Below are 57,671 nucleotides of genomic sequence, written 5' to 3'. Positions count from 1 at the left end.
GATGTGCAGCGTGAAAAACAGAAGGGTGAACGCGACTGCCATGACGGCGAGCGGACGCAAAAACTCTGTATCTATTGCTGGCCCATCGAGGCGTACAACGCTGGCCGATTGGTGCAGCGTGTTCCACCAATCGACCGAGAACTTGATGATCGGGATGTTGACGAATCCCACGACGATTAACACAGCCGTCACGCGCGCCGCCTTTGACGGATCATCCATCGCGCGATTGAGCGCCATCAGGCCGAGATACATCAGAAGGAGGATGAACATGGATGTCAGCCGCGCGTCCCAGACCCACCAGGTGCCCCACATCGGTTTGCCCCAGAGCGAACCGGTGACAAGCGCAACGACCGTGAAAGTGGCACCGAGGGGAGCTGCGGACCTCGAGGAGACGTCAGCCAGCGGATGGCGCCAGACCAGCGTACCGATCGCCGAGACGCTCATGACCGTGTAGCACATCATGGCAAGCCAAGCCGACGGCACGTGGATGTACATGATGCGGACGGTCTCGCCTTGCTGATAATCGCCTTCAGTCGAAAAACACAAGTAGAGACCTGAGATGAAACAGAGGACGGTGATGCCGGACACCCAGGGGATGACGCGCTCCGCAAGCGCGAGGAATCGCGTCGGGTTGGCGAGATCGCTGAATCTGCTGATGGCAAGGCTCGCTTCGCTCATGCCTGCTCCTTACTTCGATGTGCCGATTGCTACAATTGAAAGGCCGTTCAATCCGAGGTGTTCCTGAGCGCCAACGCGGTCGCCGCCGGGCCGATCACCGCGAAGAAAAGCGTCAGAGCGATCAACATCAGGAAAGGCGGTAGAAATGGAGTCGGCTTGTGCACCGCCGCATAGGTGGCGCTTACACCGAAGATCAGGATCGGGATCGTCAGCGGCAGCACGAGAATTGAAACCAAAAGGCCACCGCGTGGAAGCGCCACGGCGACAGCCGCGCCGACCGCGCCGATGAAAGTGATCGCCGGCGAGCCGACGAGGAGCGTCAGCATAGTAACGCCGATCGCCGTCTCAGTCATGTTCATGAAGACGCCGAGCAATGGGGCGGCAAGCGCGAGCGGCAGGCCGCTCGCGGTCCAGTGTGCGAGGCATTTGACGAAGACGGTGATCACCAGTGGTGTCTCGTGCATCAACATGAGATCGAGCGATCCGTCATCTCTTTCCGCTTGAAACAACCGATCGAGCCCAAGCAGCGCGGCAAGCAGCGCGCTAATCCACACGATGGCCGGCCCGATCCGGGAAAGCAGGTTGAGATCCGGCCCGACGCCAAAGGGGACCACAGCGACGATCGTGAGAAAGAACAATATGCCGATCAGCGCTCCGCCCCCCGCTCGAACCGAAAGTTTCAGGTCCCGCAGAAATAGGGCGGTCATGCTCCCCAAACCTCCGTTTCCACGCCAGCAAAGCACTTCATGTGTAGTTCCTTCACGTTGCGGAGCCCGAGCGATTGATGGGTCGCGGCGAGCACGATGCCGCCATTCTTTTGATGTTCGCCAATAAGCGCGGTGAAAAGTCTGTCCGCATTGGTATCGAGCGCTGCCGTTGGCTCATCGAGTATCCAGATCGGCCGATGTGCGACGAGAAGCTTGGCGAAGGCGAACCGACGTTGCTGGCCCGCGGAAAGATAACCAAAGGGAAGATGGGTGATGCTGCCAAGGCCAACTGCCTCCGCAGCATCTTCGATCGAGGCCGTCGGAGCTTGCGAGCCATCGTCCAGAAACGAGCGCCAAAAACGGAGATTCTCAGCGACCGTAAGTTCATTCTTCATTGCATTTCGGTGGCCGAGATAGTGGCAGACCTCGCTCGGTCGCCGGTCAGTCCTGCCTTGTGAATCGCTGAATTTAACTGAGCCCTTCTCGGGTAGCAGAAAGCCTGCGACCACGCGCAGCAAAGTGGATTTCCCCGAGCCATTGTGGCCGGTTAGGATCAGGGCTTCGCCTCGCGTCAAACGAAACGAAGCATTAACGAAAATTAGATCGCCGGCGCGTCGGGCAGCCAGATTTTCAGCGGCGAGGTACATCTACCGAGTCTTTCTCTTTTGCGGTTCGCGGTACATCAGAAACGCCCTCGCTTTTTGACGCCGCGCGGGAGGTCTTCGCGACATATTTATAGGACGCCTGCTAAGCCAGCGCTCGGCGTGAAATTCATCTCTGGGTCGAACATGGAGCCTTTCCACTACTCCACGTGCGGACGTCGGAAATAGCCGCACCCGCATCCTGATGGCCGCAGCATGAGCGCTCCCGCGGTCATGCTCACTGTCAGTAATAGGATCTCTCGTGTTTCAATCTCTTGATAGCTTCGATTGTCGTTCCACGTTCTTCGTGAACGACGAGGCGGATCTCAGACAAGTCAACCTCGACAGTCTTGACCAGTGACCGGTCGCGTAGCGGCGCTTCCAAAGATGTCGTTCTCAATGTCGCAGCGGTTTCCGGCGGGTGGACGATCAACTCGAGTATGGCAAACGCGGCGCAGATGCAGCACGGCTGGGTAGAGATCGAGCCGGCGCACTCTCAGGGGCATCGACTTCAACCCGTGCACGATGGCGTCTGAACGGCTGCTAGAACACTGGGCTTGTAATAAAGAAAAAGAAAATCACCTCTCGTCATGGAGTCCATAGCCGGTCGTTATCGGAATGATTGGGAGTTCGCACCTGGGTGAGGTACTGGCTCGCCCCACCATGGATGACTCCGGTCCCCAACGGCAGCCGGAACGATTGAGGTGAGGCTCATAGTCCCGTCGTCGCATCTCTAAGAGAACATTTCTTGACAAATCTACAGGTCGCGCCCAGCTAGTTCGGCAAGGAGCGCGTTGAAGAGGCGTTCATGATGGTCGCATTCTGACGATCGTGGATGTGGTCGGTGTGGACGCGGCTAGTCTGCCGAACGCTCGCCGACCGTGCTGCAACGGGCGATCAGCCTATGACCAAGATTAAGACCGAACCGGTTTGGGCTAGAAGCCAACTCAAAATCATCCTCGAACGGTCGATCGGATCTGAGGGCAGCGGCGGCGGCAACAGGAGTTTTCCATACCACGATTTTCCGAATGTGGATGGCGTTCGGCCTGCGGCCGCAGCGGAGCCAGAAATTCAAGCTGTCGAGCGATCCGTCTTTGGTCGACAAGGTGCGCGATTGCGGCGGCTTGTACATGTTCCCGCGGAATCGGGCCCCCGCACTCAGCAGCGATGAGAAAAGCCCACCCTGTCCACTTAGCGCGGCTTCCGCGTCGTGGATCAATCAGGTCGATTGCTGGCTCGCTGAACTTCATCGGAAAGCAGATCCGTCGAGGTGTCCACAGTTCCATCGGGCCGCTCGACGACGGGATCCGTGCCTTTATCGACCCGCATGAAGCCGTTCGATGGACGAAATCCGCCGACCGGATTTCCGTCGAGCGCTTCCGCTCAAAGCTCCAAAAACTTGGGTGGCCAACTTTCGATTCACGAGGCTCGGTGGCATTATGGACAATTCCGTCAATGAAGATCGCCAGGTTCGAGCGCGGACCTGGTTTGAGGCCCTGCGCAACGCCATCTGCGGCGCCTTCGAAGCGCTCGAAGACGAGGCGCCCGCCGCGCTCTATCCCGGCAAGGCGGGCCGCTTCGTGCGAACGCCGTGGCATCGCACCGATCATACCGGCAAGCTCGGCGGCGGCGACGTAATGTCGATGATGTACGGAAGATTGTTCGAGAAGGTCGGCGTACATTGCTCGACCGTGCATGGCGAGCTCTCTTCCGAGTTCTGCGGTCAGATTCAAGGTGCGGCGAAAGATCCGCGCTTCTGGACCTCGGGTATTTCGCTGACCGCACACATGCGCAGCCCGCACGTGCCGGCAGTGCACATGAACACCCGCTTCATCGTGACCAGGCCGTCATGGTTCGGTGGGGGCGCCGACCTGACGCCGGTGCTGGATCGCCGGCGCAGCCAAGAAGATCCAGATAGTATCGCCTTCCATGCCGCGATGAAGGCCGCCTGTGACCGGCATGCGACAGTCGCGTCTTACGAAAATTACAAGAATGGTGCGACGAGTATTTTTCCTGCCGCACCGAAAAGAAGGGCGCGGCATCGGCGGCATCTTCTACGACCATCACGATTCCGGCGATTGGGACGCCGATTTCGCATTCACCCAAGCCGTTGGTCACGCCTTCCTGAAGATCTATCCAGATTGATCCGCCGTAACTTTGCTACGCCCTGGACCGAGGCCGAGCGCGAGGAGCAACTGATCCGGCGCGGACGCTATGTGAAGTTCAACTTGCTGTATGACCGTGGCACTCTGTTTGGCTTGCAAACTGGCGGCAATATCGATTCCATCCTGTCGTCGATGCCGCCGGAGGTGAAATGGCCGTAATCGCGATGACCAGGCTCTTGCTCAAGATGCTAATCGGGAGAGTTGAGTCGGCCTACGGCGCCCCTGAATATGCGGAACAGAAGCAGCATGCAACGTGTGGGCGAACTTGACGGTAAACGGCATGAGGCCTCTACCTCGTGATCGCGGGGTTCGCTTGGGATACAGCGTGGCACGAGCTGGTGGGTGGAGGTAAAGCCATGCCAAATCCCTTATCGTGGCGCCGAGCTGATCACCGCGGAGCACCGGGGGCGCCGAGAAGAAGGTCCGGATCGCGGCGGAGAGCTAGGAGGAGAGTTCGAGCATCTCCCAGGTGGGGCGCAGCGCAATGGCCTTTCCCGCGGAATGCTCATGGTGTGGCGACGCCAGGTAGCGGGGGTGGTAGTCGGCAAGAGGCGAGAGCTACGTGCCGATGCAAATCTGTGCGGAGGGTGATAGCGGCAGCGCTGGCTAGTACGGCTGCATTTTTCCGGTACAGTTGAAGCCCTTGGAGATTGCAAGGCCGCCGACCAAGATCTGTGAACTGGTCGAGATCGAGGCAAACGCCGCGCGGCCGCGGCTAGAGGCGTTGCGGTCGACTTCGCAAGTCGATGCGCACGAGGGTCGGCGCTGGTGAGCAAAGTACGGCGGCGGACCCGTATGCGGCGAGGTCTTACCGAAGTGGTTGCACCCAGGACATTTCACCTGGGCCGCCGATCCGGAGAGCGTTGGGTATCTCAGTGCAAGGCAGCTTGCGATGCTCGACGGGCTCAAGTGGACGCGTGTGTCACCCAACCCTCTGAAGCAGTCGCGTGTTTATCGGCTAAGCGAAAGTGAGTTCGCCGACCCTGGGGGCGCGTGGATGTATCGTCCGATCATGGCGAAGCGTCGTTCGCTCTCCCGATCAATGCGGCTGCGCCGGCCGAGATGGTGCTCGTGGTTGAAGCTGAGAATGTGAAGTTGCACTTAAGAACGCAGACGCTCGAGGAGATAATTATCGGAAGCTTTCGGGCAGGTCATGACGACAGGTCTTCTCGAAACAGAGCCCATTAGCCGAACAAATGGATCACGTTGGGCCGTGCGCCTGGCGATAACATGACGAACCTGGACTAAAGGCCAGTCTTTCCGCTTCCTATCCCATTGACTAGGGGCCTTCCCATCGGCTCCTAGTTAGAATCGATGCATCTTACGGTGCAACGGAAGCAGCTCGTGGGGCGACGCACGGGACAAACCCCATTGTCAAGCTAGAAAACCAGAGACCTCGATGCAATACCTGCGGGTCGCAAGGACTCCGGCTTCTCAGTGAGCCGGGAGTGGCATTTACGCATGCGCATGCCAAGTCCTTTCGGCGTTACGGGCTAAAGCTCCACGCCTCCAAGCACCTATAGTTCGCCGAAGTGTCATTCCCGGCTGGCATTAACTTGATGCCCCTTTGTAGCTTTCGAATCTAAGCGCCGACGTTAACCTGACATGTGCGTAGTTGATGAGATCGCCTGCGCACAAATGCCGTCATTACCTCATTAGGCGACGTACAGCTGGTCAGAGGAGAGAGATCATGAGACGCATCGTACTAGCACTTTCCGCCGTCCTCGGCGCTGGGGCTTTGGCAACTGCAGTCTTCGCGCAGCAACCGCAGCTTCCACCACCCGATGATTGGCATGCCACTGGTCGCTACCTTCCTGAATACACGAAGGATGGCGACCTTATTCTGCCAAAAAACTTTCACGAATGGGTTTATGTTGGTTCGCCACTGACGCCCAATTTCCTGAACCTTCCTCAAGCCAACTTCCCGGAATTTCATAACGTCTATATCGAGCCGGGTTCTTACGATATTTACAAGAAAACCGGCGTCTTTCCTGAAGGAACGATTTTTGTGAAGGAGCTGCAGCTAATGCTGCCAGCGACTGAAAAGGATGGTTCGAGAGCCGAGCCATCGGGGCACGGATTCTTCCCAGGTGCCTTCAACGGGGCAGATGTGACCGTTAAGGACACCAACAGATATAAGGCCACCCATGGCTGGGGCTACTATAACTTCAACCACCATGAGCCCAAGGCGGCTACTGCCAAAGTCCGACCGATCGAGGAATGTGCGTACTGCCACATTGCGAGTGCGAAACGAGATGACGTGTGGACGCAGTTCTATGGATTGCTCGACCAGGTGCCGGTACCGCCAGGTCAAACGATGAAAAAATAGGGAAAGCCGCGATGAAATTCCTCAGAAGTTCGGCTTTGGCGTCTGCGTCGTTCATCGTCGTGGCGGTTGAGTGTCTTGTCTCGCTGCCCGCAGATAGCCAGCCCGCCGTTGCGCAGGAACGACTTGTTGATGCAGCAGGCAACATGCATATCCCGAAGGATTATAGAACCACTTACGAATTCCTTGGGAGCTGGTCTGTTGCAGGTGAAAAGGGCGCTAAAGAGATGCACGTCGTTTACGCGAGGCCCGGAACTGCCGCTGCCTATCGCGCCAGCGGTAAGTTTCCCGATGGGTCAATTCTCGTGAAAGAAGTCTACGACGCAACTACTTCGGATATGACGACCGGGACAGTCAGCCATCAAGGCACTCTCAAAGGCTGGTTCATGATGGTGAAGGACAGCAAGAACAGCTACCCCGACAATAAGTTATGGGGCGACGGTTGGGGTTGGTCGTGGTTCGACGCGAATAACCCGGTGAAAACGACCTCAACCAGTTTTCGCTCCGATTGTCTAGGCTGCCACATCCCTGCCCAGGCGACTGACTGGATCTATGTGCAAGGCTATCCCGCGCTGAAGAAGTGAAGGGATGGTCAAGGTCGCTGGAATGTTACTGGACGCGGTTGAAACTGGATCAAGAAAGAACAATCTGAAGTCCAGCAACTAGAAGCATGAAGCCTGGCGAAAGCTCGGCGAATGTATTCGTGGATCGATGATAATCCTTGTGGTGCCGTTTCGCCAAGACTCGGCACCACAAAGAGCCCCGGCGGACGATCCAGCTGCTGGCAGAAGTACACAATCTCATGTCGACCACCCAGGTCAACCTCGCCGGGGTAAGAAGGTGCTGCCGGATCAAGCCGCCGCTCTGCTTCACCCACGCGCGGGATCTCTTCGAGCTGGCCGACTTCCAAAAGAGCGACCCGGAAAGGTCACAAGGGCGGACCAGGTCTTCCCCATCGCGCTGGAGCGATCACGCGCTTGGATGCGTTGTTCGAGATCGACCGCCATCAATGGCGGCAGAGCCGCGTGCCGGCAAGGAGGAGAGCAGGCCCCTTGCGAGTACAAGTACGCCTAGCTTCTCCTCCAGCGTGAAACGTCTCGCGGTCCTGCGAGGTCCTGAAGCCCGTAAATTACGTACTCAGACGCTGCGACGAGCCCGCCCGATTCCTCGACGACGCTCCCATTGCGTACCACGAGGATCGTCGATGAAGGCAATCATTGGACCGGGGGGCGAGGTCTGCCAACGAAGGTATGGGCGTTGAATTTTGCATGGGATCCCATGCCTGCCGAAGCTCGCAATTTCCGCTCGAGAGCCTCTAGCCTCTCAGCCATGTCAACCGGAAGCCAGCCGGTTGCCCGCAAGATTTCGGCCTCCTTGGCCGAGTCACGCGGCTTCTGCCCCCTGCAGCCGATCTCGGCCGCAATCGGGGTCGCCGCCGCCCGGCGCCACGTGTGATCCCTGGCGTGCTTCAGCACCATTCGGTTGCACGGGCCTGCGCCTCGCATGATCAGTTGTTCTCGTCTCACTTGTCATGCTGTCCTCTAAGGGGCTGGAGCCGCTCGCAAGCGCGTGCGGTTCACTATCACCCTCCGGTCGAAGCTAGTCCCCGCGCATCCATGCATGGTCTAGCGGGCCTCCTAGATCTGCATAACTATTCCTTATCACTAGCATTCCAAATCTTCATTTCAGCATACGCTCGCACTCTGGGATGGTGACATCTCAGTCCGGATGCGAAGCGCCTCGCTCTCGACGAAAGCCCGACGGGCTCGCTCAAGCACCTGGGCACCTTCTTATGAATCGAGTTCAGCAATTACGCGTTCCTCAAACCTGGGAGGCCGAATTTGCGATGCCGATAAGTGTACTGGGCGAAAGTGCCGAGACAGTGAAAACCGAGCCCTTAACTCTTCTCGAGATGAGAAGCCATGAAGATCGTGCAAAAGCGCTAGTTGAGACTGCTCTTCAGTGGGTACGAGCGTCAGCTGGGGCTGTGGTATCTAACGAGGACAGTCAGTTCGTACCGTTCGCCACGTCGGATTGGGCTGCGAACGCGGTGGGAGCCGACCGGCTTTCCTCCTCGTACTTTACGTTAGGCATTCGGGATGTTGAGCATGCTGGCGGGATGCAAGATCCCATTTCAATGAGCGAAGTTCTTTCCATGTTCGCTGGCGCCAACATCGAGCTTTCCGTCGTATGGATACCCCTGACGTTTGGAGCAACCACAGTCGAGCTGATCTACCTGGAAGGCCATCGAGGCGGGAGCTTCGGAGCAGTCTCAGTCGAAAGCTTCAGCGCCGCCGGAATTCAGGTCGCTGCGGTTCTGGACAACCTTCGATCGACCGATGATCCCGCGCTAAAGCGAGACTTGGGGATCGCGCGCGGATTGGAACTGTTGGGTGAGCAGGTGCGGGCACACCTCAGCTTCACCAGGATGGACGGCATCATTTTAGAGGTCTTAGGTATGTTTCGTGACGAGTTGGAGACCTCATGCATTTCCGTGCGTGCCGATATCGATGAAGGGTTGCCGGAGTTGAGGGGATGTCGCTTGCAGCTACAGCAGGTTGTTTTCAATCTCGTGCGAAACGGCATTGATGCGATTAAGGACGTGCACGGCGGCGGGCGAAGGCTGGAAATATCGTGCCGTGCTGACGACCTCGAAATGTTAGTAACCTTTCGCGATCGCGGAAGTGGCTTAGAAGCAAGCAAAAACGACTTGGATCGCTCCATCGATCCATTCTTCACTCCGAAAAGTTCCGGAATGAGTTTTAGTTCGTTCATAAGCCGATGCATCATTGAGGCGCATCGTGGACGCATCTGGGCGGAAAGGAATGAAGAGTCCGGCCTGACTATCCGGTTAGCGCTGCCGCTATGAGGAAGCGCGAGGAACGCCCGGGGAGGCGCTGATCGCCGCATCGAGCTGTTTCACTTTCGGCATCGGGAATGTACGGCCGTTCTGTGTACGATGGACCATGTATCTGTCTTCGTGACACAAGAGGAGCCTGGAGATTCAAGTTTCAGCTTTACGGTCGTTTGCGGCCAACGGAATTGTCACGCCTCCCAGTCACGTGAAATTTCGAGATTATCTCGCAGAACCCTTCCCCAAGACGCGAAATGCGGAAGCATTTGACAAATGCTGTTCGTAAGAACGGCTTTCTGACCGACGCCATTCACAACCGACACGCTGCGACATGACCCGCGAAATTCGTGTCGGAGCATGCATCGTCCGGTCACTAGCGCTTTGGCCTGTCCGCCCAGGGGCATCCTAGGCGGGCGTGCACTGAGCCCGCTAGTCCGAGCCAACTCAGATATTAGAAACACGAGCCGTGCCCTCTCGGCCACCTACCGAAGCCAGGAGTAGAAAACGGCCACGAGGGACGCGGTTTCGGCGGTCGCTCGCGAGCCATCGATCAAACCGACATGGACAGTCTCTGTTTGCGCGTGACAATGTGCCCTAGGAGGCAACCGCGAAACTCGGCAAACAGCCCGAACGGTTCGATACGCCACAGTCGATCTCACCTCGTGCCCAGACGATTAGCCACGGTGATCCGACTTGTCGTCGCGTGCCGTCACGCCGTATCGTGTGGTCCATCGCGGTTTTGGAACAGGATTCGTTCGGCTGCGCCCGCAAGATCATCATATTGGCCATTTCGGAGCGACCACATGAACGCGCCGAGTGCAATGGCGCCGAGCGCGAGCGCAACGGGAATAAGGAAAAAGTAATCCGTCATTGGGCTTTCTGCACCGCGAGCGCCTATGTCGAGATACCGAGGGCCGGTGCGTCCGCACGCGGTTCATCGCGAGCAAGCCGGTTGTGCAGCCGCATGGCATTGGCGATCACCAGCAGCGAGGAGGCTGACATTGCCACCGCAGCCACCAATGGTGTCACATGCCCAAGGATCGCGACCGGTACTGCAACCGCATTGTAGCTGATGGTGAGGATTAGATTTTGGCGTACGAGCCGTCGTGCGTCGCGCGCGACTGCAATGGCTTGCGGCACCGCGATCAGGCTGTCGTGCAGAAAGACGAGATCGGCGGCATTGCGTCCGACATCGGCGGCGGTGGCGGGTGCCATAGAAGCATGAGCGGCAACGAGTGCTGGCGTATCGTTGAGGCCGTCACCGACCATCAGCACGCGCCGTCCCGCTTCGGTCAGCTCAGCGATGTGTTCCGTTTTCCCAGCCGGGGAGACGCCGGCGCGATAGGGAAGTCCGAGAGCCGACGCTAAATGTCGCACCGGCTCGTCGCGATCACCGGACATGATCTCGACGCGGCATTCTTGATTGTGAATGGAAAGCACGGACTCGCGGACATCCGGGCGAAGATCGCTTTGGAATTTAAAGGTCGCGCACAATCGCCCGTTCGCGGAGAGTACAACGCTGGCAGCGCTTGATTCTTCATCTGCCACCGTCAGAGCCCAGTCGGCCCGGCCGAGCCTATAGATTGTCGTGCCGATGGTCGCCTGCATTCCAGTGCCCTGCTGCTCGGAAACGTCGTTCAGCGCCACCGGCGTGATGGCATTATCGCTTCCCGCGGCGGCCAGCGCTCGCGAGTAGGGATGGCGTGAATGGGCTGCGATGGAGGCGGCGATAGCAGGTGCTGCTGGATCGACCGCCTTGCAGTCGATGAGCCGCAATCGATCCATCGTTAGCGTTCCGGTCTTGTCGAAAATCACTACGTCGACTTCCGCGATGCGTTCCAGCGCGCCGCCGTCTTTGACCATCACTCCGCTCTCGAACAGACGCCGTGCGGCTACGACCTGTACCATGGGTACGGCAAGGCCGAGCGCGCAGGGGCACGTGATGATCAGCACCGCGATTGCGATCGTCGCCGCGCGGTGCAAGTCGCCGTCTACAATCATCCAACTAATGAAGGTCAGGAGTGCCGTGAGATGCACGACCGGCGCGTAGAGCCGTGAGGCGCGGTCCGCGACGCGCCGGTAGACTGATCGACCGCCTTCGGCCGCTTCCATCATTCGCACCATTTCGGCGAGGAATGAATCTTTCGCCGCTGCCGTCGCGACGACAGTGAGGGGAGCGGTCAGGTTCAGCGTTCCCGCGGACAGCATCGTGCCCGGCGAGACCGGTTGCGGCAGGCTCTCGCCGGACACTAGCGCGCAATCGATCTCCGAGTGTCCCGTTTCGACCCGGCTATCGACCGGCACGCGCTCGCCCGCCGTCAGCAGGATGTGCATGTTCGGCCGGATCTCGTTCACCGGCAGATAGGCACGTTTACCGTCGTCTTGTACTACGAGCGCGCCGCGCGAGCATAGACGGACCAACCCTCGAACGGCGGTTCGTGCGCGCTCACGCATCATGTGATCCAGCGTGCGGCCGATTAGCAGGAAGAACAGCAGCGAGATGGCAGCGTCGAAGTACGCGTTCGCTTCGTGATGGAGGGTCTCGTAAACGCTCATGCCAAACGCAAGCAGTACGCCGATGGAAATCGGAACGTCCATGTTAGTTTGACCGTGCCGCAAAGCGCGCCAAGCCGAGGAATAAAACACGCGTCCCGAATAGATCAGGGCTGGGAGGGCGATCAGCGCGGAGATCCAGTGAAACATGTTGCGGGTCGAAGCTTCCGCGCCGGACCACACCGACACCGACAGTAGCATGATATTGCTTGCGGCGAAGCCTGCAACGGCGAGCGAGCGGATCAGTTCATTCAGCGAATCGTCGATCTTGTCCGTACCTGCGTCGTGAAGGTGCGCGTCGTAGCCAATCTTGGCGAGTGTCTCGACGAATGGTGCGGGCGGTTTGTCCGTCTGCCAGCGGATCGCGACCCGCTTGCTGGAGAGGCTGACACGCGCGCTCTCCACGCCGGGCAGGGCGCCGAGCGCAGCCTCAACCTTATGGATGCAGCCGCCGCAGTGGATGCTGGGGACGGAGAGATCAGTCTGGTGGACGCCGTTGCCGACAGCGCGGCTCGCGAGCCGCACCTCTTCTTTCTCGGTGTGTGGATCGGCCGTCGCGAGGGCGACTTCAGCGCCGGGCGCACAACAACTCATTGGAACCCCATTTCTGCAGGCAGCCGGCATTCGCCAGCACCGCGTGTTATATTGCTGCTTCCACCGCCACCGCCCGATAGGCGTGCCAGGTGCCGTGCCCGAGCAGGGGAAACACGATGATCAGGCCCAGCATTCCGGTTGCGACAGAGAGCAAGAACAGTGCAAGTACAATGGTGCCCCAGGTCAGCACCACAGGCCGGTTATTCCAAACCAGCGCCATGCTGGTCCCCATGGCGGTGAGGGCGTCAAGGCGCCTGTCGAACATCATGGGAATCGAAAACGTGCTGATGGCAAACGAGAAAGCTGCGAACAGTCCACCGATCGTGCTGCCGACAACGAGCATCGTCCAGCCGACCGGCGTGGTGAATAGCATGGATGCGATATGCTGGAGGCCGGGAAACGGCGTCAGGCCGAAAAACACTGCGTAGACGATCACCGCTGCGCGTAACCAAGTGATCATCAAAAGGCACAACAGCACGCCCACGAAGAAGATTTGTCCGCCGCATCGCGGCCTGATGAAGATCATTTTCGCGAGATTGACGGGCTGGCCGGCGGCGAGGCAGCGACTTTTTTCGTATAGACCAAGTGCGAGGACCGGGCCGACCACTATAAGGCCCGAACATGCCGGAAACAGGATGTAGTCCAAACCAAGCTGAAACAGACCACCGACAATCGCGATGGACGCGAGGGAGATCAGCACACCATAGCAGAGGCTCGCCATCGGCTGTGTACCCAAGTCACGCCAGCCGTTTGCAAGCCACGTGAAGGCATCGGCGGGAGCCAGCGCGCGATGCCAATGATTTTTCGTGGTAAGCGGAGGCACGACTGCCGGGATCGCCGTCATATCACTTACTCCATCTGCGCTTTGGTTCTTGTGGACGGCTTCGATAAACACGACGAGATTGCCGCGCTGAAGCTTGTCGTACGACGGCCTTCGCCGAGCCGGAAGTGACCGACGCAATCGGGCTGGGACGTCATAGCGACGTATAGCAATTGCGCGTTGGCGGCGGCGAGCATCGTTAGCCCGAGGCCGACCGACAACCGGACGATCGACTTCCTCTTCGTCCCGTCATGCAATTTGGCTACGCCGCTCATTGGCTTGGCATCCTCTGATCGAGGAGATATAGTGCCAGGATTTTTCGATCGACCGGCGTCAGCCGGGCTTCCCACGATGGCATGTGGCCCTGTCGCCCTTTCCAAAGGGTTGTCGTGATCGTCTGCGTGTCGCCACCATAGATCCAAAATTTATCGGTCAAATTTGGTGCGCCCACGTTGCTGTTGCCCTTGGCGTCCTCGCCATGACATGCGGCGCAATTCGCAGCGAAGATCTCCCGCCCGGCATCGACATCGCCGGACTTCCCCCTCTTCGCCGTGGATGGGTTGGAGAGCGAGCGCACAAAGACCACTACCTTGTCGACATCTGGTCGCTGGAGGATCTGGTCATGACCGAAGGCTGGCATCTGCGAGGTGCGGCTGTCAGGATGGGGCGAGTTGATGCCGACGCGGATGGTCTCCGCGAGGGCTTCCGGATCGCCACCCCACAGCCATGAGGTGGTGGTCAGGTTCGGAAAGCCGGGGCCGCCCGTTGCGTTCAGCCCGTGGCACACTGAGCAATTGTCCCCAAAGAGGGTGCGGCCCGTCTGGCGCACGGCGGTCATGAGAACCGGGTCCGACTGAAGCTCCTGATAGCTTTTGGTCTCGATCTGCTTCACCCATGCGCTGCGACCGAGAGCGGCCCGCTGCAGTAAATCCCGGACAACATCACGTTGGTCGAGACCCAGCAGGCCTTTGGTGTAGCTCACGCCGAGCGGCCATGCGGGCATCAAGACCCAGTAGCCCACCGAAAAAAGAAAAGCGATCAATAGGAAGGCGTAAACCGCGCGCGGGACGGGCGTGTTCAGCTCCTTGATGCCGTTCCATTCGTGCCCCGTGGTGAGGTATCCCGTGTAATTGTCCCGTTCTTCTACCGCCATGGCCCGTCCTCATTATGCAGGACCGACTTTGCGGCGCGGTCGAACGCCTTCTTGTTCGACGGCCAATAGGCGTAGACGAGGATGATAATCGAGAGTGCAATCAGATAGAACAATCCGAACGACTTCGAGAACCACACTAGTTTATCATGTTCAAAGTGCATGATCACCTCACAACATCTGCGACGGAGTTGTAAGCAGCGTCAGTCAGGTGTCCGAGCACTTGAAGATAGGCGACCAGTGCGTCCATCTCGGTGAGTTCGTCGGGCTTGCTGTCGAACGCGCGGATGTTGGTGGCCTTCCCGTAGCGTCGGGTGACGCCGTCCGCGTATGGCGAGTCGGGTGCTGCCTGGCCGTAAGCGTCCTTGCTCGCATTCGCGATCATGTCGTCGGTGTAGGGCACACCGACGGCTCGCTGGGCCTTCAGGTGTGCGTCGAGATCATCGGTGCGGAGCGCCGCTTTTAGCAGCCACGAGTAGGCGGGCATCACCGAGACTGAAAGCACATCGCGCGGGTTGTTGAGATGCGTGACGTGCCATTCGTCGGAATACTTTCCGCCGATGCGCGCGAGGTCCGGTCCCGTACGCTTTGAGCCCCACAGCATGGGGTGGTCGTATTTCGATTCAACGGCGAGCGAATAGGGTCCGTAGCGCTCGACCTCGTCACGCAGTGTGCGGATCATCTGCGAGTGGCAGGCGTAACAGCCTTCGCGGATGTAGATGTTGCGACCGGCCAGTTCGAGCGGGGTGTAGACGCGCATGTCGGGCGCATCTTCCACGGTCTGGTGGATAGTGAAGAGAGGCGCGATTTCCACTAGGCCGCCTATGCTCGCTACAAATATAACGCCGAAAGTGAGTCCGATGGCTTTGCGTTCCAGCTGATAGTGCAATCCGAACATACGGGTTACTCTCCCGATTGGACGACGGTCGTAGCGCCGAGCACTGGCGACGGCATGTCAGCTGCAGACTCGTGCACCTTGAGGACACCAGTTCTGATCGTCATACAGACGTTGTAGGCACCAACGATAGCGCCGACCAGGAACAGTAGGCCTCCGATGGCGCGCGCGATGTAGTAGGGGTGCATTGCAATCAGCGAGTCGACGAACGTATACGCGAGCGTGCCGTTCTCGTTGTAGGTCCGCCACATCAGCCCCTGGATGATGCCGGAATTCCACATGGCGAAAACGTAAACGACGGCGCCGGCCAGCGCGAGCCAAAAATGCACCTCGACAAGGCCCGGAGAATACATGCGCTCACGTTTCCAGAGCTGCGGCACGATAGCGTAGATCGACCCGAAGGAGATCATCGCAACCCATCCGAGCGCTCCGGCATGCACGTGGCCAATTGTCCAGTCGGTGTAGTGCGAGAGCGAGTTGACCGGTCGAATAGCGAGGAACGAGCCCTCGAAAGTGGTGATGCCGTAGAACACCGCAGCCACCATCATGAAGCGGAGCGTTGCATCATCGCGCACTTTGTCCCATGCGCCGTTCAGTGTCAGCAGCGCGTTGGCAGCGGACGCCCACGACGGGATCAGCAGCATGAGTGAGAACGTCATCCCGAGCGTCTGAACCCATTGCGGCAACGCCGTATAGTGCAGATGATGCGAGCCCGCCCACATGTAGAAGAAGGTGATGCCCCAGAAGCTGATAATGGAAAGTCGATAAGAATAGATCGGCCGTTCAGCGCGCACTGGCAGGAAGTAATACATCATGCCGAGGAAGCCGGCCGTCAAAAAGAAGGCAACCGCGTTGTGGCCGTACCACCATTCGGTCATCGCGTCTTGCACGCCGGAAAAGAGCGAATAGCTCTTCGCGCTTCCGAAGGAGACCGGAATGGCGAGATTGTTGACGATGTGCAGGATCGCAATCACTAGGATGAAGGCCATGTAATACCAGTTGGCTACATAAATGTGCGGCTCCTTGCGGCGGGCGAGCGTGCGAAGGTAGAGGACGAAGTAGGTGACCCAGACTAAAAGCAGCCAGATGTCCGCGTACCACTCCGGCTCTGCGTATTCTTTAGATTGCGTAATACCTATAGTGTAGCCGGTGATAGCGATGATGCAGAACAGGTTGTAGCCGAGCAACACGAACCACGGGGTGAGTTGATCGGCAAGGCGAGCGCGAGAGGTCCGCTGCAGCACGTAGTAGGATGTGGAGATTAGCGCGTTGCCGCCGAAGCCGAAGATCACGCTGGTGGTGTGGACAGGGCGGAGCCTTCCGAAGCTTGCCCAGCCGGCATCGAAAGTAAAGTCAGGTTTCACCAGAAGCCAGGCCACCCAGTCACCGATCAAGAGGCCGAATACGACCCAGATCATAGCGACGATAATGCCGAACTTTGTCGGATCGTCGTAGTAGCGGGTGAGGCGTTCCTCGCCAGGTTCGGGATCGTAGTAGATCGATATGACTTTGACGATTCCTGCAAGCGCTAACACCCCGATGAGCGCTCCGTGAAGACCGAGCGGATCGTCTCGGCCTGCGATCCCCAGCATCAATCCGCACAGAGCGAGCGCAAGCAGGATCAAGAGCGCATACTGACGTTCAGCTTTTGTCAGATGTCCGATCATCGTCTTTCCGCCTATCCGCGCGCGCACGCCAAGAGAATGGTGGCCGCATCTTGCATCGCGTTAAGTGCCTAAACGTGGCCAAGCATCTTATATATGACTAAGGTGAGGGGTGATCATGAGCCCTTGTGAATGTGTGGGCGTTGCTCTGCTGTACCCGCTTTCATGGTGATGGCGACCGCGTCGAGACGAGTACCACAGAGGCTCACGACAATCTCGGTCGGACTGGTTATCGATTTTATGCCAGTTTTCTATAATCGACCTGCGGGGGCCGCTAATCTCATGCCGCCGGGTCGGCGGTGGAGGGGTTCCGCCGTTCGCATACGCTCCATTGTACACGACTATCTCAACCCCAGTTTCAGCATGAAAGCACCTCCCCGCAGTAGTGCCGGACGGACGGTTCGTCGCCCCGAGGCCATCGGCTGCACGACCTCCTCGCAAAAGTCGAAGTGATGGAAGAGGGGCGCCGACGCATGCACAGTGGCGACGCAGATGATGGCGTTGCCAGTGCGTGTGTGCATTTCTACGATCGAGTTGCGTGCTTCCAAACATGCTGATCGTGTGCCGAAAGTTTGCCGAAGCCCTCTGGGACCTGGATGAACGGATCGCTATCCAGATCGCGCACTTCGATTAGCGCAACGGACCCATTGATGCGCTCTAGGGACGACGCAGCCGGCCGCGGCCCCGCCTGCAATGGCAATGTCGTAGGCATCTAGGACATTTGCCCCTTCCTTCGTACCATTGGCGTGTTCAATCGACGTGGTCTGGAGATTGGCCGAACGCATGGTGCGGAGGGTGATCGTCCATTGCGCAGATCGGAGATCATCGCTTCCCGTCAAGCCGAAAAACAATAGTTATGGTCGCCCACGCCGTTCCCGAACGATGTCGTCTTGCACTTACCAGCCGCGTCTCACCTCGAAACCAGTTTGTTATTGCGCTTAATTGTATAAGGTGCACCTTGAGACACCTCGATCCGGCATCCGCCAAACGGCGGCAGGTCAAATACGAACTACGTCGGCAAACAAATTTGCACGAAGTGCGCGACCTTCTCGCGAAATTGGCTTTCACGCTGCTCGAAAGCCAAGCTGCACTCACGGCGACCCCTACCATGCCGCCACACCTATCGTCGTTCGCCGTGTCATCGCGCAACGCTTCTTCTTCGGCCGAATGACGCATTGAGCGACGCGAATAGCTGCATTGACTGCGTTGTCTCCCTGGGTCCGACCTACCGTGCGAAGAACGACTGACCAGTCGCGAAGGCGAGCGAACTTGACGAACGCGTCCAGCGCTGGCGAGTAGTGGCGGCCCTGCACCGCCAATAGCCGTACCTCACGCGAAACCAAGTCGCCGTCGAGCGGAATGGTTTTAAGCGTCGGAAGGTGCGGCATATGCTCGGGCGCGAGTATTACTCCGAAGCCAGCGGCGGCCATGTGCTGCAAATGCAAGTCGTGACCGCTGCAATGGCCGAGGCGGAGCCCTTCCTCTGGAAAATGCGCCCCTTGGATCTTCGGTATGATGTCGCATCCGGTACGTTCAAGCAAAAACGTCTCATGGAGGTCGTGGATGCAAATCGAGGATCGATCTGCGAGCTGGTGTGTCGGCGCAAGAACCACGACGTAGCGCTCCTTGAAAAGGGACCAGTTGTCGATGCGGGCGGGAACGTCCCGTACGTCCCCGACGATTGCGGCGTTGATCTCGCCGTCGAGCAAGAGCGCGACGAGCCTCTCCGTCGCGTCCTCGCGTAGGTCGACATGAAGTCCCGGGACGAGCTTTGCGATCTCTGCGATCGGGTCAAGGACGAGCGACGCCGAGATAGAGGGGGCGAGGCCGATCCTCAGCGGCGCGACCTCCTTGCGTTCGAACTCTTTGGCTCGGCGACGCACCGCCTCAGCCGAAGCCAGTGTGCGCTCCAGCATCGGAAGGACTTCTTTTCCGAGATCGGTGAGCTGCGTCAGCCTGCGTTCACGGTAGATCAACTCGCCGCCGAGCTCCTGCTCAAGCTTCTGCACCGCCTTGGTCAGGGCAGGTTGAGTAACATTACATTGCTCGGCAGCGCGGGTGAAGTTGAGCGTGGACGCGACGGCGAGGAAGTAGCGAATTTGATAAAGCTCCATGGGTTGCGATGCCCTCCGTCAAGGTGCGACTCTGTCTACCGACGGGCCTTGGGGCGCCCTGACCAGACTCGTGGGCTCTTGGTTGCCTACCAAGAGGGCGGATGCCCATCTACATGACCGTCAACGGTCTCATGTTGGCCGATTTGGGCGCTGCGGTCGATTACGCAGAAGTAGGAGCGAAGTTCGCTTGTTGCTGCTTGTGCTAAGCTATCGCTTAGAGCTTAGAGCTCGCTTCGAGCACCGAAGGTATTGGCCGGATGGGCCCTCAAAAGGTTTGGATCAGCGCGCGGCGAATGTGGCAGTTGCGACTTGCGAGTAGAAGGGGCGTTGCACGAAACTCCGAGGACACGCCTCTCAGTCTCAGGAGCTTTGCTGCTGTAGTCCTATATTGAGGAGATCCGCCATCCGGGTGAGCTCCGGAACCGATCGGGCCTTCATCTTGCGTGTCAAGTTGGTGCGACGCACTTTCACCGTGGACTCCGCGATGCCGATATCGTTCGTAATTTGCTTGTTTAAGCAAAGCGACGCGGTCCGACGTGAAGACTCTGGGGTCAGATTGTTCTCCGGGTAGAGGATGCCTGTAAGGTTTAGCTGGTTGATCAATGGAAAACAGAGAAGGGGACGAAGATAGTTCTCAACGATGTACGGGTCAGAAGAGAATGAACTGTGCGATGACGCGTCGTCGAGAATAACGATTTCTTGCGTGCGCAGAACATATTGGAGCATCGACTCCGGCAACTCCGTCGCGGATACATCATGGTCGCCCAGTTGCACGATTACTAAATCGCCGTCGATCGTCGCTTCCGCGACAATTCGCTACACGTTCCCGCGTGAAAGAATCAGTAGGCCTCGTTCGTCGCCAGCCTGCTCGAGGACGGTACGCGTAAGCAATTCGAGCAGCTTATCCAGAATGATCTCGCTCGATATCGCTCGCGAGACCTTGATCACCGTCGCAAGATCGAGTTGCTCGACAGAGGCCGCGATTGTGCTCGTGGGGGCAGGTATGGGACCTTCCATTCTGACGCGCGGATGCATCGCATAGAGCTGGTGCACTTTGCCGTTCGCGCCCCAGCGCAGGTAACAGTCGCGGGCGTTGCGCAGATAGAGGTGCGCGATTTGATCGAAGCCGCACGCCGTGTAAAAGCGTGACGCCAACTCTTTGACGAGCGCCTCGTTGTGAATAAAGCCGCTTGCCTGTGCGGACAGTGTGGCTTGTTTGTAGAGGTTCATTGCAGCGAAAGCGCGGCCATAAATCCGCGCAATCTCAGCAGCAACCAACGCCGCGCGGTCTGCGAAGTGTTCCGGACAGTCCGCGGCCCAGGTCGCGAGCTAGCGGTGATAGTGAGAGCAAGACCATATTTCCGAAATTCAGCTACACGCCCGCCTGAAAGCGCCCAAGTGCACGCTCCTCGACGAGTTCATAAGCGAGTTGTCCGACGCGATATGCGCCCTCAGAGTCACCGATCCTTAGCCCGGCGATCATTCCAAACCGAGCATAGGCAACCGCAGACGCGTCGCTGTTGCCGCGATCCAAGGTAAGGCGGAGCATTTGGCGGACCACGAGCGTGTACAGGTTGAGGTCGGTGTATTGTGCTGGCGAAGAGAGCCGGTTCAGGACATCCAGCACGACGAGATGCCGGGTCGGTCATGACGGGCAGCGCTTTCAGCTCCTCGGTCGCGTGCCGATCGAGCTCCGACCAAACACGCTGATACGTTAGACGCGCCTCCTCATCCGTCGGATGCGGTGACCAGTGGATTTCGAGGTGACTTAGGTACTCGATGCCGACACCGACCGAGCGGCTGGGTTGATTCAGCTTGACGTAAAGGTCGATTCCAAGACGCGCCACCACGGCGCGGTCAGCCGTATGCGTGACGCGAGCAGATAATGCTGCCCAGTGGCTTTCTGCGTCCGAGAGCGCGCCGGTCAATAGCGCGCATTTGGCGCGATGAAAATCGAGAGCAAAGATAAGCCCCCAGCGGCGCTTCCAGCAATCCTCTGCCAACAGGCTTCGACCTGCAACAAAGTAACTGAGCGCCGAAACGTAGGCAGTAGATGCGTTGGCTCGCGGACCTGCCGTGAGGTTGAATTCCGCAGCCTTCTCGCGCTCATCGGTCGATTCAATCAAAGGAAGAGCGCGATTCAACTGATTAACGATTTCAAAGGCCGCTTCGTCGCGCTTCTCGGGAGAAGTCCGCGCCGCGAGCAGCCTTCCTATTCGAAGGTGCGCCTCACCGCGAAGATGCTCCGGGATCAGCGCATAGGCGGCCTCTTGAACCCGATCGTGGACGAACCGGTAAGCACCTTCCACACGCTCAACCAACTTCTGATGGCGAGCCGGCCACAGAACCGTATCGAGCTTTTCCTCCGACATCTCGAGGACTATCGAAAGCGCTCTGCTGTCGGCAATAGTTCCAAGACAAGCCAACTGCCGCAACGCATTTTGTGTCGCGGTCGGAAGCCGAGTAAGCGTCCCCACCAAGAGATCAACGACCTTGTCGGTGTAACCCTTGGCGTGGATGCGGTCGATATCCCAGGACCAGCGCGCGCCACCGTGATCGAATGCAAGTAGTCCTTCTTCGACGAGTGATGATAGGAACTGAATGGCGAAAAAGGGATTTCCGTCCGTATTCGCATGCAAAGCTGAGCAAGCGGCACAGCGCGCCCCGGCTGACAGCGAACGGCATCAGCGACCAATTGCCCAAGGTGCTCTTGCGCGAGCTGCGAAAGCTTGATCTCGACTACCTTTCCGTTGGCGGCCCTGATGGCGCCGAGCGTTTTCATTGGCGGATGGCCCGTAGCGACGTCGTTGTCGCGATAGGCACCTATCAGCATGAGATGCTGAATTTCCGACCGCAGAGGGTCTTCCAGCAGATCAAGCGTCGCCGCGTCGAGCCACTGCAGGTTGTCGACGAATAGCGCGAGTGGCTGGTCCGCGCGGGCAAATGTGCTTATGAAGCGACGAAATACGAGCTGAAACCGGCTTTGTGCCTGCTGTTGCGGCAACTCACAACCTCGTTTCAATTGATTTGAGGACGACCGGGAACGGCGGCCGCTTCGCGTGCAGATCGAGCTTTATGCGTTCGTGAATTCTGTGAGGCGCTCACGCCAATGGTGCGTTGCGGGAAACCGCGGGCAAGCTAGGATTCCGGCGTGCGGAAATACCAGGCCGTCCTCCAACGAAGGAGCGCCGAAAGGTGATGCTGCGGCGATCGCGCCAGTGCCCCGAATGGGCAGCGCACATGCCTTGGTAATCGAAACCATAATCTCCGCACATTGGACATCTTAGGGTAGAGCATTCATTTTCTGTGAATTCGACGGAGGAAGCCATGGCAGCCTACAATCCAAGAGCAGCTGCGATCGCCAAGTTCTCTGTTGAGGATTATCGCGAGCGGGGCAGTGTGCGACCGAGCGGCAGGAGCCGGTGGGTTTCTCCACCAGAAAAGCGGACATTTATGTCGATGTCGTCTCAGGCGAGCGGTTGTTCGCATCGTCGGGCGAGTCAGGCTACGGATGGCCGAGCCTTACCAAGCTCAACGAACTCGCGAACGGGAATGAGCTGCGCGACACTGCCACGTATGGATCCGGACGGAAGCGCGTTGACGCGGGGCGATAGCCATCTGGGCTATGTTTCCGGATAGGCGAGCGCGGCCATCTGAACCACTGCATCACGCTTTAATGCACGCCGCAACGGAGTGGTGTAAAAGGGTGTAGAATTTCTCAACGAGCAAAGGATATCTAATGACCACAGAACGTGCTGTTCTCGCCGGTGGCTGCTTTTGGGGCATGCAGGACCTCCTCCGCGACTTGCCCGGAGTGATCTCGACCCGGGTGGGGTACACAGGCGGCGACGTTCCGAATGCGACATATCGTAATCATGGCACCCATGCCGAGGCGATCGAGATCATCTTCGATCCCTCCCAGAGCACCTATCGCGGGTTGCTCAAGTTCTTTTTTCAGATCCACGATCCGACAACGCTCAACCGCCAGGGGAACGACCGTGGTATGAGCTATCGCCCGGCAATCTGTTTCGTCAGCGATCAGCAGAAGACCGTTGCCCTCGAGACGATCGCAGATGTTGATGCGTCGGGATTATGGCCTGGCAAGGTTGTCACTAAAGTTGAGCCGGTCGGTGATTTCTGGGAGGCCGAACCGGAACATCAGGACTATCTCGAACGCATTCCGCACGGATATACCTGCCATTTTGCACGTCCGGATTGGGTCTTGCCGCACAGGAGCGACAATGCTGCCTAGAGGATTTTGCTGCCAAGTGAAATCACTTCGCGCCGCGAGCCCGCTACTAGAAAAGTTCATGGAGATGGGAATTGTGGGGCTGCCAGCCCCTCCGCTCAAGCATGTCCGGTGGATCGATGAAGATGGCGCCGAACGTAGTCCGTTGACCCTCGCCGAGTTAGGACGCGGTTTCACGATACTTTACTTTTTTCAGGATTGGTGTGCGGGCTGTCATAGGCATGGCTTTCCCACGTTCGTGACGCTTGCGGAGGGACTTCGCGATAAGAGAGTTGGTTTGGCAGTCATCCAAACTGTGTTCGAGGGCTCGGAAGTCAACACCTTCGATCGGCTACGGGAAAATCAGCGACGATACGGACTGCGTGTTCCCTTTGGGCATACTGTAGCTGACTCGGCCACCGTAGACGCTGTGCCCACGATCATAGAATCGTATCGCTCCGGCGGAACTCCCTGGTTCGTGGTGATCGCGCCCGATAACCGCGTCGTGTACGACGGGTTTCTGCTCGCCGCGGATAGTATCATCCAGGCATTTCGACCGCATGGCGCCTGAGTAAAAGGGCGGTTCTGGATGCGCAGCCTGCGGGCTCCCTATCTACGCTTACAGAGGCTGCTTATCGAAAAGCACAAGGGGGGCTGCTCGCCTAGAGCGCGGAAGGTTTCCGCGGCCCATAAATACCGAATTGGGGCCGCCGCTTAGCGGGTTCTCCGAAAGAGCCGAGGCATTGGCGTGACCAGCGGCGTGCGCGCCCTCGCGCGCCATGGCGATCGCGGTGGCGTTGCGGTCTATCCCAATGACGGCCGTGGTGGGTCCGACGATTTCCGCCGCGAAAACTGCAAGGTCGCCCGCTCCGCGACTGAGATCGACGACGCGCATGCCCCTTTGCGAGCCCGATTGCCCGCGGCAGCGAGGGTGTCGTCTCCAATGACGCTCGCTTGCACCAAAAACAATCGCGTGTCGCGTGGGAATAATGATTGAACGCAAACCGAGATGTTTGCAGCGATGTTGTGAGCGGTCGGTCTCCGAAAGCGAGTTGACAGACGCCGTATGTAGCACCGAGCCGAAACGACTTGGCTCCTTTGCGCTTGTCGCACCGTGGATGATTGAGCCGATCAACCAGAAAGCGTGTCCAGAGCTTCCTCGAACGACCTGGCCAGATTCGGCGCCGGCAAATTGGGAGTGCGCGACGGAAGGTGAATGTCTTTAAACACGGCGCATAGGGGGGGATCGGCCAGAGCACGAGCGGGCCTCAACGTCAGTCTCGGAGATCACCACAATGCGAACCATGCCAAGCAGCAAGCTCGGCATACCTCGCGCCGGCCGTACGGTCTATGATTGCCCGAGATCGCGCTGTTCAGCGCCATATTGGCCTCCGGCCCGGCTGCTCTCCAGTTTCTTCTCGACGCTCGAGCCCCGCTCCATTCTATTACCGGCTAGGGCTGAGCCCTCATCGCGCCGACCGGGTTGAAGGTTGTCCGAACGATGAGGATGCGCTTAGATGATGACGGCCCCGGCGATAAAGAGTTTCTCCGCGGGGCCGTGATCGCGACCGGGAACTTCTACAACGGCCGCTCCCGAACCCAATCCAGCTGCGCGACGCCCGGATCGGCAGAGCAACGGTGTCGACACGCCGAAAGCGCGAGGTTGAAGGTTTGCCCGGATTCGTGCAGCAGGACTCATAAGAACGAAAGCACCATTGAAGAAGACGCCGTTCCCCGGCCGCGCCGCGCTGTTCGCTGCATGGATTTTACGAATGTCCACGGAGAAATAGCACAAAGAGTATGCGTGGTCGCTCACCGGTTCCAGTGACTTCTCCAAAATGTCGTTCAATATGCTGTCGGGAAAGAATTGCCTCGTAACACTATGATGTCAGTAGCTGCACATGATCCACGCCGACCCTGAGGAAGTCCGTGAACACTTCTGCGCCATCCCCGGGAGCGATTCAGCACAGCGGAAGCGCCGCCCTCGCGCCGTGGCGTGCTGATAACGGACGGCTATCAACTCCATGGCAAGAGGTGATTTTATGTTTTGCTCTCTCAAACCCAATGTTCGAATGGCGTCGCCCGCGGCGTATAGGCGAAGTTTGGCGTCCTATTGAACGATCGCAAGGAGTCCCTCAAATGCAGATTAAATCTTCTTCCGACGCTTCGTTTCCTGGGGCGATCGAGAGCAGTCCGTCGCGGGAAGTAATGGCGCTCGCGGACCGCGGCGTCGTTGCGCTTGGGGTACAGGGCCCATTCAGCGAGAAGATGCGGAACATCAGCGATAACAGCAATGGCGTCATCGCAACCAGACGCGTGGAGATTCCGGTCGTTGGGCGGGACGGCGAGATCTCCGGGGTCCTGTGCCGGACCGCCCCGCGCGCCGGCATGCGACGTGTGGCCTTGTCTCCCGGTTCGGAGGAGGGGTGGTCGACCGGGGGCGTGGCGCAGTCCGCCGTCCACGACATCAAAAACCTTCTCACCGTGATCGGCAGCGGCCTGCGACTACTCGAGACTCGGGATGACGCCGCATGTCGAAAGGTGATCGTTGGCAAAATGCAGGAGGCGATTGCGCGAGGCTCGTTATTGACCAATCAGCTCCTCAAAACTCCGCTACCATGCGGCAAGCCCGTCGACGGCTTTGTCACGGGCAGTCGCCTCGCGGCGATCGCGGGTACACTTGACTTGGCGTTACGTCCTGACATCAGTGTCCGTACCGAGATCGCTCCTGACCTATGGACCTTCAGTGCCGACCCGGAAGAGCTGTATTTCGCACTCCTGAATCTCTGCCGTAACGCGGACGACGCTATGTTGAGCGGCGGAACGATCACAGTCTTGGCACGAAATGCTGATCTTTCCGAAAGCGCAGACGGCGGGTTCGTTGAGATTGTGGTCGCCGACGAAGGGGAGGGCATGCCTGAGGAGATCCTGTTGCGGGCCTTCCTTCCGTACTTCACGACAAAGGCGGCTCTCGGGGGCAGCGGCGTCGGACTGCCCCAGGTTCGGCGCTTCGCCGAAAAGCGGGGCGGCGCGATCTATATAGAGAGTGAGCGAGGCGCCGGCACCCTGGTGCGCCTTCGTCTCCCGCGTGTCGGCGATACAGGTGTCCGGAGCAGTCTTGTCGGTCCAGATACCCCGTGCACCCCTTGATCCAAAATTCACCGCGATCAGTGACTATCGCGGAGTGAAGGTAAGGAGGCAGAGTATATGGAAGGGCAAACGCGCTCACGGGACTTCCAATCCAGCTACGAAGCGAGGTAACTAGCGACGCTGCGGAGGCGCGCCATCTTGAACGTTGTCCTTCGCCGCCTGTCGTGAACAATCGAATTGATCGAGTCACTTCGCGCGGTTCGGATGTCGGCGCTTGAGCACCTCGTCGAGCGGTGGTGAACCGAAAATGCGGATGAACGTACGTGTTCGCCCCCGGCGACGCAAGCACGAAAATACCGCTCACCAAGCCTGCACTCGCCAACGCGGAAGGTTACCCCGCCGATCTCCGGTTCATAGCGCGAATTTGGGCGCACTCTCGTCCGAATAATTGCTCGCTACAACGCCGCACGACCAAGTTCATACATATCCGCTGCCCTGAACGAATGATGAGCTTTCGGTCATCCGATACGTTCGTCTTGACCGCCTTCGCGCCGGACCTGTCGGGTAACCCGCCGCGACCGCTCCGGCTGACGATGATCGCTTTAGGCACTTAGATGCTATCATAATTCTCGACTATCGACTTGATAGTGTTATGTCTGCCGATTGGACGCGCGGAATCCTGCGCTCCGGTCGTGCCTCGCCCATGCAGGGCGCAGCATCCGTCGTGGGTGGATGCGTCGCGTGGTGGGCCCGCTTCGATATGGAATTGATTACGCCGAAGTCTTCCTAGAGTGAGAGATATGATGTTTCCAGTGATTGTCGAAGTCGTTCCCAAGCAAGAGAACTGGATGACTAGCTCGACAACACCGAAGCGCTGGGCACCGATGTGGAGCAGGTCGAGGGTTTCGTCAACAACATCCGCTACAAGAGCCTGATCCGCGACGGCTGGATCCCTTAAGTCTCGAACCCCCGTATGCGCCATCTGGCGTTCGAGGACATATCCGCGCCGAATGACAGGGCAAGAATCCGAAGAGTGCGCATCGTACGCGACTACGGGAATACGACCCTTGAGGCCCCTCAGTACTACCCGGACGCAGACGGCGGCGGAGCAATGCGCGCAGGAGCGGCGTCCAATTGCCCGGCTCGCAGAAGCTCCTGGAATTGTGTCCGCGCGTCCAAATTAATTAGCCGACCGTTCCATCGTGGGCATGCAAGATGCATCTACACCCCAAGATCGCTGCGTGCCCGGCACGTCGCCGATTGCGAAGGTTTATCACTATCGAAAGCCGCACGTTGACGGAGAACTAACAACTCATGGAGCTTCATCAAGTTCGCTACTTCCTCGCCGTTGCGTCCACCCTCAACTTTACCCGCGCAGCCGAGCAGTGCAATGTCACGCAGCCCGCTTTGACCAAGGGGGTACAGAAGCTCGAGCAGGAACTCGGTGGCCAGCTGATTTACCGCGAACGCCAGCTCACTCAACTCACCGATCTTGGAAAGGAAGTCCTGCCGATGCTGGAGCGTACACTTGTCTCGGCAGAGGCGGTGCGTCGCCGGGCCCAGGAGTTCCAACGCAAGGACGTCGCACCATTAAAGATTGGCCTTGCTCCATCCATCTCGTCCTCGCTCGTCCTCGATCCAATTGCTGAGATCGCAAAGTTCGTCCCTGGACTTCACGTGGAGTTGCGCGAGGGAGCGGCGAAGAGGCTCGTCGACCTCTTGCTTGAGGGCGAGATCAACGCCGCGATGGTCGGGGATGTGCATGATGTGCCCGCCCGCATCGATGACTGGCCGCTGTTCGAGGAGCGCTACGTCGCGCTTCTCGCGCCAGCACACCGGCTCGCAAATCGTCCCTCGCTTGACATCGACGACTTCCGCGAGACAGTTTTGCTGGAACGCACCGACTGCGATGTCGCCCCGAAAATCCAGCAATCTTATTTCCCCGACAAACCGGCCCAATTCGGCCACTGCAGCGGTCACGACTTACACCTGCAACACATGGCCGCCGCTGGCTTCGGCGTGATACTCGCACCCGAGCACATGCCGCGCCTCCCGACGCTCAAGACCATCCCCCTCGCAGGCGACCTGGTCTCCCGGGAGGTGCGGCTGCTGGCTGTGCAGGGGCGCCGCTACTCGCCGGCGCTGGACGCTTTTGTCAAGATCGCGCGGCTTCGCGACTGGTCGGTCGACGCACCCGCTCGTGGCGCGCTGCAAGCGGCCGTCCCTTCGGTGTCGAGAGCGTCGGCATAAGCGCGAAGCGCGCGCCTACGGCCCAACCGCTTCCACCTAATCGCTCCTCAGCATAGTGAACGCCAATCGATGCTATATCAGACCGACAAGACACTTGCCCGGATTCGTACTGAGCTGTTGACGACGTTCAACGCAGCGGACTGGGAGTCATACAACCACCTTCTACGCTGGCTCCGCAATGCCGACGTGGCATCGCATGCCTTGAAGGTCGGAGACGAGGCGCCGGACTTCCTCCTGCCGGACGCCGACGGCCGTCTCCACTCATCGGAACAGCTGCGCCGCAACGGCCCCCTGGTCCTGAGTTTCTTCCGAGGCGGCTGGTGTCCGTTCTGCACCGCTGAGCTGTGCGCCCTCCAGGCGGCGAAGGACGAATTTGAGAGCGTCGGCGCGACACTCGTGGTCGTGACGCCCGAGACGAGAGACTTCCCGCGGCAGCTCAAGCGCAGCCTGGGTTTGGACCTGAAGGTGCTCTCCGACGTCGACTACGGCGTTGCAATATCGTTTGGCGTGCTGTTTAGGGTGCCTGACGAGATCAAAGCGCATTATTCCGGGAGAGGGTTCGATTTCGGCGCGCGGCACGGGTCACCGGAGTGGATGTTACCTATTCCCGCGACATACGTGATCGACGCGGAAGGCCGGATCCGCAGCGCATTCGTAGAGCCGGACTTCACGATACGGGAGGAGCCGGCGCAAATTCTAGCCTCGCTGCGTCAGGTCGCTTCCACGTCCTTAGCGACGGACGCGGGAGGTGAAAAGCGAAATCCGGGCGAATCGGGCAATGAACCGATTTGAGATGCCCCTCGGCGACAGTGCGCTCGCGTCTCCCACTGGGAGGTCGAAGGCGCTCGCGTGGAAAAGAGCTGTCCGGCCTAAGGTACGAATCGAGCCGGCGCATGCCGTTCGAACCGCTGTGACGCGACCGGGAAAGAGTAATCGGTTTACTAGTGTCATCCTAAGGCGCAACTCTCGACGGATGATTGCGGACCGATTGGGTACGGGCGCGCGACGATTCCTCGCGCCTATCAAATACATGTCCAAAGGGAATTTCTAATTCTGCCGGCTGCGTCGGATCCTGGGTTTGCCTGGGCCCGCCGAGCACAGGGCGTTACCGCGTCGTGTCGCGCGCGAGCAGCAAAGGAGAGCCCATGAACATTCGCTTCGGTTATTCTACCGTTCGGATACGACCGACGTGCAGACGGTATGGGGTTTGATATGAGCTTCTCTGTCTATGATATCACGGTCCCCGTGATGGTGCACGGACTCAACGTTATGGGCGACTATCTCCACCACGCCCAGGCGCTCGCGCGATCCATGGAAATTGAGCATGAGACGATCCTTGGCGAGCGGCTTGCGCCCGACATGCTGAGTTTTGGAGAACAGTTTTCCGTCAGCTGCAACAAGATCGAGGCACACATGGCGAAGCTGATGCAGCGCGATGCGCCAGAACCCCACAGTACCCTCATGACGTTCTCGGCATTGAAGGGGCGGCTCCTCAAGACGCGCGGCTTCCTGCAAAATGTGCGGCCGGATGAGATCGCAGGGGCGCAGTCCCACACATATGAGCTGAGACCGCCTATCGTGCGCGGCTGGTTCGGCGGCGACGACTATATCCGGCAGCTGGTGCTGCCCGACTTCTTCTTCCACATCTCGATTGCGCACGCGATCCTTCGGCATCTCGGAGCGAAGATCGGGAAGGGCGACTACCTCGGCGAGCTCAGTCAGCAAAGCGGCGGTGACTACTCGTGAGAGGCAGTCGCGGTGGGCGGCGCGCGTCAGGCGTCGAGACAGAGAACAAGCTTACGGGACGCCGATAGTGGGGCGAATCGCGAGAGGTCATCGCGGCGCCGCAGAGCGAAACGGATTGCGGGTCCGTTCGTGCGCCTCGATCCACTGTCGTATGGCGATACAGCACGCTCGGGAGCGTGGCAACACGAGGAGGCCGCTTTGATGCAAAGCTATATCTTGGGGCATTCGAACCGGGAACTTCGGAGGCTGATACTGCAGGCGGACAATCTCCGCCCGATCACGACGCGCCTGCTGCGCGAGATCGGGCTTGCAAAGGGCATGCGCGTCGTCGATCTCGGTTGCGGAGCTGGCGACGTGGCAATGCTCGCAGCGGAAATGGTCGGGCCGGCCGGGGCGGTCGTTGGGATAGACCGCAACGCGGCCGCGATCGCCATAGCGCGCGATCGCGCGCGCGCCGGTGGTCACACCAATATTGAGTTCATGGAAGGCGATGCATCCGAAATGATTGGCTCCAGAAACTGCGATCTGGCCATCGGTCGCTATGTCTTGGTCCACCAGAGCAACCCGGTCGCACTGATCCGCGCAGCGGCCACTCACGTCCGGCCAGGCGGCGCAGTCGCCTTTCATGAGGTATTCCTCCTCGGGACGTGGTGGTCCTTTCCCCTGGTCGCGCTATGGGAGGATACCTCCGACCTGATCAACAGGACGTTTCGCTCGGTCGTTACGTGCCCTGATGCCGGAGCGCGGATGGTGGAGCATTTCTATAATGCAGGGGTGGAGTTGCCTCGCGTATTTTCGGAGACGCCGGTCGGCGGCGGCCCCGATTCGCCTCTTTATTCATGGGCCGCGGAAACCTTCCGCACGCTGTTGCCGAGAGCAGAGGAAATTGGCCTCATAGCGCGCGGCGAGATCGATATCGACAAGCTTGAGGATCACCTGCGCCAAGCCGTGACGACGGTCCATGCTCAGATCGGTTTTGCCCATCAGCACTGCGGCTGGGCGCGAGTCTGATAGAATTTCTTCAAAAGAGCACACGGGGCAGATCGGCAAAGTCTGTATGACGTTACCAAACTGAGGCGAAACGCCTCCTGCCTCACAATGGTTGCCAGGGCCGCTGTGCCGAGGTGAGATCGGCCCACATGCCTGTTCTGATGAGGGAGTAATGGTGTGCCGCTATGGTCAACACAGCCGTTCTTCGATTATCAGTCTACGAATCCGTTACTGAGAGTATACGCAAAGTCGGCCGTCCAAGGTTCGCGGCGGAGATTGGATCCTGATGGGCGGCGTCAAATGTTTAACGGCGTCGAAGCGCCGCTGGGTAATGCTCTGCATCTTGCTTGGACTTGGCCTAAGTTCCCTCGGAAGTGCGATCGTGAACATCGCCTTGCCAAACATCTCGCGTTCATTCGCGAGTAGTGACGCGGCGGCCGTTTGGGTCGTGAATGCCTATCAACTTTCGGCAACGATCTGCTTATTGCCCGTTGCAAGTCTGGCCGAATCGCTCGGTCTGAAGCGCGTTTATGCCGCCGGTCTGGCTATTTTTATTCTCGCGTCGGTGGGCTGCGCTTTCGCTCCGACTTTGCCGATACTGGTGAGTGCGCGCTTGATTCAAGGTGCTGGAGCGGCCGGGGTTGCTGTGGCGGGCGTTGCATTTGTACGCGTGGTCTATCCGCACCGCATGGTCAGTAAGGGCCTCGCGTTGGTCGCATTAGCCGTGGCGATACCTGGAGCATTGGGCCCCACCATCGCGGCGGCAATACTTGCCGTGGCAAAATGGCCCTGGTTGTTTCTGGTGAATGTGCCATTCGGCCTCGCCGTACCGCTGTTTATTGCGGCTGCACCACCAGACCTGCGGGTTGCGCGCTCTCTCGATCTGACCGGGACCGCTCTCAATGCGCTGGCGTTCGGGCTTTTCGTCGTCGGTGTCGGCACGCTGGGTACCGGCGATGGTCCCATTGCGACGGGTGAGATCGTAGCAGGTCTTTTCTGTCTTGGCCTCTTCGTTCGACAACAGCTCCAGCACCCTATGCCAATGTTGCCATTCGATCTTTTCCGTATACCTCTGTTTACCCTATCGGTGTGGACGTCCGTCTGCTCCTATGCAGCACAAATTCTGGCTTATGTCTCCTTGCCGTTCTTATTTGAGACGAGCATGCATCTGTCGGCCGTGGAAACAGGCTTTCTTGTGACACCCTGGCCGTTAATGACTGCCGTCACGGCTCCGATCGCCGGCCGCTTGACGATCCGCCACCCAGCCTCGGTGATCTGCAGTGTTGGTTTGACGTTGTTGGCGGTCGGTTTGCTCCTGATGGTCTTCTTGCCGACAGCTCCGGCAAAGTGGGATGTCGCTTGGCGACTGGCTCTTTGCGGTATCGGCTTTGGTCTTTTTCAGACCCCTAACAACACGGCGATGATGACGGCTGGCCCGGTAGGGCGTAGCGGGGCCGCAAGTGGGATGAATGCCGCGGCTCGCTACATCGGATGGTCACTTGGTTCCGCGCTGGTCTCGCTGATCTTCGGCTTGGGCGGAGACCGTGGCGCGATCTCTTGTATGGTCGCCGCAATGGCCTTCGCTCTGATGGGGGCCGCTACCAGCAGCGCTCGTCGGTTCAGATAACGGTCAAGTCCGGAACCCCAGCACACCCAATAGCTCACAGCGAAATGTGTGCCTTGTTATGAGCCGCTAGAATGGGACCGAATACGGCCTCTCTCTACCTCTGCTGCAGCAACAAGGCCGTCAGCTCGTTTGGCATGTCGAGCATCACATCGTGCCCGCATGCAAACTCCTCTCGCCACCAGCGGCGTTCTCCCGCGAGAGCATAAAAGCCGTCGAAATTAGGGCTGGCATAGCCCCCCGCTCGGATGTATCCGACGTTTGGAATCGCGTCACAAGCGCTGCTGATCTGCGCCGGCGCTTCAAAAGTAGACAATGGCTGCATCGTGCACTGTCGGTCAACCCAATCGGCGTCTGCCGCGTTCACCGCCATGAGCGATGCCGGAGGCGGCGGTAGCTTCCAGCCATCGCCGTGCGCTGCGGCGAGTTCTCGGAATTTTTTGCCCTTGTCGGGTACGTAGTCGAAAAGAGCCTTTCCGTTGTCTGGTACAAAGGCATCGAGATAGATCAACGAGCGGATCCGGTTCGACATACGGTCGGCGACGTGGCGCACGATAAATCCACCGTAGGAATGTCCGACCAAGACGATGTCGCGCAGCTCTTCCCATGCCATGAGGTTGGCGACATCCGCGATGTGGGTGCTGAGGCTGACCTCACGGCTCAAGAGATGCGACCGTTCTCCGAGACCGGTCAACGTCGGCGTGAACACTCGATGGCCTTTTGAGGCCAGGAGGCTGCGCACGCGAGTCCAGCACCAACTGCCGTGGAACGCGCCATGGATCAGAACGTAATCTGTCATTCTAAGCTCCTCCCGGGCCGCCCGCTTTCGCTGCGGCCGGAGTTGGGGTTACGGCAGCTGCAAAGGCGCCACCGATCGAGGTCACGGCGGCTAGGGCGAGACCCACTCCGAAGCCAGTCTCGAAAGACGCGACACCGGCGGCCAGTGCCACGCCGGCGAGCTGCGCAATCCGGCTCGCTGCATTGTTGATGCCGGAGGCAAGCCCTTCGTCCGTATGGTCAACGCTCGTTAGGACGGACGCGGTGAGCGGGGCCACGAGCATGGCGAAGGACAGGCCAAGTAACGTCATGGGCCCGATCACGCCGAGCATCAGGGATGCGTCCTGACCGAGCGCCATCCAAACATAAGCAAGCGCTGCACCTGCAGGCCCCGCGATGAGCATGGCCCGCGCCCCGGACTTGTCCGCCAAGCCGCCGAACACGCCCGACAGGAGTCCGACACCGAGCGCGAAAGGCAGGAACGCCAAACCGGCATCGGTCGCCGGCAGACCGCGGCGGTCGACGAGATCGAAGGGGAGCAGAAAGAACATGATCGAAACCGGCCCATAGATCATCAGTGTCGCGACGTTCAGCCCGAGGAAGGCGCGGTTCTCCACCAAGCGAGGTGGCGTCATCGGGTGTTTGCTTCTGCTCTCCCAGAACGCATAGGCGGCGAGACCAACAATGCCGAGCCCAGCGACGATCGTGAGCACCGTTCCCATTTGAGCCGGTGTGTTCGCCGCGGCCTGAGCTTCACCCGGGCCGATTTGGCTGAGCGTCCAGGCGAGCGCCCCGAGTGCCGAAGCGAAGGATCGCGGCCAATCACGTCGAACCTGCGCCGGATGCGGTCATCTTTAGGCGCGAAGACCAGCACAATTCCTACTGCTACGACCGCGATCGGCGGGTTGATCCAGAACACGGATGGCCAGCCAAAGGTCTCGGTCAGCCAGCCGCCCAAGACAGGACCTCCGGCGGTAGTAAGCGCCGATGCCGCGGCCCATATGCCGATCGCCCGATTCCGCTCTGCGCGCGGATAGGTGGCCCCGATCAGGGCGAGGCTGGCGGGGGTGACGATCGCTGCTGCCGCGCCTTGCACGACGCGGGCAGCGATCAGCCAGGCGGGAGAAGGCGCCAGCGCGCAAGCCGCGGACGCCAGACCGAACAGGAAGCAGCCGAGCGCGAGCATACGCCCCTTTCCATAAACATCGGCGAGGGCGCCACCGATCAATGTCAGCGAGGCCGGCGCCAACATATAGCCGTTGAGTACCCATTGAACGGAGGCAAGGCCCGCATCGAGATCGGCACGCAATCTCGGCATTGCAACGGGCAGCGCGGTCGCATCGATGAACGCCATTGAGGACGCGAGCACGCAGGCCATCAGCACCATGCCCCGCCGATTCGGTGCTTCCCGGCCGAGTTCTCGCGGGCGGGGTTGTGCATCGATAACGCCGCGGCCGCACTGCTCCACAAACGGCTGCGCCTCTCGGCGACAAGCTGGTCGTCTCTGGCTTGTAGGAGTGGTCATTCGCAGTCTCGATTTGAGTTGTAGCTGCTTCTGACAGCGGCCACACACTGTGGCGGTCGAACCCCCGGCGAGGGAAATCACATCTCGCCATAGAGTCGATAGACGATTGTTATGCCTCGCCGTGCGGCGTGGTGCCGCCACGGCATGCGCGACTTGCCTTGATTTACGAGTAGCAGAGAGGACCGTCGCAGCAGCATTCCTCGCTGTTATGGAAACTATACATGTCGGCTATTGGGAAATTTCGTCCCGCGCCGCGATGATGGATACCCTGTCGCAGATCTCATCGAGCAACGCCCAGGGCGGCCTCAACGGATATCAATCAATGCGTAGGGAGAAAAATATGGTCGTGGCGAAAAAAGGTAGGCGCCGCACCCTGATGATCGCTGGAGCGGTTTCCAGCGCAGTTGCCGTAACCGCCGTATTCGCGCAGTCTGAATGCAATAACAGCGCGCCGACGAGGAAGCGCTATCTCCCCGAATATACCGCGTCGGGCGACTTGATCCTACCGAAGAATTTCAATGAGTGGGTGTTCGTCGGCTCACCTCTCGCTCCCAATGCGCTCAACGGCGGGAAGGCCAATTCTCCTGAGTTTCACAACGTCTATATCGAACCAGGCTCATACGAGATGTACAAGACGACAGGTGAATTCCCAGAGGAAACGATCTTCTTCAAGGAACTACAGCTGACGTTCCTAGCCGAGCACCCGGATGGATCTCGCACCGAGGCTTCCGGGCGGGGCTTCTTCCCCGGAAAGCTGAACGGTGCGGACGTGACGGTCAAGAACAGCAAGCGTTACGCCGGCACCGGAGGCTGGGGTTACTACAACTTCAATCATCACGAGGCGAAGGCGCCGACAGCCAAAGTCCGAATGCGCGTTCTGTCACATGACGAGCGCTAAGAAGGACGACGTCTGGACCCAATTCTATCCGCTGCTGGACAAATGAAATCGCCGACGAATGCTACCGGTTCACCAACACAGGGAACAGTGTCACGAGGATCGCCGCTGTCTTGAGCGTCGCCCTGGCAAGATTGCTTGTGATTGGCACCATCACTGCCGACAATGTCGGCAACGGCGCGCTCAAAGTACCGATCCTCAAGGTTCCTGCGCCCACCCACCCGTAGGATTGCGCTATGATGGCAACAACCGAAACGCTTCGCAGCGTCCTGCGCGCTTCGCGTAGCCAACCTATCCTCAAGCTGAAATCCGCGGACCAACGAGCTTCTCTTGCCCTCGATTTTCTTTCGCTGGGAAGCCGCGCGGCACTGGGGGTCTCGTTCCTTTTGTCGGTCAGCGACCGGCTTGGGTTCTACGGCAATCCAGGCGAGCGCGGAGTTTCCTGGGGGACATTCGAGCGATTTTTGGATTACGCGGCCAAGGTAAATGCGTTCGCACCAGCATGGATGATGCCCTTTCTCGGTACGGCCGCGACGGTGCTGGAGTTCCTGTTTGGCGTTACGCTGGTACTCGGCCTCGCGCTGCGGTGGGCGGCTTTCGGCGGCGCGGGCTTGCTCTTCCTGTTCGGTTCAGCCATGGCGATCTCGTTTGGGATCAAGTCGCCATTCGACTACTCGGTATTCGCTGCGATGTGCTGCGCTCTGTTTCTGGGTCTCGCCGGCTCGAATCGATGGACCGTCGACTCTTTACTATGATGCTCCAATGGCAAAGCGCTCTTTCACTTTCGCTTTCGGAAGCTACCCATGATCGCTGGCAGGAGATGTCGAGCGGGCCTTTATCGCTGGAACATATCCAACAAAGAGACAAGTAACCGAGGAGACAATTCGCATGAAGGCGATCGTCGTAACGGACCCGGCTGCGGGAACCGCCGGGATGAGGCTCGTAGAGCGGCCCGAGCCGCAGGCCGCGATCAACGACGTCGTCGTTCGGGTTCATGCGTCGGGGTTCACCTCGGGTGAGCTGTCGTGGCCCTCGACGTGGACCGATCGTCTCGACCGTGACCGAACACCGTCGATTCCCGGACAAGAGCTGGCAGGAGTGGTCACTGCTCTCGGCTACGGCACGACGGGGTTGTCGGTGGGACGGCGCGTGTTCGGCCTTTCGGACTCGTATCGCGGCGGTACGCTGGCGGAGTATGTGGCCGTCGAGGCACGCAACCTCGCGCCGCTGCCGGGCGACGTCGACTTCACGGTGGGTGCGAGCGTGGCGATGCCGGGCCTGACCGCGTGGCAGGGACTGTTCGAGCATGGCCGCCTTCAGGCAGGGCAGAGTGTCCTCGTGCATGGCGCGGCCGGCGCGGTCGGGTCGATGGTGACGCAACTCGCACGACTGGCCGGCGCCTACGTCATTGGCACCGGACGTGCCGCCGATCGTCAGAAGGCGCTCGACTTCGGCGCGCAGGAATTCGTCGACCTCGAGAACGACGTCCTCGAAGACGTTGGTGGAGTCGATCTGGTGTTCGATGTTATCGGCGGCGACATCGCGAAGCGGTCCGCTGGCGTGATCCGGCCCGGCGGAACACTGGTGACCATCGCCGGGCCGACCGAGGCGCGGCTCGCCGACGGCCTGGCGATCGACTTTGTTGTCGAGTCCGATCGCGCCCAACTGGGTGAGATCGTCCAGCGGGTACGCGACGGACGGCTGCGGACGAACATCGGCAACATCGCGCCCCTCGACGATGCCGTCGCTGCTTTCAATTCGACCAAGCGGATCAGCGGGAAGACGATCATCCGCGTTCGTCCGTAATGAACTTGGGGGAGGGCGAGTGATCCTGTCATCTTCGTGATCAACGTCGCGTTGCGGAAGATTCGGCCATGCAGATCGGCCTCCTCATCCCGGAGGAAGGAAGTGACATTTGATTATCCGATTTTCACGCGTTGGCCAGCGCAATACCCTGATTGGCTGCAATGATGTTGCGAGGAGTGGTCCGCGAACGGACGCGGCGGCTCGGTTTCGGGCTACTGGCCAATGAGCTCGCGCCGCGAATCGCGCGACTTAACCTGACGGATTAGGTCGTGAGCAGCGTGTCCCTGATCCTGACCGACCACAACCTGGCGCTCACCGAGCCTAAGGCCGTCGGCGCGCAGGGCAGCACCAAGGTGCTCGCAGCGTCGAGCCTGGGCGGCTGCCTCGTGTTCGTCAGCAGCGCCATCGTCGCCTTGGGATGCGCCATAGCGCTCCGTATAGGTCCGAACGCGGCCTATTGGGCGGACATCTTCCTCAGCATCCTGTTGCTGGCGCTGGGCATGCCTTGCGATCGCGCCGTTGACGACCCTCGTCCTCACCTCCGTCGAGTCCGATCGCGTCGGAACCGCGTCTGGCGTCAACAGCGCGGTCTCGCGCGCCGGGTCGCTCTTCGCCATCGCCTTGCTCGGCGGCGTCCTGCAGCAGGACGGTCCTCAGCTGTTCTCGGGATTCCGCTTGGCGATGGCTGTCGCCGCCGTCGCCTGCGTTCTCGCAACGCTCGCGGTGTTCATTATCGAGCCGGGGCCCCATGTCGATTTCGACCCGCGAGACTGACCCGTCCGGTGTCCGTAATCAGCAGGCCGAGGAAACAATGAAGATCAACCTATAACCAGAAGGAGAAAGTCCATGAAGATCCGAACCATTATCGCCACCACCTGCGCCGCCTGCGTCTTCATGATAGCCAGCGCCCTTGATAGCGAAGCACAATCCGTCACGAAGAACTTCGAGGCGGCTATTCCCAATATTCCCGGCAAGTCACTGATCTCTCTCGAAGTAAATTACGCGCCGGGCGCCGCCTCTCCGTCCCACACCCACGCGAAGTCGGCTTTCATCTACGCCTACGTGATATCGGGCGCGATCGAGTCGAAGGTGAATGACGGCGAGACGCGCATTTATCGGGCAGGTGAGAGCTGGTCGGAACCGCCGGGCGCGACCCATTCGATCAGCCGCAACGCGAGCAAGACAGAGCCGGCAAAGCTGCTCGCTGTCTTCGTCCTCGACACCAATGACAACCCGCTGACGACGCCCGTCAAATAACATACTCGCTGCGCCAGAAAAGAATCCACGGCGATGATATCGGCCGCGAGTTTCCCGCGGTCGTCATCCGCCGTGTCGCCGAAAAGCGGAAAATATGCTTCACGGAAATAACAGCATCGCCCCCGTTGAAAATGCATTTGCCCGAGACGTCGTTAGCGGATTATCCGCTGCATCATATTTAGGCGGAAAGTCGGGTGATGACGCGGTCAGGCGATTACCTAACATCCACGCCGTTCCAGAATGCGATGTAGCCTTTGATGGCCGCTGCTGCATCAGAGGGCTTGGCGTAATACCATGCTGCATCTTCATTAATTTTGTCATCGACGATTAGCGAATAGTAATTTGCAAGGCCCTTCCATGGACACCGGCTGGTCGTTGTGCTCGGCTTAAGATACTGCGTATTGACGGACTCGGGCGGGAAGTAGTGGTTGCCTTCGACAACAACGGTCTTCTCCGATTCCGCTATCACTGTTCCGTTCCATGTCGCGACTGCCATTTCTCGTTCCTTTCCATGCTATGAGTTCGCGCCGACACAACCCGAGTTCGGACCGTTCGACTCGATAGGTCGTCTGGCAGGGGTTGAAGATGATCTCACACCAAAAGCCCAGACGCGTTCCCAAGAATCCTTCCTGGTGCATCCGGGCTCTGGCGCTACGCTCGCCTCAGACAGAAGCTCCAAGCACCCTCGGAGATGGTCAATGCGACCGGAGAGAGTTTCAGATCGAGCCCGCCGGCGCAACGGCGGGAAAGTCCTTCTCGGGATCGAACACGTTATTGAAAAAGTTCGTCAAGGAGTACATGGCCACCAGCGCGACGATCTCTATGACGTTCGCATCCGTGTAGCCGGCATCGCGGACGGCTTTCAGATCGCCGTCACTGACCTTGCCGCGGGTCTCGATGACTTTGCGCGCAAACTGGATGGCGGCGTCCCGCTTCGGGTCGCTGGCATGGCCCTTCCGAGCGAGAATGATTTCGTTGGAGGGCAGCTTGGCCATATGATCGGCCGTAAAGCTGTGAACCGTCAGGCAGTAGTCGCAGCCATTCACTTCGGAGACAGCGAGGCCGATGCTGTCACGCGTCTTCACGTCGAGCGCCTTGCTCAAGGAGCCGAGCAGGGCGGCCCATGCGTTGAACGCGATCGGGCTTGTCGCGAAAGTCGCCATCATATTCGGGGTGAACCCGATGTTCTTGGCGAACATATCGAGGGTCGGTTTCGAATCGGCCGGCACCTGTTCCGGCTTTAGAGCTGCAATCCTTGGCATCACATTCTCTGTAGGTTGCTGGTTTCACTAATAATCAAACGAGATTCAACACATCAGCCACCGGCCGGCGCGGCTTCTGCGGCCAGTTTCCCGGACGCACGGCCCCTACGGACAACAGCATGACCGGTACTTCGTCCTTGGTCAGTCCGAACTCGCGGTGCACCGCTTCGGCATCGAAACCGATCATCGGTGTCGAACCCAGGCCTAGCGAGCGGGCCGCATAGATCATCGCCGCAGCGCCGAAGGTGCCAGTGCGTACTGCCTCGTCGCGCTGGCGCTGCGGGTACTCCATGTACAGATCGCGTGCGGGGATTTCCCATTCCGGCACCATCTTTGCTGGCATGATGCCCGCTTCCACCAGCGGTGCCAGACGCGCTGGTACCACGCTGGAATCGGCCAACTGGCCGCAGACGATGAAGGTAACGGCCGCTTCGGTGATCGCGGGCTGACTCCAAGCGATCGGACTCAACCGAGCTTTGGCTTCCGGCGTGCGTACGGCGATGAAGCGCCAGTTCTGCAAGTGGAAGGATGTCGGCGCGGTGGTGCCGATTCGCACCAGCTCGCGGATTTGTTCGTCGCTCAAGGTGGCGGTCGGGTCGTAGTACTTGGTGGAGCTGCGGCTCAGGATACATTCGATCACGGCGTTGGTCTTGGTGATTCCGTTAGTCATGGTGATTCCTGTGGGTGAACTAATAGGTTGAGGTACGAGCGTGCTTTCGCTCTCTTTGCTGGAAATGTTGCAGCGATGGAGCCCGTCCGACATCTCATGCCCGGGCCATTGGTAGTTTCCGAGGTTGTCCCCGGCGCGTCTGATAGGACGCAGCCGGCCGCGTGCATCGAAGACGCGTGTCGTTCACGGACGAACGCGGATGATCGTCTTCCCGTTGATCCGCTTGGTCGAATTGAAAGCAGCGACGGCATCGTCGAGGGGCGCGATGTTGCCGATGTTCGTCCGCAGCCGTCCGTCGCGCACCCGTCGGACGATCTCACCCAGTTGGCCACGATCGGACTCGACAACGAAGTCGACCGCCAGGCCGTAGGCGGGCCGCGCCTCGATCGGCCCGACGATGGACACCAGTGTTCCTCCGGGCCGGATCACGCCAGCGGACCGCTTCCCGATGTCGCCGCCGATGAGATCGAATACCAGATCGACTGAGCCGACGTCTTCCAGAGCGTCATTCTCAAGGTCGACGAACTCCTGCGCGCCGAAGTCGAGCGCCTTCTGACGATCGGCGGCACGTCCGGTGCCAATGACGTAGGCGCCGGCCAGTCGTGCGAGTTGCGTCACCATCGACCCGACCGCGCCGGCCGCGCCGTGAGCGAGGACGCTCTGCCCGGCCTGAAGGCGGCCATGCTCGAACAGTCCCTGCCACGCGGTCAGGCCCGAGATCGGCAGGCTCGCGCCCACCGTGAAGTCGACGTCGCCCGGCAGCGGCGCGAGGTTGCGTGCCTCGACGGCCACATACTCCGCCAAGGTGCCATCGCGAGTCCAGTCCGTAAGGCCGAACACCCGCTGTCCCACCGACAACCCCCTCGTGCCGTAGCCGAGAGCGGTGACCACTCCGGCCAGCTCGTGCCCGGGGATCGACGGTGTTCGGTCACGATCGAGGCGGTCGGTCCAGGTCGAGGGCCACGCCAATTCAGTCCCGACGAATCCCGATGCATGAACCTGAACGACGACGTCGTTGATCGCAGCCTGCGGCTCGGGCCGCTCCACGAGCCTCATCCCGGCAGTTCCTGCAGCCTGGTCCGTTACGACGATTGCCTTCATCATCCACCTCCCTGTGTGTGGTGTGTCGTCAACTTCGAGCTCTCTTGCAAACGAGCAAAAGTACGATCGTGAAAATCGATGGTCCAATGACCCGTGGCTATGGAATCGATGCCATCGGCGCGAAAGGCCAAAAGCGCGTCAGCGGTGAGCCGCGGAGCGAATGCCCCGCGGGGGCGTCGCGGGTTCGCCGAACTGGAGGCCCTGCAGGTATGATAGGCTGTGATACCCTGGTGCAGTGATCGACGGCACGAGAGACGCTCAATCCGGAGTGATATTCGGGATAGTGAGTAGCGCCAGATCATCCTCGTAAATGGCCTTAGGGCTTTCGTTGTGGCCGGAAGTTGTAACGTCCAGGTGGGTGGTAATATCCGCGCTAATGCCGAGAATTTGGCCTACGGGACAGAGGTTTGCGGCTTCCAGCAAGAATGCGCGCTGCTGCGCGTCGAGTTCTCCTTCCAGCACGAGGGTGCGCTCGAACGAATCTCTTTCGCCCTGGGCGCCGTGGTGGAAGCTGACGCCGACCTCCAGCCGCTCCAGCGGTAGTTTCCGGCGCCGAGCCTGAAAACGAACGCTCATAGCGGTGCATGCGGCAAGAGACACGCTGAGAAGGTCGTAAGGATTGGGTCCAGGAGAAATGTGGCCGACGCCATCTGGGCCGCCGACAGGAAACCGAGATTCGCCGATATGGCCAACCAGCGCGCCATGATTGGTGGGGTCGCTTGCGACGACAACTTCGCGGATCTTGGTCATGATTAGGTCCCGATCGTTCGAATGACTGATCCACCGGATTCGACGAGTGTGTACGCCAGCGGCAGCGCCAAATAACTCTTGGCGTTCGTGCGAGATTCCGGCGCTGCGTCTGCTCCGGCCAGTGCGTTCAGCAAGTAAATCCGGCGACCATTCAGGTAAAGCTATCATGTCCATAACCGCCAGGAATATTCCGCGAAGTCAGCGTCGAAGTCCTCGTACGCGCTTCGCTTGGAGCTCTCTACGCACCTCCGCGACGGCATCGATGCCGGGGACTGAACGCGGCCCGGAAGCCTCTGCCGAGTAAAAAACGTCGTGGCTTCGAGTGCCATTCGGCCTGTGGTATTCCTCGCTACGGCATCACGCTCGCGCAGCGAGCGGCAATAGCGGCCGTTTATCGACTCCATGGCGAGAGGTGATTTCCGTCGCCGGGGTTGCAAGGTCACTCTCCAAAGCATGGTCGAGCCGAAACTTGCGGTTTCGCTATCGGCACGCGGAACACCAAGAGAAGATTGAGAGTGGATCGATATGCAAAGCAACGATGTAATCGAAATTCTCGCGCCATGGGCACGCTGACACTGCAATCCGGCGAGACTTTAGCGGTAGCGGACCATCCGGCTCCGATGCGCAGTTCGTACCATCGCTTTCGATGCCGCGGCGCGCCGATCGGTCTGCTGTTCGCGCTGTCGCTCGCCGGCTGCGACGTGAACGCGCAATCGCAGGCGCCCGCGCCACCGTCGGTGACAGTCGCGCAACCGGTGAAACGAACGGTCACCGACTGGGATGAATTCACCGGCCGCTTCGAGGCGATCGAGGAGGTTCAGGTCCGCGCTCGCGTCGGCGGCTTTATCAACAGCGTCGAGTTCAAGGATGGTGCGATCGTCCATGCAGGCGATCTGCTTTACACTGTTGACCCGCGACCGTTCGATGCGGTGGCGCTGCAGGCGGAGGGGCAACTTGCAGATGCGCGCGCCAAGGCGGAGCTTGCCAAGCGCGAACTCGACCGTGGGTTGACTCTGGTTCAGACCAGTGCTGTTTCTGAACAAGTCGTCGATCAGCGCCGTCAGGCCTTGCAGGCGGCTCATGCCGCCGAAACGCAAGCCGAGGGTACGCTGAAGGCCGCGCAGCTCAACGTCGAATTTACGCACGTACTGGCTCCGATCACCGGCCGCGTGAGCCGCCATCTGGTGACCCCAGGCAATTTGGTGCAGGGCAGCGAGAGCAGCGCGACGCTGCTGACCTCGATCGTGTCAATCGATCCGATCTACATCTATTTCGACGTGGACGAGGCTACCTATCAGCGCAACAGCAAGCTGTGGTTCGAAGGCAAGCGACCGAGCTCGCGCGATACGTCAAACCCGGTGCAGGTGACGCTGACCGGCGAGACAAAGCCATCGCATGATGGGAAGATGGACTTTCTCGACAATCGACTGGACATCTCGACCGCTACGCTGCGAAGCCGCGCGATCGTCCCAAACAAGGATCTCTCGATCCTGCCGGGGCAGTTTGGCCGCGTCAGGATCATCGGCTCGTCGCCCTACGAGGCGCTGCTGATCCCGGACGCCGCTATTGCAACCGACCAGTCCCGCAAGTTCGTGTTCGTGGTCAGGGCGGACAACACGGTAGAGGCAAGGCCGGTGGTGCTCGGGCCGCTCGATGAAGGGCTGCGTGTGATTCGCGAGGGCCTCAAGCCGGAGGATCACGTCATCGTCGACGGGCTGCAGCGTGCCCGCGTCGGAGCCAAGGTGGCACCGAAAATGGCGCAGGCGCCGGCAGGTGACAAGGCTCCGGCGAGTGTCAAGCCATGAATCTCGGAAAGCTTTCCATCAACCGACCCATCTTAGCCATGGTCCTGTCGATCGTGCTTGTGATCGTCGGCACGATCGCCTACCAGACTTTGCCGGTGTCGGAATATCCGCAGGCGGTGCCGCCGACCGTCACGGTGACCACACAATATCCGGGCGCCTCGGCGCAGACCGTGTCCGACACCGTTGCAGCTCCAATCGAGCAGGAGATCAACGGCGTCGAGGACATGCTGTATCTCTACAGCCAAGCGACCTCGAACGGCCAGCTCACTATTACGGTCACCTTCAAGCTCGGCACCGATCTCGACAAGGCCCAGGTGCTGGTGCAGAATCGCGTCGCGATCGCGCAACCGCGGCTGCCAGATGAGGTGCAACGCAACGGCGTCGTCACGCGCAAGAATTCACCTGATATATTGATGGCCGTCTTCGTGCTGTCGCCCGACGAGAGTTTCGACCAGCTCTACATCTCCAATTACACGCTGCTGCAGGTACGCGACCAGCTGCTGCGGCTCGACGGCGTCGGTGACATCCAGATGTTCGGCGCGCGCGACTACTCGATGCGGTTGTGGCTCAATCCCGACAGGATCGCCAATCTCGGCCTGACCTCGACCGAGGTACTGGCGGCGATCCGCGCGCAAAACCTGCAGATCACCGGCGGACAGATCGCGGAGCCGCCGATCGCCGATCGCGCATTTCAACCGAACCTCACCTTCACAGGACGCCTCAAAGATATCAGGCAATTCGAGGACATCGTGGTGAAGGCCGGTTCCGACGGCCGTACCGTACGTCTGCGCGACGTCGCCCGCGTCGAACTCGGTGCGCTGTCCTATGCGACCAGCAGCCGCATATTGCGCAAGTCGGCCGTTGCAATGGTGGTGACGCAACGGCCCGGATCGAATGCGCTCGCCACAGCGAAGGCGATCTCCACCACCATGGCGAAGCTGAAGGAGAGTTTTCCGAAGGGGCTCGACTACAATATCGGTTACAACCCCACCGAATTCATCGCCCAGTCAGTCCACGAGCTGATCAAGTCGGTCTACGAGGCGATGGCGCTCGTCGTCATTGTGGTGCTGGTATTCCTGCAGGGCTGGCGGCCTGCGATGATCCCGATCATCGCGATCCCCGTGTCGCTGGTAGGGACCTTCGCCGTGATGGCGGCGCTCGGATTCTCTATCAACAATCTGACGCTGTTCGGCCTCGTGCTCGCGGTCGGCATCGTGGTCGACGACGCCATCGTGGTGGTCGAGAACGTCGAGCGACATCTCCAGCACGGCATGAGCCGGCGCGAGGCGGCGCTCAAGACCATGGAGGAGGTTGGCGGCGCGCTGGTCTCGATCGCGCTGGTACTCTGCGCGGTGTTCGTGCCGACCGCTTTCCTCGGTGGCATTTCCGGACAGTTCTTCCAGCAGTTCGCTGTCACTATCGCAGTCGCGACCGCGATCTCCTGCTTCTGCTCGCTGACGCTGTCACCAGCGCTGGCCTCGCAGATCCTGGTCCCGCATGAGGAGAAGCGGTCGGCGGCGCGTTGGAACGTAGTCGCGCGCGGCTGGTCAGTTTTCACTGGTGTCTTCAACCGTGTGTTCGACTGGCTGTCGAATGGCTATGCGGCTGCGGCATCCTTCGTAATCTGGCATTCGACGCCAATGCTGTTGCTCTATGTCGCATTGATCGGCAGCGCCGGCTGGCTGCTCGAGACTACCTCGCAGGGCTTCATACCGGCGCAGGATCGCGGTTACCTCATAATCTCGGTGCAGTTGCCGGGTGCCGCGTCGCTCGCGCGAACCGCTGCGGTGGTGCGCGAGATCGAGCGGGTTGCGCTGGATACGCCGGGTATCGTCCGTGTCGGAGCGTTCAGCGGCTTTTCCGGCGCGACGCGCACGCAGGCCGGCAACGCCGCGGCGTTATTCCCGGTGTTCGACGCGCCTGAGGCGCGGTTCAAGAAAGGCCTTACCGCTAATGCCATCACGGCCGAGCTGCGCAAACGGCTGTTAGCGATTCAAGGCGCCTTCATCATCGTCATTCCGCCGCCGGCCGTGCCCGGCATCGGCACCGGCGGCGGCTTTGCCATCCGCATCCAGGATCGACAAGGACGCGGTCCCGAATTGCTCGCAGCCGCGACCAACGAGCTCGTCGCCGCCGCGCGGAAGTCGCCAGATCTGACCTCTGTTTTCTCGCCGTTCACGGCGAACACGCCGCAGATGTTCGTCGATATCGACCATATCAAGGCGCAGAAGCTCGGCGTCCCCATTGCTAACATTACCGATACGATCGAGACTTACTTCGGCTCGACGTATGTCAACGACTTCAACCTGTTCGGACGTACCTATCACGTCACTGCCCAGGCAGATCTTCCATTCCGCAAGGAGACTTCCGATCTCGCGCGGCTGCGTACCCGCAATGCGGCCGGCGACATGGTGATGCTCGGTAGCGTCGTGGACTTCAAGGACGTCTCGGGGCCCGATCGTGTCGCGCGCTACAATCTATACTCGGCGTCCGAGGTGCAGGGTGAGCCGGCAGCCGGCGTTAGCTCGACGACCGCGCTCAATGCCATGAAACAACTGGCCGACGAAATGTTGCCGAGTGGCTTTTCCTTGGAATGGACCGATCTGTCTTATCAGCAGGTGACGGGTGGCAATGCCGGCCTCTACGTGTTTCCGATCTGTGTGCTGTTCGTCTATCTGGTGCTGGCGGCGCAATATGGCAGCTGGACCCTGCCGTTCGCGGTGATCCTAATCGTGCCGATGTGTCTGTTGGCCGCCACCATCGGTGTGCGGATCATGGGACAGGATGTCAATATCCTAACCCAGATCGGTTTCGTGGTGCTGGTGGGGTTGGCGGCAAAGAATGCTATCCTGATCGTCGAGTTCGCTCGCGACATCGAGATCGAGGGCAGGCCGCGGCTGGAGGCTGTTATTGAGGCCTGTCGGTTGCGGCTGCGGCCGATCCTGATGACGTCCTTTGCGTTCATCCTCGGGGTGCTGCCGCTGGTGGTGTCGACCGGCTCGGGCTCGGAAATGCGCCAGGCGGTCGGCGTTGCCGTGTTCTTCGGCATGCTCGGCGTCACGCTGTTCGGCCTGATCTTCACGCCGATCTTCTACGTGGTGGTGCGCAACCTCGCGGAAGGCAAGAACGAGGGCAAGCCGCCCCGGACAGCCGCAGCCGCGGCGGAGTGAGTCGCGCTGACTGCGATGCGCGATCAAGACGGGACACCCGCGCGACCACTCGAAACGGCAGATCGAGAACGCCGACGATTGCGCCTCGCGCGGGGCGGCAGAGATGACGTCTATTGTCCATGTTCCTCGCCGCCGCGACGTTCGCGTCGGCCAGGCTGATCACTGTTTCGGATGCCGGCGGGTATCGCAGCGGTTGCGGTCAAGCCGCCCACCAGCGGAAGGTTATTTATCGTCAATTGGACCGCCACGCGTTGCGCCAGACGCCCAGGTGCAGAGGGGACAGACGTTGGCAAGCCCAACGTAGCTACCGCCGGGCCGCTGCCCCGGCGCTACTCGTTGGGCTCTCGTATTTCACTCGTAGTAGCAGCGGATCGAACAATCCCGTGCGGATTCGGTGAAGCCTTCTTGGCTCGATGTTGGTAGTTGTCGGCGCGAGCCTTAAGCTGAGTCGCAATCAGTTGGTCCGTCATGGCTTGGCAGAGCGAAGCACGGTCTGCGCTTTTCTCAAATACTCTGTGCCTCGTTGTGAGATTAGGAACGTGATGGCGCCCTCGCGCGATTTTCCGGCGACTGGTCGAAGAGTGAGCCGGAACCAGCCGATCTAACTGTGGTCACCCTAGCGGCGCGCCGTGAAGCGATCGACGCACCTCCTGGCCTGCGATCGTTCAACGAAACGCCGACTTCGGTCGATATCGAGGACGATTGGTCGCAGATTGAGTTCAGGTCGGTTGAAAGGAAAGCCATCTCTCGCCATGGAGTTGATAGCCGACCGTTATCGGAACGGCCGGACGTGCCCGGAGTTCTGCGCCGAGAGAGCGGCGCTAACTCCACGAGGATTTCGATCGAGCAGAGCTCTCGGCTCCTTGAAGTTCCCGGCAATAAGCTTGGCCGTGAGGAGGAGAATCCGCATCAACCGTGTCCGGCAAGACCGAGGGACGGCTGGCATTTCTCAGGCGATGGAGTACGATTTCACGTCGGAGAGGCCGCGCGTGTCGAAGAGCTTCAGGCCAATGCCGGACGCCGGAGTCTGACAGATGATGCAGCAGTCGCTGAACGTCGCCTACCCGGACGGTAGTTCTGAGGTGTTGTGGGAGGACGGCGAGCGCGTGTTCAGCCGTGGTTGGCGACTGGACGATAATGGCAACCGGCTTGCCGTGCTGCTTGTTGCCCCTGCCGCCGGCCACCCGTCTCGGTCAAGACTCAATCGCCTCACGCACGAATACGAGCTGAAAGATGAGCTCGACGGGGCATGGGCGGCTCGGCCGCTGGCCCTCATGCGCGACGCTGGTCGGACCATACTGGTGCTCGATGATCCGGGCGGCGAGCCGCTCGATCGTTTGCTCGGTGGGCCCATGGAGGTAGGGCGCTTCTTGCGCCTTGCTATCGCTGTTACCTCAGCTCTGGGCAAGGTTCATCAGCGCGGGCTCATCCATAAAGACATCAAGCCAGCTAATATTGTGGTGGACTGCGCGGATGGACACGTGCGGCTCACCGGGTTTGGTATCGCCTCGCGCCTGTCCCGCGAGCGGCAGGCGCCCGAGCCGGCCGAGGCCATCGCCGGTACGCTTGCCTACATGGCACCCGAACAAACCGGGCGGATGAACCGCTCGGTCGACGCCCGCAGCGATCTCTACTCCCTCGGTGTCACGCTGTACCAAATGCTCACGGCCGTTCTGCCCTTCACAGCGGCCGACCCGATGGAATGGGTGCACTGCCATATTGCAAGACCACCGACGCCGCCCGGCGAGCGGTTAGAAAATCTCCCAGGGTCCGTATCTGCGATCATTATGAAGCTGCTCGCCAAGAGTGCTGAGGAGCGTTACCAGACGGCTGCAGGCGCCGAGAGCGATCTACGGCGTTGCCTTGTTGAATGGGAAACCCGAGGCGATATCGACGAATTTCCGCCCGGGGAACACGACACTCCGGACCAGCTGCTGATCCCCGAGAAATTGTACGGTCGGACAACCGAGATTGATACCCTACTTGCCTCTTTCGACCGTATCGTCGCCCGCGGCAGGCCGGAGTTGGTGCTGGTTTCCGGATACGCCGGCATCGGCAAGTCTGCGGTCGTCAACGAGCTCCATAAGCGACTTGTTCCGCACCGCGGTCTTTTTGCATCAGGCAAATTTGACCAGTACAAACGCGACATCCCCTACGCCACCCTTGCGCAGGCCTTTCAGAGCCTGATCCGCCCGCTTTTGAGCAAGACCGAAGCGGAACTGCGGCAATGGCAGGAGGCGCTGCTTGAGGCGCTCGAACCGAACGGTCGGCTCATTGTTGATCTCGTCCCGGAATTGAAGCACATCATCGGCGAACGGCCGCCGGTCCCCGAACTGCCGCCACGGGATGCGCAGGGCCGCTTTCAGCTAGTGTTCCGGCGATTTATCAGCGTATTCGCGCGGCCGGAACATCCGCTCGTCCTATTCCTCGACGATCTCCAATGGCTCGATGCAGCAACGCTCGATTTGCTCGAGGATCTGTTGACCCGGCCGGATGTGCAGAACCTGTTGTTGATTGGCGCTTACCGCGACAATGAAGTCGACCCCATCCATCCGCTGACGCGCAAGCTCGAAGCGATGCGCCTAGCTGGAGCGACACTGCAGGACATCATACTGTCACCCCTGACCTGTGAAAGCTTGGGACAATTAGTAGCGGATACTGTTCACGGCGAACCAGAGAGAAGCGCGCCGCTGGCACAGCTGATCCACGAGAAGACAACCGGCAATCCGCTTTTCGCCATTCAGTTCATTTCTGCGCTCGCGGACGAAGCGTTGCTTACTTTCGATTATGGCGAGGGGCGATGGTGCTGGGACCTGAATCGCATTCACGCCAAAGGTTACACCGACAATGTGGTGGACCTTATGGTGGGAAAGCTGAACCGCCTGTCCGCCGCAACCCGGAACGCATTGCAGAAGCTCGCCTGCCTGGGAAATGTCGCGGGGTTCTCCATGTTGCGGATCGTTTACCAGGGCTCCGAGGAGGAGATGCATGGCCAGCTTTGGGAGGCGGTGCGAGCAGGGCTGATCTTTCGTTCGGAGGATTGCTACAAGTTTCTCCACGACCATGTCCAGGAAGCCGCCTACTCCTTGATCCCAGAGGAATCGCGTGCCGAAGCCCATCTCCGAATCGGGATGCTACTCGCAGCGAAGACCCCTCCAGAGAAGCTGGAAGAGGCGATCTTCGAAATCGTCAATCAGCTCAACCGCGGCTCGCATCTCATCACATCAATTGAGGAGCTTGAGCGGGTTGTTGAGTTGAATTTAGTAGCAGGTAGACGCGCCAAGACCTCGACAGCCTATGCCGCGGCGCTGAACTATCTGCTCTCCGGCGCGGCGCTGCTTCCAGCGGACTCTTGGGACCGCCGGCACGACCTGATCTTTGAGTTGGAGATACACCGGGCCGAATGTGAGTTCCTTATTGGCGCACTGGCGGAAGCCGAGCAGCGCCTGGCGGTGGTGTCGTCTCGTGCCGCCACGACGATCGAACGAGCCCGCGTCACGTGCCTGCAGCTGGATCTTTACACGACCCTCGATCAGGGCAGTCGCGCGATCGCAGTAGGTCTCGACTACCTCCGCCACCTTGGCATCGACTGGTCGCCGCACCCGACGGAAGACGAGGCTCGGCGCGAGTATGAGCGGATTTGGTCCCAGCTGGGCTCCCGCACGATAGAAAGCCTCATTGATCTGCCATTGATGGGCAATGTCGCATCGCTTGCGACCCTCGATGTCCTGACGAAGCTCGGGCCGCCTGCCCACTACACGGATGCGAAATTACGTTCGATGGTCATCTGTCGAGCAGTCAATCTCAGCCTTGAAAGCGGCAATTGTGACGGCTCGTGCTATGCCTATGCAGTGCTTGGCAGGCTTGCTGGACCGGAATTCGGCGATTACCAGGCGGGACTTCGATTCGGCCGTCTCGGCTATGAACTGGTCGAACAGCGCGGGCTAAAGCGCTTCCAGGCCAGGACCTATTTGAACTTTGGATATCTACTCATCTTCTGGACGAGCCAAGTCCGGGAGGGTCGTGATCTGCTGCGGCGCGCGTTTGAAACGGCAAACCAGATCGGTGACCTCACTTTTGCGGCGTACTACCACACCCACATCAACACGTATCTTCTCGCGGCGGGCGATCCGCTCGACAACGTGCAAGTCGAGGTCGAGCATGGTCTCGCGTTCGCGCGGGATATACAGTTCGGTTTTGCGAGTGACTCCATCGCCGGCCAGCTTGGGCTGATCCGGACACTCCGCGGCTTGACGCCGATTTTCGGTTGCTTTGACGACGAAGACCTGCTGGAGTCCCGCTTCTGCAGGAATCCGGATCTGAAGTTGGCCGCGGGCTCGTATTGGACCCGCAAGCTGCAGGCACGCTTCTTTGCCGGCGACTATGCGGGCGCCCTCGAGGCCTCATTGAGGGCGCAACAGCTGCAGCCGACATCGGCGTCGTTTTTCGAATGTGCGGAATACCACTTTTACAGTGCGCTCTCCAGAGCAGCATCCTGCGAGTCTGCGGCGGCCGGTCGCTGGCGGGAGCATCTCACGGCACTTGTCGCGCACCACCGACAGCTCGAGGTCTGGGCGACGGCTTGCCCGGACAACTTCGAAAATCGTACCGTACTCATCGCCGCGGAGATCGCCCGGATCGAAGGCCGCACGCTCGATGCCGAACATCTTTACGAGCACGCTATCCACTCGGCACACACGCACGGCTTTGTCCACAACGAGGCGATCGCCAACGAAGTCGCCGCTCGCTTTTATGCCACACGCGGGTTCAAGAAGATCGCGCATGCCTATCTGCGGGACGCGCGGTGCGCATACATCCGTTGGGGAGCCGACGGCAAAGTACGCCAGCTCGACGAATTGTATCCGCATCTCAGCGAGGAAACGCCGGGTGCCGGCCCCACAAGCACGATCGGGGCATCGGTCGAACAACTGGATCTAGCTACTGTTGTCAAAGTCTCGCAAGCCGTGTCGGGCGAGATCGTTCTGGAGAAACTGGTCGACGCGCTGATGCGCACAGCGATTGAGCACGCGGGGGCCGGGCGAGGTCTGTTGATCCTTGCGGTCGATGATGGGTATCGGATTGAGGCGGAAGTCACGACCAGCAACAATATGGTGACCGTCGGTCAGCGACGAGCAAGTGTAACCGCCGCAGATCTGCCGGAGTCCATCCTAAACTACGTGATCCGGACGAAAGAGAGCATTCTGCTCCACGATGCCGCAGCCGCGAACCCGTTTTCTGTCGATAAGTACATTCATCGGCATCATCCCCGTTCAATTCTCTGTCTGCCGTTGCTCAAACCGGGCAGACTGGCCGGTGTGCTCTACCTCGAAAACAACCTGGCCGCCCACGTTTTCACGCCTGACCGCGTCACAGTGTTGAAGGTGCTTGCGTCGCAGGCCGCAATCTCGCTCGAAAACTCGCGGCTTTATGACGATCTCGCGGATCGTGAAGCGAAGATTAGGCGTTTGGTCGACGCCAACATCATTGGGATCCTCATTGCCGACCGCGAAGGACGGATCATCGAAGCTAATGACGCGTTTCTACGCATCGTGGGGTATGACCGTGAGGACCTGGTCTGGGGTCAACTGCACCGGACTGGGCTGACCCCGCCGGAGTGGCGCGAGATCGACAAACGTGCCTGGGAAGAACTGAACTCGACTGGAAGGCTTCAGCCCTTCGAGCAAGACTATGTTCGGAAGGACGGCAGCCGTGTGCCTGTGCTTATTGGCGCCGCGCTGTTCAAGGAAGGAGGTGACCAGGGCCTCGCGTTCGTGCTCGATCTGACCGAGCGCAAACGCGTCGAGGAAGCGCTTAGCCAAGCACAGAGACTCAGCCGCACTGGCAATTGGATCTACAACGCGACGATGATGCGTTACCTCTATTGGTCGGACGAGAGTTACAGGATCTGGGGGTTTGATCCGCTGCAGGGACTTCCAAGTCGACAAGGTATGTGGGAACGCATTCACCCAGAGGACCGCGACAGAGTGTGGCGAGCGGTTCAGGAGGCCGTGGACCAGAAAAGAGATCTCATGGCCGAGTTCAGACTCCTGCTACCTGATGGAACAATCAAATGGGTGGAAGGAACTAGCTATCATGTGTTTTCCCCCGGGGGCACGCTGGCTGAGGTTATCACCACAACCGTCGACGTGACGGAACGAAGACGGGCACAGGACGAGCATGAAAAGCTGCGCCAGCTCGAGTTGGATTTCACCCATATGAACCGGGTGAGCATGATGGGAGAATTGGCCGCCTCGCTTTCTCATGAAATTCTGCATCCGATCGCGACCGCTCGTAACAATGCCCGTGCAGGGATGCGCTTTTTGGAAATGAACCCGCCAAATCTGGATGAGACCAAAGAAGCGCTCGCTTGCGTTGTCAGGGACACGGACCGAGCAAAGGATATCGTCGGACGAATGCGCGCTCACATCAAGAAAGCGCCTCTGCGAAAAGAGCGTTTTGATCTCAATTCGGCTATCAACGAAGTAATTTTACTGGCGCACAGCGTGATCCGCAGGAATGGCGTTTCGGTCCAAACTCGGCTTGCAGATGGACTGCTTCCGGCTATGGGGGATTGCGTTCAATTGCAACAGGTCCTGCTGAACTTGATTCTGAACGCGGCTGAAGCAATGGGCTCGGCTGAGAAGGGGCCGAGAGAATTACTGATCAGCGCCGAGGAGGATCAGACGGGCGTCCTCGTAGCGGTACGCGATTCAGGACCGGGCATTAATACGGAGCATCTCGATCGAGTCTTCGATGCCTTCTACACCACGAAGTCCGGCGGAACGGGGATGGGGCTGTCGATATGTCGCTCCATCATCGAAGCCCATGGGGGCAAGCTGTGGGCGGAAGCGAACGAGCCTCGCGGCGCCGCATTTCAGTTTAACCTGCCAGCGGACAACGACTCATGAATTGCCTCGAATCGGCGTACCCGCCTGGAGAGCCGAACGTAGGCATCGTTCGAGATAGTCGTCGTCCACTGGCTTGCTAAGGTAGTAAACAACCCCGTCCTTTAGAGCTTGCTCCCTGACGACCTCATCGGGGTAGGCGGTAACGAGGATCGTCGGGATCACGTACCCTATATCGACCAAATGCCGGTGCAATTCAATTCCGGTCATCCCGGGCATGTTAACGTCGGTGACCAAGCAAGCGGTTTCAGGCAAGGCGCGCGATGCCAAGAAATCGGCCGCTGACGGAAACGCTTCGACTGTGTAGCCCAGCAACATTATGACTTTTTGCATCGACTCACGATAGGGCTGATCATCGTCGACGATAGATATCAATGTAGGGTTCGACATCGCGGGTTCTAGCGGCCTCCGCCGACCGGGCGGGGCAACACCTCGCGCGGCATGCGACTTACTGTCGTGGACATTCCCCAATAGCGCAATGTCAACGTTCCTAAGCGATGGCTTAGGTCTTCGGCTATCCGCTTAGGCAATAGATATTGTTCACCTCAACAGATTCGGCGTAGAATGACACCGGACATAGGGAAGATGTGCTTCCCAACGCAGGACACCGAGAATGGGCGAGACAAATCCCAGTGTCTTGGTTATCGATGACGATCCGGAGTTTCGCGACTCGGTCGTGCGTCTGTTGCGTACAGTCGGCTTACCTGCCCGACAATTCTCGTCTGTTTCCGAGTTTCTAGAGGCCGATCCGCCGTGCGGTCCTACATGCCTGGTGCTCGACGTGAGAATGCCTGGGAGAAGCGGTCTTGAGCTCCAGCGCGACCTTATCGGCGCAAGCCGGCAAGTACCGATCATCTTCATCACAGCCCACGCCGACGTGCCGATGACCGTGCAAGCGATGAAGGGCGGCGCGATAGAGTTCCTTACAAAGCCATTCCGTGATCAGGATCTGCTCGACGCCATCGAGGCCGGCCTCGCTCGGGATCGTGCCCGCCGCGAGAGTGATAGCGCCTTGGCTGCGCTCAAGGCGCGTTTCGACACGCTCAGCTCCCGCGAGCGTGAAGTCATGCTTGGTGTCGTGGCCGGTCGTCTGAACAAACAGGTTGCCAACGATATAGGCATCACCGAATCCACGGTGAAGGTGCATCGCGTGAATCTGATGCGGAAGATGAAGGCAAGTTCGCTTCCCGAACTTAGCCGAATGGCGGACCGCCTCAATATAAGACCGCAGTCGCCGCAGAACTTCTGAGCCCGAAGGCGTGCCCTCGGAATTTCTGTGCGGGAGTGCCGTCTATTCCCAAATCGCGTCTATCGGATTTTGCTGCGCGGCGTGATATTCGCGCCCGAGCACATGCCGCACCTTTCGACGCTCAAGACCATTCCGCTCGAAGGCTCCTCGGTTTAGCGCGAGGTGCGGCTCCTGGTTGTGTAAGGTCGCCGCCGCTCCCCGGCACTGGACGCTTTCGTCAAGCGGCGCGTATTCGCGACTGGTCGGTCGTCGTTCGGACGGCGTGAAATGGTGGATGTGTCCAGTATCCGAGTAGCGGATGGGGCGGATGCCTTGACTGCGGCTACTTCGAAAAGCCACCTCAATATACGGCGCATGAAGGGAACAATGCTGTCGTTCTCGCGCGACATCGAGAGCGCAATAGAGAAATACCTGGAATATGTCAGGAACGCCCGGCTCGATAGAAGCAAGCCGATCGAAGACAACGAGCAAGCGAGGTAGAGGTCGCGAGCGACCTGTCCGAAGCGCGACACCGCTCGCTCGCACTCCGACAAGATCGAGAAGCTCTTGGCGACGGACTTCGGCCGAAGAGCAAGGTCGAGGAAGGTGCGGCGGTAAAGCGAGGTGGATCCCAAGCCCTGACCTCGACAGCCGGACACTGACGAACCGCGCTTGGACTGGAAACGATAACGACCGGTCATTTCTGATGGTTGGCGTGGTGTCGTACCTTACTGTTCATCTTGGCTGACCCGTGACGGAATGCCTGCCAGCATAGGACCGCAATCGTCGTCCTGGGTGGATGCACTCTCCGCGTCGCAAGGACCCTGCTTGAGCAATCAATCACAGAGGAAACACCGATGTCGTTCCGCTTCATCGCCAAGTCTATCCACGCCTACCTGATCGATTATCCCGTCGCGATCCTCTTGTTCGCAGCGCCGTTCCTGCTTAAGCTCGGCCAGAGCGAACCCGTCGCAATGTGGCTTTCGGTTGTCGTCGGTGTGGCCGCGCTGCTCTTGGCCGCCCTAACCGACCATCCCATCGGGCTCGTCCGCGTTATTCCCTACTGGTTGCATCTTTGGGTCGATCGCGCCGTTGGGGTGGTGTTCGTCATTGCACCGTTTGCCTTCAAATTCGCTGGGCTCGACGCCTGGTATTACTGGGTCCTCGCTGCCGTTGTCCTGCTCACGACGTCAGTCTTGAACGCGCCTGAAGAGCCGACACCGACGCGTTTGGAAATGGGCAGGCGCGCAGCGGGTTGAAAGCGGCGACCGCCGCCGACGCGATTCCTGCCGAGGGGGATATTTGGAGGCTTGAGCCGGGATTATTCCCGATAGCGCCAATGGTGGAGGGCTTGCACGATGCAAGCCCTTCGGGTGGTGCGGCCGAATCGCGCGGTTGATAATTAAGGAGTTTAAGATGGCCGCGTTTGCT

Annotated in this window: 48 protein-coding genes and 3 pseudogenes (1 of these 51 cut by a window edge); 25 read left to right on the top strand and 26 right to left on the bottom strand. The window is 59.6% G+C overall.

Going from position 1 to position 57,671, the window contains the following annotated elements; all coding sequences use genetic code 11:
* The 3 genes in view from EDE08_RS32940 to ccmA are tightly spaced (at most 47 nt apart) and all read right to left on the bottom strand, a layout consistent with a single transcriptional unit that may run on beyond the window.
* On the bottom strand, positions 1-678 hold the 5' portion of the coding sequence (locus tag EDE08_RS32940; protein WP_131873397.1) for a heme ABC transporter permease. The gene continues 84 nt to the left of window position 1, outside the view; 678 of the gene's 762 nt are visible here — the first part of the coding sequence; it begins with the start codon at positions 676-678; the stop codon falls past the left edge of the window.
* A gap of 47 nt (positions 679-725) precedes the next feature.
* Positions 726-1,385 carry a heme exporter protein CcmB gene (gene ccmB / locus EDE08_RS32935; RefSeq protein WP_131873564.1) on the bottom strand — a complete coding sequence of 220 codons (660 nt, stop codon included), beginning with the start codon at positions 1,383-1,385 and terminating at the stop codon, positions 726-728.
* Positions 1,382-2,032, bottom strand: a complete 651-nt coding sequence (gene ccmA, locus EDE08_RS32930; RefSeq protein WP_131873399.1) for a heme ABC exporter ATP-binding protein CcmA — start codon at positions 2,030-2,032, stop codon at positions 1,382-1,384. Before ccmA ends, ccmB begins: the two co-directional genes overlap by 4 nt.
* Positions 2,033-3,003: 971 nt before the next feature.
* Here ccmA and EDE08_RS39275 point away from each other — a divergent pair.
* The 5 genes and pseudogenes from EDE08_RS39275 to EDE08_RS32905 all read left to right on the top strand — a co-directional run.
* Positions 3,004-3,424 (top strand): annotated as a pseudogene (locus EDE08_RS39275) (IS630 family transposase); the annotation flags it as partial.
* Positions 3,367-4,350 carry a coproporphyrinogen III oxidase gene (locus tag EDE08_RS32920; protein ID WP_502700659.1) on the top strand — a complete coding sequence of 328 codons (984 nt, stop codon included), beginning with the start codon at positions 3,367-3,369 and terminating at the stop codon, positions 4,348-4,350. The pseudogene EDE08_RS39275 and the gene EDE08_RS32920, both read left to right, overlap by 58 nt.
* A 1,531-nt stretch (positions 4,351-5,881) precedes the next feature.
* A complete protein-coding gene (locus EDE08_RS32915; protein ID WP_207913158.1) occupies positions 5,882-6,520 on the top strand; it encodes a cytochrome P460 family protein in 639 nt (212 codons plus the stop codon).
* Between the two features lie 11 nt (positions 6,521-6,531).
* Positions 6,532-7,101 carry a cytochrome P460 family protein gene (locus tag EDE08_RS32910; protein WP_131873403.1) on the top strand — a complete coding sequence of 190 codons (570 nt, stop codon included), beginning with the start codon at positions 6,532-6,534 and terminating at the stop codon, positions 7,099-7,101.
* 1,208 nt (positions 7,102-8,309) lie between these two features.
* Entirely contained in the window at positions 8,310-9,386 is a 1,077-nt protein-coding gene (locus tag EDE08_RS32905) for a sensor histidine kinase (protein WP_245524960.1), read from the top strand.
* Between the two features lie 694 nt (positions 9,387-10,080).
* Here the strand turns inward: EDE08_RS32905 and ccoS are convergent.
* The 11 genes from ccoS to EDE08_RS38700 all read right to left on the bottom strand — a co-directional run bounded on the left by ccoS (position 10,081) and on the right by EDE08_RS38700 (position 21,800).
* A complete protein-coding gene (ccoS, locus tag EDE08_RS32900; RefSeq protein ID WP_131873405.1) occupies positions 10,081-10,242 on the bottom strand; it encodes a cbb3-type cytochrome oxidase assembly protein CcoS in 162 nt (53 codons plus the stop codon).
* A 23-nt stretch (positions 10,243-10,265) separates the two neighbouring features.
* Positions 10,266-12,518, bottom strand: coding sequence for a cation-translocating P-type ATPase (locus tag EDE08_RS32895; protein ID WP_131873409.1), 2,253 nt, complete (start codon positions 12,516-12,518; stop codon positions 10,266-10,268).
* A 46-nt stretch (positions 12,519-12,564) separates the two neighbouring features.
* Positions 12,565-13,362 carry a DUF2189 domain-containing protein gene (locus EDE08_RS32890; protein ID WP_131873411.1) on the bottom strand — a complete coding sequence of 266 codons (798 nt, stop codon included), beginning with the start codon at positions 13,360-13,362 and terminating at the stop codon, positions 12,565-12,567.
* Positions 13,363-13,609: 247 nt separating this feature from the next.
* A complete protein-coding gene (gene ccoP, locus EDE08_RS32880; RefSeq protein ID WP_131873415.1) occupies positions 13,610-14,491 on the bottom strand; it encodes a cytochrome-c oxidase, cbb3-type subunit III in 882 nt (293 codons plus the stop codon).
* Positions 14,482-14,652 (bottom strand): cbb3-type cytochrome oxidase subunit 3, encoded by a 171-nt coding sequence (locus EDE08_RS32875; RefSeq protein WP_131873417.1) that lies wholly within the window; start codon positions 14,650-14,652, stop codon positions 14,482-14,484. The genes ccoP and EDE08_RS32875 overlap by 10 nt, the downstream gene beginning before the upstream one ends.
* A gap of 2 nt (positions 14,653-14,654) precedes the next feature.
* Positions 14,655-15,386 carry a cytochrome-c oxidase, cbb3-type subunit II gene (gene ccoO / locus EDE08_RS32870; RefSeq protein WP_131873419.1) on the bottom strand — a complete coding sequence of 244 codons (732 nt, stop codon included), beginning with the start codon at positions 15,384-15,386 and terminating at the stop codon, positions 14,655-14,657.
* A gap of 5 nt (positions 15,387-15,391) precedes the next feature.
* Positions 15,392-17,050: a cytochrome-c oxidase, cbb3-type subunit I gene (ccoN, locus tag EDE08_RS32865; RefSeq protein ID WP_131873421.1), complete on the bottom strand. Its 1,659-nt coding sequence runs from the start codon at positions 17,048-17,050 to the stop codon at positions 15,392-15,394.
* A gap of 1,100 nt (positions 17,051-18,150) precedes the next feature.
* A complete protein-coding gene (locus EDE08_RS32860; protein WP_131873423.1) occupies positions 18,151-19,161 on the bottom strand; it encodes a LysR family transcriptional regulator in 1,011 nt (336 codons plus the stop codon).
* A gap of 360 nt (positions 19,162-19,521) precedes the next feature.
* Positions 19,522-19,935, bottom strand: a complete 414-nt coding sequence (locus tag EDE08_RS32855) for a LuxR C-terminal-related transcriptional regulator (RefSeq protein WP_131873425.1) — start codon at positions 19,933-19,935, stop codon at positions 19,522-19,524.
* A gap of 42 nt (positions 19,936-19,977) precedes the next feature.
* Positions 19,978-20,391, bottom strand: a complete 414-nt coding sequence (locus EDE08_RS32850) for a hypothetical protein (protein ID WP_131873427.1) — start codon at positions 20,389-20,391, stop codon at positions 19,978-19,980.
* Positions 20,392-20,618: 227 nt separating this feature from the next.
* Positions 20,619-21,800, bottom strand: a complete 1,182-nt coding sequence (locus tag EDE08_RS38700; protein ID WP_245524959.1) for an ATP-binding protein — start codon at positions 21,798-21,800, stop codon at positions 20,619-20,621.
* A gap of 56 nt (positions 21,801-21,856) precedes the next feature.
* Here EDE08_RS38700 and EDE08_RS39270 point away from each other — a divergent pair, with 56 nt between their 5' ends.
* Complete coding sequence (locus EDE08_RS39270; protein ID WP_245524958.1) at positions 21,857-22,078, top strand: hypothetical protein; 222 nt, start codon at positions 21,857-21,859, stop codon at positions 22,076-22,078.
* On the opposite strand, the pseudogene EDE08_RS39755 reads toward EDE08_RS39270, so the two are convergent.
* Positions 22,049-22,165: pseudogene (locus EDE08_RS39755) on the bottom strand (hypothetical protein); the annotation flags it as partial. The gene EDE08_RS39270 and the pseudogene EDE08_RS39755 overlap by 30 nt on opposite strands.
* Before the next feature lie 433 nt (positions 22,166-22,598).
* Between EDE08_RS39755 and EDE08_RS39750 the strand changes: the two are divergent.
* From EDE08_RS39750 to EDE08_RS32830, 3 genes and pseudogenes are all read left to right on the top strand, one after another.
* Positions 22,599-22,791: pseudogene (locus tag EDE08_RS39750) on the top strand (peptide-methionine (R)-S-oxide reductase); the annotation flags it as partial.
* A 109-nt stretch (positions 22,792-22,900) separates the two neighbouring features.
* Positions 22,901-23,413, top strand: a complete 513-nt coding sequence (gene msrA, locus EDE08_RS32835) for a peptide-methionine (S)-S-oxide reductase MsrA (protein WP_131873429.1) — start codon at positions 22,901-22,903, stop codon at positions 23,411-23,413.
* A 16-nt stretch (positions 23,414-23,429) separates the two neighbouring features.
* Positions 23,430-23,960 carry a peroxiredoxin family protein gene (locus EDE08_RS32830; protein WP_245524957.1) on the top strand — a complete coding sequence of 177 codons (531 nt, stop codon included), beginning with the start codon at positions 23,430-23,432 and terminating at the stop codon, positions 23,958-23,960.
* A 48-nt stretch (positions 23,961-24,008) separates the two neighbouring features.
* On the opposite strand, the gene EDE08_RS39745 is transcribed toward EDE08_RS32830, so the two are convergent.
* A complete protein-coding gene (locus tag EDE08_RS39745; RefSeq protein WP_502700661.1) occupies positions 24,009-24,464 on the bottom strand; it encodes a methyltransferase domain-containing protein in 456 nt (151 codons plus the stop codon).
* A gap of 1,064 nt (positions 24,465-25,528) precedes the next feature.
* Here EDE08_RS39745 and EDE08_RS32820 point away from each other — a divergent pair.
* The 6 genes from EDE08_RS32820 to EDE08_RS32790 all read left to right on the top strand — a co-directional run bounded on the left by EDE08_RS32820 (position 25,529) and on the right by EDE08_RS32790 (position 33,092).
* Positions 25,529-26,539: an ATP-binding protein gene (locus tag EDE08_RS32820; protein WP_245524956.1), complete on the top strand. Its 1,011-nt coding sequence runs from the start codon at positions 25,529-25,531 to the stop codon at positions 26,537-26,539.
* 1,254 nt (positions 26,540-27,793) lie between these two features.
* Positions 27,794-28,729 (top strand): LysR family transcriptional regulator, encoded by a 936-nt coding sequence (locus tag EDE08_RS32810; RefSeq protein WP_131873433.1) that lies wholly within the window; start codon positions 27,794-27,796, stop codon positions 28,727-28,729.
* A gap of 69 nt (positions 28,730-28,798) precedes the next feature.
* Positions 28,799-29,521, top strand: coding sequence for a peroxiredoxin-like family protein (locus EDE08_RS32805; protein WP_245524955.1), 723 nt, complete (start codon positions 28,799-28,801; stop codon positions 29,519-29,521).
* A 420-nt stretch (positions 29,522-29,941) separates the two neighbouring features.
* A complete protein-coding gene (locus EDE08_RS32800; protein ID WP_165936306.1) occupies positions 29,942-30,475 on the top strand; it encodes a DUF1993 domain-containing protein in 534 nt (177 codons plus the stop codon).
* A gap of 201 nt (positions 30,476-30,676) precedes the next feature.
* Positions 30,677-31,486, top strand: coding sequence for a class I SAM-dependent methyltransferase (locus EDE08_RS32795; protein ID WP_131873437.1), 810 nt, complete (start codon positions 30,677-30,679; stop codon positions 31,484-31,486).
* 265 nt (positions 31,487-31,751) lie between these two features.
* Positions 31,752-33,092 carry an MFS transporter gene (locus EDE08_RS32790; protein ID WP_131873439.1) on the top strand — a complete coding sequence of 447 codons (1,341 nt, stop codon included), beginning with the start codon at positions 31,752-31,754 and terminating at the stop codon, positions 33,090-33,092.
* A 94-nt stretch (positions 33,093-33,186) separates the two neighbouring features.
* Here the strand turns inward: EDE08_RS32790 and EDE08_RS32785 are convergent, their stop codons facing one another.
* The 3 genes from EDE08_RS32785 to EDE08_RS39260 are packed head-to-tail and all read right to left on the bottom strand — an operon-like array spanning position 33,187 to position 35,253.
* Positions 33,187-33,888 (bottom strand): alpha/beta fold hydrolase, encoded by a 702-nt coding sequence (locus tag EDE08_RS32785; RefSeq protein ID WP_131873441.1) that lies wholly within the window; start codon positions 33,886-33,888, stop codon positions 33,187-33,189.
* Between the two features lies 1 nt (position 33,889).
* Positions 33,890-34,588, bottom strand: a complete 699-nt coding sequence (locus EDE08_RS39265) for an MFS transporter (protein ID WP_349627709.1) — start codon at positions 34,586-34,588, stop codon at positions 33,890-33,892.
* Positions 34,498-35,253, bottom strand: coding sequence for an MFS transporter (locus tag EDE08_RS39260; protein WP_245524952.1), 756 nt, complete (start codon positions 35,251-35,253; stop codon positions 34,498-34,500). The genes EDE08_RS39265 and EDE08_RS39260 overlap by 91 nt, the downstream gene beginning before the upstream one ends.
* Before the next feature lie 394 nt (positions 35,254-35,647).
* Here EDE08_RS39260 and EDE08_RS32775 point away from each other — a divergent pair, with 394 nt between their 5' ends.
* The 3 genes from EDE08_RS32775 to EDE08_RS32765 all read left to right on the top strand — a co-directional run bounded on the left by EDE08_RS32775 (position 35,648) and on the right by EDE08_RS32765 (position 38,092).
* The gene (locus EDE08_RS32775) at positions 35,648-36,289 is read left to right on the top strand and encodes a cytochrome P460 family protein (RefSeq protein WP_245524951.1); all 642 of its coding nucleotides are present in this window, start codon (positions 35,648-35,650) and stop codon (positions 36,287-36,289) included.
* A 233-nt stretch (positions 36,290-36,522) separates the two neighbouring features.
* The gene (locus EDE08_RS32770) at positions 36,523-37,041 is read left to right on the top strand and encodes a hypothetical protein (protein WP_131873443.1); all 519 of its coding nucleotides are present in this window, start codon (positions 36,523-36,525) and stop codon (positions 37,039-37,041) included.
* A 133-nt stretch (positions 37,042-37,174) separates the two neighbouring features.
* Positions 37,175-38,092 (top strand): NADP-dependent oxidoreductase, encoded by a 918-nt coding sequence (locus EDE08_RS32765; protein WP_131873445.1) that lies wholly within the window; start codon positions 37,175-37,177, stop codon positions 38,090-38,092.
* A 262-nt stretch (positions 38,093-38,354) separates the two neighbouring features.
* Here EDE08_RS32765 and EDE08_RS38695 read toward each other — a convergent pair whose 3' ends face one another.
* Complete coding sequence (locus EDE08_RS38695; protein WP_165936305.1) at positions 38,355-38,519, bottom strand: hypothetical protein; 165 nt, start codon at positions 38,517-38,519, stop codon at positions 38,355-38,357.
* 92 nt (positions 38,520-38,611) lie between these two features.
* Between EDE08_RS38695 and EDE08_RS32760 the strand changes: the two genes are divergently transcribed.
* Together EDE08_RS32760 and EDE08_RS32755 are read left to right on the top strand one after the other, a co-directional pair.
* Complete coding sequence (locus tag EDE08_RS32760) at positions 38,612-38,866, top strand: hypothetical protein (protein WP_131873447.1); 255 nt, start codon at positions 38,612-38,614, stop codon at positions 38,864-38,866.
* Positions 38,867-38,938: 72 nt separating this feature from the next.
* The gene (locus EDE08_RS32755) at positions 38,939-39,349 is read left to right on the top strand and encodes a cupin domain-containing protein (RefSeq protein ID WP_131873448.1); all 411 of its coding nucleotides are present in this window, start codon (positions 38,939-38,941) and stop codon (positions 39,347-39,349) included.
* Between the two features lie 214 nt (positions 39,350-39,563).
* Here EDE08_RS32755 and EDE08_RS32750 read toward each other — a convergent pair whose 3' ends face one another.
* The 5 genes from EDE08_RS32750 to EDE08_RS32730 all read right to left on the bottom strand — a co-directional run bounded on the left by EDE08_RS32750 (position 39,564) and on the right by EDE08_RS32730 (position 43,132).
* Positions 39,564-39,845 carry a DUF427 domain-containing protein gene (locus tag EDE08_RS32750; protein WP_131873450.1) on the bottom strand — a complete coding sequence of 94 codons (282 nt, stop codon included), beginning with the start codon at positions 39,843-39,845 and terminating at the stop codon, positions 39,564-39,566.
* A 220-nt stretch (positions 39,846-40,065) separates the two neighbouring features.
* Positions 40,066-40,611, bottom strand: a complete 546-nt coding sequence (locus EDE08_RS32745) for a carboxymuconolactone decarboxylase family protein (protein ID WP_131873452.1) — start codon at positions 40,609-40,611, stop codon at positions 40,066-40,068.
* 34 nt (positions 40,612-40,645) lie between these two features.
* Positions 40,646-41,281, bottom strand: a complete 636-nt coding sequence (locus EDE08_RS32740) for a nitroreductase family protein (RefSeq protein ID WP_131873454.1) — start codon at positions 41,279-41,281, stop codon at positions 40,646-40,648.
* A gap of 183 nt (positions 41,282-41,464) precedes the next feature.
* Positions 41,465-42,382: an NADP-dependent oxidoreductase gene (locus EDE08_RS32735; RefSeq protein WP_131873575.1), complete on the bottom strand. Its 918-nt coding sequence runs from the start codon at positions 42,380-42,382 to the stop codon at positions 41,465-41,467.
* A 258-nt stretch (positions 42,383-42,640) separates the two neighbouring features.
* Positions 42,641-43,132 (bottom strand): OsmC family protein, encoded by a 492-nt coding sequence (locus tag EDE08_RS32730; RefSeq protein ID WP_165936304.1) that lies wholly within the window; start codon positions 43,130-43,132, stop codon positions 42,641-42,643.
* 620 nt (positions 43,133-43,752) lie between these two features.
* On the opposite strand from EDE08_RS32730, the gene EDE08_RS32725 reads away from it, so the two are divergent.
* The 3 genes from EDE08_RS32725 (at position 43,753) to EDE08_RS32715 (ending at position 55,015) form a co-directional block, all read left to right on the top strand.
* Positions 43,753-44,937, top strand: a complete 1,185-nt coding sequence (locus tag EDE08_RS32725) for an efflux RND transporter periplasmic adaptor subunit (protein ID WP_131873577.1) — start codon at positions 43,753-43,755, stop codon at positions 44,935-44,937.
* Positions 44,934-48,107: an efflux RND transporter permease subunit gene (locus tag EDE08_RS32720; RefSeq protein ID WP_131873458.1), complete on the top strand. Its 3,174-nt coding sequence runs from the start codon at positions 44,934-44,936 to the stop codon at positions 48,105-48,107. The genes EDE08_RS32725 and EDE08_RS32720 overlap by 4 nt, the downstream gene beginning before the upstream one ends.
* Positions 48,108-49,141: 1,034 nt before the next feature.
* Positions 49,142-55,015 (top strand): AAA family ATPase, encoded by a 5,874-nt coding sequence (locus EDE08_RS32715; protein ID WP_131873460.1) that lies wholly within the window; start codon positions 49,142-49,144, stop codon positions 55,013-55,015.
* Here the strand turns inward: EDE08_RS32715 and EDE08_RS32710 are convergent.
* Entirely contained in the window at positions 55,010-55,402 is a 393-nt protein-coding gene (locus EDE08_RS32710; protein ID WP_131873462.1) for a response regulator transcription factor, read from the bottom strand. The two genes, EDE08_RS32715 and EDE08_RS32710, sit on opposite strands and share 6 nt — an antisense overlap.
* Positions 55,403-55,625: 223 nt before the next feature.
* Here EDE08_RS32710 and EDE08_RS32705 point away from each other — a divergent pair, with 223 nt between their 5' ends.
* Complete coding sequence (locus tag EDE08_RS32705; protein WP_131873464.1) at positions 55,626-56,261, top strand: response regulator transcription factor; 636 nt, start codon at positions 55,626-55,628, stop codon at positions 56,259-56,261.
* A gap of 836 nt (positions 56,262-57,097) precedes the next feature.
* Positions 57,098-57,499 (top strand): SPW repeat domain-containing protein, encoded by a 402-nt coding sequence (locus tag EDE08_RS32695; RefSeq protein WP_131873466.1) that lies wholly within the window; start codon positions 57,098-57,100, stop codon positions 57,497-57,499.
* Positions 57,500-57,671: the final 172 nt, after the last annotated feature.

This window comes from Bradyrhizobium sp. R2.2-H (assembly GCF_004346455.1).
Taxonomy (GTDB): Bacteria; Pseudomonadota; Alphaproteobacteria; order Rhizobiales; family Xanthobacteraceae; genus Bradyrhizobium; species Bradyrhizobium diversitatis.
The sequence above is the reverse complement of the archived record's forward strand: the minus strand, read 5'-3'. Positions and strand labels throughout refer to the sequence as shown.

Bases quoted from the DNA above. Each gene is read 5' to 3' on its own strand.
- EDE08_RS32710 (WP_131873462.1), bottom strand. From the start codon at position 55,402: ATGTCGAACCCTACATTGATATCTATCGTCGACGATGATCAGCCCTAT.
- EDE08_RS32725 (WP_131873577.1), top strand. From the start codon at position 43,753: ATGCGCAGTTCGTACCATCGCTTTCGATGCCGCGGCGCGCCGATCGGT.
- EDE08_RS32755 (WP_131873448.1), top strand. From the start codon at position 38,939: ATGAAGATCCGAACCATTATCGCCACCACCTGCGCCGCCTGCGTCTTC.
- EDE08_RS32875 (WP_131873417.1), bottom strand. From the start codon at position 14,652: ATGCACTTTGAACATGATAAACTAGTGTGGTTCTCGAAGTCGTTCGGA.
- EDE08_RS32740 (WP_131873454.1), bottom strand. From the start codon at position 41,281: ATGACTAACGGAATCACCAAGACCAACGCCGTGATCGAATGTATCCTG.
- ccoP (WP_131873415.1), bottom strand. From the start codon at position 14,491: ATGGCGGTAGAAGAACGGGACAATTACACGGGATACCTCACCACGGGG.
- EDE08_RS32785 (WP_131873441.1), bottom strand. From the start codon at position 33,888: ATGACAGATTACGTTCTGATCCATGGCGCGTTCCACGGCAGTTGGTGC.
- EDE08_RS32720 (WP_131873458.1), top strand. From the start codon at position 44,934: ATGAATCTCGGAAAGCTTTCCATCAACCGACCCATCTTAGCCATGGTC.
- EDE08_RS32745 (WP_131873452.1), bottom strand. From the start codon at position 40,611: ATGCCAAGGATTGCAGCTCTAAAGCCGGAACAGGTGCCGGCCGATTCG.
- EDE08_RS32820 (WP_245524956.1), top strand. From the start codon at position 25,529: ATGCAGATTAAATCTTCTTCCGACGCTTCGTTTCCTGGGGCGATCGAG.
- EDE08_RS39265 (WP_349627709.1), bottom strand. From the start codon at position 34,588: ATGGGAACGGTGCTCACGATCGTCGCTGGGCTCGGCATTGTTGGTCTC.
- EDE08_RS32750 (WP_131873450.1), bottom strand. From the start codon at position 39,845: ATGGCAGTCGCGACATGGAACGGAACAGTGATAGCGGAATCGGAGAAG.
- EDE08_RS32770 (WP_131873443.1), top strand. From the start codon at position 36,523: ATGATGGCAACAACCGAAACGCTTCGCAGCGTCCTGCGCGCTTCGCGT.
- ccmA (WP_131873399.1), bottom strand. From the start codon at position 2,032: ATGTACCTCGCCGCTGAAAATCTGGCTGCCCGACGCGCCGGCGATCTA.
- EDE08_RS32805 (WP_245524955.1), top strand. From the start codon at position 28,799: ATGCTATATCAGACCGACAAGACACTTGCCCGGATTCGTACTGAGCTG.
- EDE08_RS39260 (WP_245524952.1), bottom strand. From the start codon at position 35,253: ATGGTGCTGATGGCCTGCGTGCTCGCGTCCTCAATGGCGTTCATCGAT.
- EDE08_RS32735 (WP_131873575.1), bottom strand. From the start codon at position 42,382: ATGAAGGCAATCGTCGTAACGGACCAGGCTGCAGGAACTGCCGGGATG.
- EDE08_RS32715 (WP_131873460.1), top strand. From the start codon at position 49,142: ATGATGCAGCAGTCGCTGAACGTCGCCTACCCGGACGGTAGTTCTGAG.
- ccoN (WP_131873421.1), bottom strand. From the start codon at position 17,050: ATGATCGGACATCTGACAAAAGCTGAACGTCAGTATGCGCTCTTGATC.
- EDE08_RS32850 (WP_131873427.1), bottom strand. From the start codon at position 20,391: ATGAACCTCTACAAACAAGCCACACTGTCCGCACAGGCAAGCGGCTTT.
- EDE08_RS32695 (WP_131873466.1), top strand. From the start codon at position 57,098: ATGTCGTTCCGCTTCATCGCCAAGTCTATCCACGCCTACCTGATCGAT.
- EDE08_RS32910 (WP_131873403.1), top strand. From the start codon at position 6,532: ATGAAATTCCTCAGAAGTTCGGCTTTGGCGTCTGCGTCGTTCATCGTC.
- EDE08_RS32915 (WP_207913158.1), top strand. From the start codon at position 5,882: ATGAGACGCATCGTACTAGCACTTTCCGCCGTCCTCGGCGCTGGGGCT.
- EDE08_RS32800 (WP_165936306.1), top strand. From the start codon at position 29,942: ATGAGCTTCTCTGTCTATGATATCACGGTCCCCGTGATGGTGCACGGA.
- ccoS (WP_131873405.1), bottom strand. From the start codon at position 10,242: ATGACGGATTACTTTTTCCTTATTCCCGTTGCGCTCGCGCTCGGCGCC.
- EDE08_RS32905 (WP_245524960.1), top strand. From the start codon at position 8,310: ATGAATCGAGTTCAGCAATTACGCGTTCCTCAAACCTGGGAGGCCGAA.
- EDE08_RS32790 (WP_131873439.1), top strand. From the start codon at position 31,752: ATGGGCGGCGTCAAATGTTTAACGGCGTCGAAGCGCCGCTGGGTAATG.
- EDE08_RS32860 (WP_131873423.1), bottom strand. From the start codon at position 19,161: ATGGAGCTTTATCAAATTCGCTACTTCCTCGCCGTCGCGTCCACGCTC.
- ccmB (WP_131873564.1), bottom strand. From the start codon at position 1,385: ATGACCGCCCTATTTCTGCGGGACCTGAAACTTTCGGTTCGAGCGGGG.
- EDE08_RS32890 (WP_131873411.1), bottom strand. From the start codon at position 13,362: ATGACGGCGATCCCGGCAGTCGTGCCTCCGCTTACCACGAAAAATCAT.
- EDE08_RS32705 (WP_131873464.1), top strand. From the start codon at position 55,626: ATGGGCGAGACAAATCCCAGTGTCTTGGTTATCGATGACGATCCGGAG.
- EDE08_RS38695 (WP_165936305.1), bottom strand. From the start codon at position 38,519: ATGGCGCATCCCAAGGCGACGATGGCGCTGCTGACGAACACGAGGCAG.
- EDE08_RS32775 (WP_245524951.1), top strand. From the start codon at position 35,648: ATGATGGATACCCTGTCGCAGATCTCATCGAGCAACGCCCAGGGCGGC.
- EDE08_RS32795 (WP_131873437.1), top strand. From the start codon at position 30,677: ATGCAAAGCTATATCTTGGGGCATTCGAACCGGGAACTTCGGAGGCTG.
- ccoO (WP_131873419.1), bottom strand. From the start codon at position 15,386: ATGTTCGGATTGCACTATCAGCTGGAACGCAAAGCCATCGGACTCACT.
- EDE08_RS32765 (WP_131873445.1), top strand. From the start codon at position 37,175: ATGAAGGCGATCGTCGTAACGGACCCGGCTGCGGGAACCGCCGGGATG.
- EDE08_RS32810 (WP_131873433.1), top strand. From the start codon at position 27,794: ATGGAGCTTCATCAAGTTCGCTACTTCCTCGCCGTTGCGTCCACCCTC.
- msrA (WP_131873429.1), top strand. From the start codon at position 22,901: ATGACCACAGAACGTGCTGTTCTCGCCGGTGGCTGCTTTTGGGGCATG.
- EDE08_RS32895 (WP_131873409.1), bottom strand. From the start codon at position 12,518: ATGAGTTGTTGTGCGCCCGGCGCTGAAGTCGCCCTCGCGACGGCCGAT.
- EDE08_RS32730 (WP_165936304.1), bottom strand. From the start codon at position 43,132: ATGACCAAGATCCGCGAAGTTGTCGTCGCAAGCGACCCCACCAATCAT.
- EDE08_RS32920 (WP_502700659.1), top strand. From the start codon at position 3,367: ATGGACGAAATCCGCCGACCGGATTTCCGTCGAGCGCTTCCGCTCAAA.